Source organism: Herbaspirillum sp. RTI4 (genome assembly GCF_034313965.1).
Taxonomy (GTDB): Bacteria; Pseudomonadota; Gammaproteobacteria; order Burkholderiales; family Burkholderiaceae_D; genus Herbaspirillum.
The window spans coordinates 3,169,285-3,226,955 of record NZ_JAVIWQ010000002.1; the positions used below are offsets into that span (position 1 = coordinate 3,169,285).

General features: G+C 59.1%; 44 protein-coding genes (2 of these 44 only partly in view). 27 read left to right on the plus strand and 17 right to left on the minus strand.

Annotated features, from left to right (window positions below; all coding sequences use genetic code 11):
* Window positions 1–618 carry the 3' portion of a GNAT family N-acetyltransferase gene (locus RGU70_RS14185; protein ID WP_322210807.1) on the plus strand. It extends 531 nt beyond the left edge of the window, so the window shows 618 of its 1,149 coding nt (coding positions 532–1,149); its start codon lies beyond the left edge, outside the window; its stop codon occupies window positions 616–618.
* A 57-nt stretch (window positions 619–675) separates the two neighbouring features.
* On the opposite strand, the gene ppa is transcribed toward RGU70_RS14185, so the two are convergent.
* From ppa to hemC, 5 genes are all read right to left on the minus strand, one after another.
* Window positions 676–1,212 carry an inorganic diphosphatase gene (gene ppa, locus RGU70_RS14190; RefSeq protein WP_322210049.1) on the minus strand — a complete coding sequence of 179 codons (537 nt, stop codon included), beginning with the start codon at window positions 1,210–1,212 and terminating at the stop codon, window positions 676–678.
* 126 nt (window positions 1,213–1,338) lie between these two features.
* Window positions 1,339–2,538 carry a heme biosynthesis protein HemY gene (locus RGU70_RS14195; RefSeq protein ID WP_322210050.1) on the minus strand — a complete coding sequence of 400 codons (1,200 nt, stop codon included), beginning with the start codon at window positions 2,536–2,538 and terminating at the stop codon, window positions 1,339–1,341.
* A gap of 1 nt (window position 2,539) precedes the next feature.
* Window positions 2,540–3,718, minus strand: a complete 1,179-nt coding sequence (locus tag RGU70_RS14200) for a uroporphyrinogen-III C-methyltransferase (protein WP_322210051.1) — start codon at window positions 3,716–3,718, stop codon at window positions 2,540–2,542.
* A complete protein-coding gene (locus tag RGU70_RS14205) occupies window positions 3,711–4,577 on the minus strand; it encodes a uroporphyrinogen-III synthase (protein WP_322210052.1) in 867 nt (288 codons plus the stop codon). The genes RGU70_RS14200 and RGU70_RS14205 overlap by 8 nt, the downstream gene beginning before the upstream one ends.
* Entirely contained in the window at window positions 4,534–5,508 is a 975-nt protein-coding gene (gene hemC, locus RGU70_RS14210; RefSeq protein ID WP_416186569.1) for a hydroxymethylbilane synthase, read from the minus strand. The genes RGU70_RS14205 and hemC overlap by 44 nt, the downstream gene beginning before the upstream one ends.
* Window positions 5,509–5,731: 223 nt before the next feature.
* On the opposite strand from hemC, the gene ppc reads away from it, so the two are divergent.
* Window positions 5,732–8,590 carry a phosphoenolpyruvate carboxylase gene (gene ppc / locus RGU70_RS14215; RefSeq protein ID WP_322210054.1) on the plus strand — a complete coding sequence of 953 codons (2,859 nt, stop codon included), beginning with the start codon at window positions 5,732–5,734 and terminating at the stop codon, window positions 8,588–8,590.
* Between the two features lie 36 nt (window positions 8,591–8,626).
* Window positions 8,627–9,514 (plus strand): dienelactone hydrolase family protein, encoded by an 888-nt coding sequence (locus RGU70_RS14220; protein WP_322210055.1) that lies wholly within the window; start codon window positions 8,627–8,629, stop codon window positions 9,512–9,514.
* A 130-nt stretch (window positions 9,515–9,644) separates the two neighbouring features.
* Here RGU70_RS14220 and RGU70_RS14225 read toward each other — a convergent pair whose 3' ends face one another.
* Complete coding sequence (locus RGU70_RS14225) at window positions 9,645–10,472, minus strand: HDOD domain-containing protein (RefSeq protein WP_322210056.1); 828 nt, start codon at window positions 10,470–10,472, stop codon at window positions 9,645–9,647.
* A gap of 437 nt (window positions 10,473–10,909) precedes the next feature.
* Here RGU70_RS14225 and argH point away from each other — a divergent pair, with 437 nt between their 5' ends.
* The 14 genes from argH to RGU70_RS14295 all read left to right on the plus strand — a co-directional run bounded on the left by argH (window position 10,910) and on the right by RGU70_RS14295 (window position 25,268).
* The gene (gene argH / locus RGU70_RS14230) at window positions 10,910–12,316 is read left to right on the plus strand and encodes an argininosuccinate lyase (protein ID WP_322210057.1); all 1,407 of its coding nucleotides are present in this window, start codon (window positions 10,910–10,912) and stop codon (window positions 12,314–12,316) included.
* 155 nt (window positions 12,317–12,471) lie between these two features.
* Window positions 12,472–13,638 (plus strand): ABC transporter substrate-binding protein, encoded by a 1,167-nt coding sequence (locus RGU70_RS14235; RefSeq protein WP_322210058.1) that lies wholly within the window; start codon window positions 12,472–12,474, stop codon window positions 13,636–13,638.
* Window positions 13,639–13,838: 200 nt separating this feature from the next.
* Window positions 13,839–14,720, plus strand: a complete 882-nt coding sequence (locus tag RGU70_RS14240; RefSeq protein ID WP_322210059.1) for a branched-chain amino acid ABC transporter permease — start codon at window positions 13,839–13,841, stop codon at window positions 14,718–14,720.
* 4 nt (window positions 14,721–14,724) lie between these two features.
* Entirely contained in the window at window positions 14,725–15,591 is an 867-nt protein-coding gene (locus tag RGU70_RS14245; RefSeq protein WP_322210808.1) for a branched-chain amino acid ABC transporter permease, read from the plus strand.
* Entirely contained in the window at window positions 15,591–16,349 is a 759-nt protein-coding gene (locus RGU70_RS14250) for an ABC transporter ATP-binding protein (protein ID WP_322210060.1), read from the plus strand. Before RGU70_RS14245 ends, RGU70_RS14250 begins: the two co-directional genes overlap by 1 nt.
* The gene (locus RGU70_RS14255; protein ID WP_322210061.1) at window positions 16,346–17,062 is read left to right on the plus strand and encodes an ABC transporter ATP-binding protein; all 717 of its coding nucleotides are present in this window, start codon (window positions 16,346–16,348) and stop codon (window positions 17,060–17,062) included. Before RGU70_RS14250 ends, RGU70_RS14255 begins: the two co-directional genes overlap by 4 nt.
* Before the next feature lie 136 nt (window positions 17,063–17,198).
* Window positions 17,199–17,936 (plus strand): hypothetical protein, encoded by a 738-nt coding sequence (locus tag RGU70_RS14260; RefSeq protein WP_322210062.1) that lies wholly within the window; start codon window positions 17,199–17,201, stop codon window positions 17,934–17,936.
* Between the two features lie 141 nt (window positions 17,937–18,077).
* A complete protein-coding gene (locus tag RGU70_RS14265) occupies window positions 18,078–19,385 on the plus strand; it encodes an NAD(P)/FAD-dependent oxidoreductase (protein ID WP_322210063.1) in 1,308 nt (435 codons plus the stop codon).
* Complete coding sequence (locus RGU70_RS14270) at window positions 19,382–20,176, plus strand: DUF1365 domain-containing protein (protein WP_322210064.1); 795 nt, start codon at window positions 19,382–19,384, stop codon at window positions 20,174–20,176. Before RGU70_RS14265 ends, RGU70_RS14270 begins: the two co-directional genes overlap by 4 nt.
* Window positions 20,173–21,423 (plus strand): cyclopropane-fatty-acyl-phospholipid synthase family protein, encoded by a 1,251-nt coding sequence (locus RGU70_RS14275; RefSeq protein ID WP_322210065.1) that lies wholly within the window; start codon window positions 20,173–20,175, stop codon window positions 21,421–21,423. Before RGU70_RS14270 ends, RGU70_RS14275 begins: the two co-directional genes overlap by 4 nt.
* A gap of 85 nt (window positions 21,424–21,508) precedes the next feature.
* On the plus strand, window positions 21,509–22,336 hold the full coding sequence (locus tag RGU70_RS14280; protein WP_322210066.1) for a hypothetical protein: 828 nt from the start codon (window positions 21,509–21,511) through the stop codon (window positions 22,334–22,336).
* 89 nt (window positions 22,337–22,425) lie between these two features.
* Window positions 22,426–23,196 (plus strand): SDR family NAD(P)-dependent oxidoreductase, encoded by a 771-nt coding sequence (locus tag RGU70_RS14285; protein ID WP_322210067.1) that lies wholly within the window; start codon window positions 22,426–22,428, stop codon window positions 23,194–23,196.
* Window positions 23,193–23,648 (plus strand): nuclear transport factor 2 family protein, encoded by a 456-nt coding sequence (locus tag RGU70_RS14290; RefSeq protein ID WP_322210068.1) that lies wholly within the window; start codon window positions 23,193–23,195, stop codon window positions 23,646–23,648. Before RGU70_RS14285 ends, RGU70_RS14290 begins: the two co-directional genes overlap by 4 nt.
* 99 nt (window positions 23,649–23,747) lie before the next feature.
* The gene (locus RGU70_RS14295; RefSeq protein ID WP_322210069.1) at window positions 23,748–25,268 is read left to right on the plus strand and encodes a deoxyribodipyrimidine photo-lyase; all 1,521 of its coding nucleotides are present in this window, start codon (window positions 23,748–23,750) and stop codon (window positions 25,266–25,268) included.
* 27 nt (window positions 25,269–25,295) lie between these two features.
* On the opposite strand, the gene RGU70_RS14300 is transcribed toward RGU70_RS14295, so the two are convergent.
* On the minus strand, window positions 25,296–26,891 hold the full coding sequence (locus RGU70_RS14300; RefSeq protein ID WP_322210070.1) for an MFS transporter: 1,596 nt from the start codon (window positions 26,889–26,891) through the stop codon (window positions 25,296–25,298).
* 102 nt (window positions 26,892–26,993) lie between these two features.
* Window positions 26,994–28,358 (minus strand): metalloprotease PmbA, encoded by a 1,365-nt coding sequence (pmbA, locus tag RGU70_RS14305; protein WP_322210071.1) that lies wholly within the window; start codon window positions 28,356–28,358, stop codon window positions 26,994–26,996.
* 71 nt (window positions 28,359–28,429) lie between these two features.
* Between pmbA and yjgA the strand changes: the two genes are divergently transcribed.
* The 5 genes from yjgA (at window position 28,430) to RGU70_RS14330 (ending at window position 33,470) form a co-directional block, all read left to right on the plus strand.
* Window positions 28,430–29,092 carry a ribosome biogenesis factor YjgA gene (gene yjgA, locus RGU70_RS14310; protein ID WP_322210072.1) on the plus strand — a complete coding sequence of 221 codons (663 nt, stop codon included), beginning with the start codon at window positions 28,430–28,432 and terminating at the stop codon, window positions 29,090–29,092.
* Between the two features lie 7 nt (window positions 29,093–29,099).
* Window positions 29,100–29,750, plus strand: a complete 651-nt coding sequence (gene mog / locus RGU70_RS14315; protein WP_322210809.1) for a molybdopterin adenylyltransferase — start codon at window positions 29,100–29,102, stop codon at window positions 29,748–29,750.
* Between the two features lie 44 nt (window positions 29,751–29,794).
* On the plus strand, window positions 29,795–30,487 hold the full coding sequence (locus RGU70_RS14320; RefSeq protein WP_322210073.1) for a carboxylesterase: 693 nt from the start codon (window positions 29,795–29,797) through the stop codon (window positions 30,485–30,487).
* A gap of 74 nt (window positions 30,488–30,561) precedes the next feature.
* Complete coding sequence (locus RGU70_RS14325; RefSeq protein ID WP_322210074.1) at window positions 30,562–30,957, plus strand: hypothetical protein; 396 nt, start codon at window positions 30,562–30,564, stop codon at window positions 30,955–30,957.
* A gap of 92 nt (window positions 30,958–31,049) precedes the next feature.
* Entirely contained in the window at window positions 31,050–33,470 is a 2,421-nt protein-coding gene (locus RGU70_RS14330) for a heavy metal translocating P-type ATPase (protein WP_322210075.1), read from the plus strand.
* A 39-nt stretch (window positions 33,471–33,509) separates the two neighbouring features.
* Here RGU70_RS14330 and RGU70_RS14335 read toward each other — a convergent pair whose 3' ends face one another.
* The 4 genes from RGU70_RS14335 to RGU70_RS14350 form a co-directional block, all read right to left on the minus strand.
* Window positions 33,510–35,624, minus strand: coding sequence for a hypothetical protein (locus RGU70_RS14335; protein WP_322210076.1), 2,115 nt, complete (start codon window positions 35,622–35,624; stop codon window positions 33,510–33,512).
* A 301-nt stretch (window positions 35,625–35,925) separates the two neighbouring features.
* Window positions 35,926–36,792: a formyltetrahydrofolate deformylase gene (gene purU, locus RGU70_RS14340; RefSeq protein WP_322210077.1), complete on the minus strand. Its 867-nt coding sequence runs from the start codon at window positions 36,790–36,792 to the stop codon at window positions 35,926–35,928.
* 219 nt (window positions 36,793–37,011) lie between these two features.
* Window positions 37,012–37,542, minus strand: a complete 531-nt coding sequence (locus RGU70_RS14345) for a polymer-forming cytoskeletal protein (RefSeq protein WP_322210078.1) — start codon at window positions 37,540–37,542, stop codon at window positions 37,012–37,014.
* Window positions 37,543–37,964: 422 nt separating this feature from the next.
* Window positions 37,965–38,297, minus strand: coding sequence for a hypothetical protein (locus RGU70_RS14350; protein ID WP_322210079.1), 333 nt, complete (start codon window positions 38,295–38,297; stop codon window positions 37,965–37,967).
* A gap of 426 nt (window positions 38,298–38,723) precedes the next feature.
* Between RGU70_RS14350 and RGU70_RS14355 the strand changes: the two genes are divergently transcribed.
* The 5 genes from RGU70_RS14355 to cydX all read left to right on the plus strand — a co-directional run bounded on the left by RGU70_RS14355 (window position 38,724) and on the right by cydX (window position 42,659).
* The gene (locus RGU70_RS14355) at window positions 38,724–39,386 is read left to right on the plus strand and encodes a GbsR/MarR family transcriptional regulator (RefSeq protein WP_322210810.1); all 663 of its coding nucleotides are present in this window, start codon (window positions 38,724–38,726) and stop codon (window positions 39,384–39,386) included.
* Window positions 39,387–39,389: 3 nt separating this feature from the next.
* Entirely contained in the window at window positions 39,390–39,656 is a 267-nt protein-coding gene (cydP, locus tag RGU70_RS14360; RefSeq protein WP_322210080.1) for a cytochrome oxidase putative small subunit CydP, read from the plus strand.
* Window positions 39,643–41,241 carry a cytochrome ubiquinol oxidase subunit I gene (locus RGU70_RS14365; RefSeq protein ID WP_322210081.1) on the plus strand — a complete coding sequence of 533 codons (1,599 nt, stop codon included), beginning with the start codon at window positions 39,643–39,645 and terminating at the stop codon, window positions 41,239–41,241. Before cydP ends, RGU70_RS14365 begins: the two co-directional genes overlap by 14 nt.
* A 9-nt stretch (window positions 41,242–41,250) precedes the next feature.
* Window positions 41,251–42,393, plus strand: coding sequence for a cytochrome d ubiquinol oxidase subunit II (gene cydB, locus RGU70_RS14370; protein WP_322210082.1), 1,143 nt, complete (start codon window positions 41,251–41,253; stop codon window positions 42,391–42,393).
* A 92-nt stretch (window positions 42,394–42,485) separates the two neighbouring features.
* A complete protein-coding gene (gene cydX, locus RGU70_RS14375; RefSeq protein ID WP_322210083.1) occupies window positions 42,486–42,659 on the plus strand; it encodes a cytochrome bd-I oxidase subunit CydX in 174 nt (57 codons plus the stop codon).
* Between the two features lie 325 nt (window positions 42,660–42,984).
* Here the strand turns inward: cydX and efp are convergent, their stop codons facing one another.
* The 5 genes from efp to RGU70_RS14400 form a co-directional block, all read right to left on the minus strand.
* The gene (gene efp, locus RGU70_RS14380) at window positions 42,985–43,542 is read right to left on the minus strand and encodes an elongation factor P (protein WP_322210084.1); all 558 of its coding nucleotides are present in this window, start codon (window positions 43,540–43,542) and stop codon (window positions 42,985–42,987) included.
* A 105-nt stretch (window positions 43,543–43,647) separates the two neighbouring features.
* Entirely contained in the window at window positions 43,648–44,868 is a 1,221-nt protein-coding gene (gene earP / locus RGU70_RS14385; RefSeq protein ID WP_322210085.1) for an elongation factor P maturation arginine rhamnosyltransferase EarP, read from the minus strand.
* Between the two features lie 53 nt (window positions 44,869–44,921).
* On the minus strand, window positions 44,922–48,266 hold the full coding sequence (locus RGU70_RS14390) for a hypothetical protein (protein ID WP_322210086.1): 3,345 nt from the start codon (window positions 48,264–48,266) through the stop codon (window positions 44,922–44,924).
* Window positions 48,259–55,875, minus strand: a complete 7,617-nt coding sequence (locus tag RGU70_RS14395; RefSeq protein WP_322210087.1) for an OmpA family protein — start codon at window positions 55,873–55,875, stop codon at window positions 48,259–48,261. The genes RGU70_RS14390 and RGU70_RS14395 overlap by 8 nt, the downstream gene beginning before the upstream one ends.
* Before the next feature lie 363 nt (window positions 55,876–56,238).
* Window positions 56,239–57,671 carry the final stretch of a hypothetical protein gene (locus RGU70_RS14400; RefSeq protein WP_322210088.1) on the minus strand. Its footprint extends 1,462 nt past the window's final position, so only the last 1,433 of its 2,895 coding nucleotides appear in the window; its start codon lies beyond the right edge, outside the window; the stop codon is at window positions 56,239–56,241.

Sequence of the window (57,671 nt, forward strand, 5' to 3'; positions counted from 1 at the left end):
GAGGGCTATCGCCATTTCGACGATTTTCTGGCGACACTGGAGCGCAAGAAAAGCAAAAACATCCGCGCCGAACGGCGCAAGGTACTCGATGCCGGCGTGCGCTTGCGGCAGGTACGCGGCGCGGACGCCAGCGAAGCCGACTGGGCTTTTTTCAACCGCTGCTACCAGCATACTTACGTCGACCACCATTCCAGCCCTTATCTGAATCTGGATTTTTTCCTGCGCATCGGCGCTGCCATGCCGCAGCATCTGCTGCTGGTCTTTGCCGAACGCGACGGCCAGCCTATCGGCGCATCGTTGCTGGTGTACACGGATACCACACTGTATGGCCGCTACTGGGGGGCGCTGGAGCATGTGCCCTGCCTGCATTTTGAAACCGCCTATTACCAGCCGCTGGAATTCTGCATCGCCAATCAGATCGCCAGTTTTGAAGGCGGCGCGCAGGGCGAGCACAAGATGGCGCGCGGCTTTCTGCCGCAAAAAACCTGGTCGGCGCACTGGCTGGCGCAACCGTCTTTTGCCAATGCGGTGCAGGATTTTCTGGAACGCGAAGCGGGCGGCATCGAACATTACATCGATGAATTGAACGAGCGCACACCGTTCCGCGCAGGTAAATAAAGGACATAAAAAAACGCACCAGCCGGAGCGGGTGCGTTTTTTCTGTGCGGGAGAAGCTTACAGCGTCTTGTTGTAGGCTTCGACGCCGGCAACCATTTCCGCCTTGGCCGACTCCAGGCCTTCCCAGCCCTGAATCTTGACCCATTTGCCTTTTTCCAGATCTTTGTAATGCTCAAAGAAATGCTGGATCTGACGCAGGATCAGTTCATTGATGTCTTCCGGCTTCTGCCAGTGCGAGTAAATCGACAGTACTTTATCGACTGGGACAGCCAGCACCTTGGCGTCGATACCGGATTCGTCCGTCATTTTCAACACGCCGATAGCGCGGCAGCGCACGACGACGCCGGGGAACAACGGGAACGGTGTGATCACCAGCACATCGACCGGGTCGCCATCTTCCGACAGCGTTTGCGGAATGTAGCCGTAGTTGCACGGATAGTGCATCGCCGTGCCCATGAAGCGGTCAACGAAAATCGCGCCGGTGTCCTTGTCGACTTCATACTTGATCGGATCAGCGTTCATCGGAATTTCGATGATCACGTTGAAGTCATTATTTGGTAAATCGCGACCGGCGGGGACGTTTTTCAAACTCATGGCGGGTTCTCGTTAAGGTAAAAAAAGAGCGGGGAAATAAGACGCGGCATTATAACTTGCAGACCGATTACCAGCCCGGCCCGGAAAGGAAGACGCCCCTTATCGAGGGGGCGTTGAAGGACGGGCTTATTTGGTCACCGTTGCCACGGCGCATTGCTTGTAATGCGCGCTGGCTTTTTCTGGTTGATCCAGCGCCTCATGCAGTTGAGCCAGTCGCAAGTGAATTTCGCTGATGGTACGCGGATGGTGCGCATCCGACAGTGCCTGCTCCAGATAGCGTTGCGCCTTGCCCCACAATTTTTGGTGCAGGCAAAACACACCGAGAGTCAGCGCCAGCTCCGCATCGATCGGATGCTTTTTCTGCCACTGCTCACAATATTCGATCTGGCTTAGCAAGGCGGTGGAACCGGTTTCGGCCGGCATCTCACGGTAGGCCCGGATCAGGCGCGAGTCCCAATCGGCAGCCAGAGCGCGTTCCAGCAAGCCGCGTGCTTTGTCATGCAGCCCGCGTTCATTGAATGCGCTCGCGCCACGGATAGCCACATAAGGCTTCAGGCGGTCAGGGTGCGGAACGGACGCCCACAAGCGCTGGATAGACTCGTCATCATGCGAGCGATCCGCCAGCAAGGTGTCGTAAGCCAGTTCGCGCAGACGGCTCGACAGCGCCGGATGCAGCGCCTTGCGCTTGTCCAGGGTTTGCACCAGTCGCAACACTTCAGGCCAGTTCTTGGCTTGCTGATTGGCCTTCAGCGCCCAAAGCAGCGCCTGGATGTGCCGTGTCCCGTTGGCACTTAGCTCTTCAAGCGTCTCCAATGCCCGCTTGAACTTGTGATCATCCACTTGCAGCTCAAGCATCGTCATCAGCCGCGCTGTTTTCATCGTTGGATCGGCTTCGATGCTGGCCAGCCAGACATCGCTGCGCTCACCCTCACGCAGACGATGTGCGGCACGAGCAGCAATCAGCGAGGCGATGCCGACATTGTCGGCAAATTCGGCGGCCCGCGAAGCGGCTTTTTCAGCATGTCCAAAGCGCCCTTCAAACAGTGCCTTGAGCGCGTCGCGCAGAGCTTGATTGCTCTCGTTCTCGCGTTTCTGACGACGGTAAGTCATCACCCGGCCCGGCAATTTTTGCGTCATACGCACTGCCCGCACAAAGACGTACAGCAGCGCAAACAAACCGAGCACCAGCAGCATGAAAAAATTCAAGGACAGATCGACCCGGTACGGCGGGTAAAAGAACACGACGTTGCCGGGATTGAAACGCGCCAGCATGGCCAGGCCGATGGCGGACGCAAACAGGGTAAGCAACCAGAGAAGTAAGCGCATGTCAGCGACGCGCCTTGTAATTGCGCACGGCATTGAGACTATCGCTCAAGGTCGGCATTTGAATCGAGAGGTTGCTGCTCTGCACTTGCTTGAGCAGCGCCAGCGTGGTCTGGGTCTGACGAGCGCGGGTGTCGAAATATTTCCCGATGTTGTCAGCGGCCGCAGATAAATCGCCGCGGAAGGCAAAATCATTGCGCGACAACAGCGCCAGACGGGCGTTGAGCAAACGCAGCTTGAGGTTTTCGCGGACATAAAAAGCCTGGGTCGGCGACATCAGCAAGGCATCAGGGGCATCGACGCGGCGCACCCGGATCAGCTGCCCGACATCGGCCCATAATTCTGCACTCAGGCTTTGCCACTTATCCTGCAACGATACTTGCCAATCGGAGCGTAATTCGCTGGCGACTGGTGCATCGCTCTTGGCAACGGCACTGCGGTTGCGGCCAGCGCTGCCTGGCAAGGCGCGCAAGGGGGTTTTCGGCTGGTCGGGAATAACTACCGGCTTTTCATCCGACAGCAAAGGCATGTTGTCGATCTGTCCGATGATGCTGTCGAGACGCACGGCGATGCCGGCGATATCGAGTGTCGGCAAGGCGCGCAGACGGTCGAGGTCACGCGCAATAGCGCCGCGGATAGTGATGAATTGAGGTTTATCAGAACGCGCCAGAGTGCGGTCGGCGTTTTGCAGTGCAATGATGGCACCCGACACGTTGCCGGCCAATTGCAATTGCTGACCGGCCGTGGAAAGGACTTCCTCGATTTCGGACAAGGCCCATTCGTCGCGATTCTTGGACATGTCCTGATACAGCTGTTCCAGCGCCAGTTGCTGGCTTTGCGATTCAACCTGCTTGCTTTCCAGCACACTCACCTTGGCCAGCAATTCCTTGCTGCTCTCCTGGGCCTGCTTAGCAATACTGCCGAAATCAGCCACACTGCTATCGCCGCTTTGCAGGCGACGCGCTACTTCGCCGCGCAGGTTGCTGATTTCGCGATGCGAGAACCACCACTGCGCAGCTGCGGCTACGATCAGCAACAGCAACAATACATAGATCGGCCTTAGCCGTTTTTTGATTCCGCCGTCGAACGGTATCGAGGAAGCCGCCGCAATAGCAGAGGACGGGGAGGAAACGCGCGGGCTAGTGGCACCGCCGTTATCTGGGGATGGGGGCAATTCATTCATAGACGGATTGTAACGCGGCCAGCAGACGTTCGTCCCCTGATCCTGTGAGCCTTACTTTTAGAAATCCCAGCGCATGCGCTGTTTCAGCGATACGCTGGTGCGAAACCAGCAGCATTTTCCGTTGTAATTTAACAACATTTTCCGCATCCCCCAGCGTGCCTGCCAGCGCCAGCAAATGACGCAACGCCTCCGAACTGGTCACGACCCAGCAACTATCGCGAGCCAGCAAGCCGCGCAAACGGGATGCGGTGGAAGCATCCAGCGGCATTGTCAGACGGCGGTAGGCGCTGATGTGATCCACCTCGATGCCCTGAGCGCGCAAAGCCTGCGTCAAAAAATCACGGCCATGTTCTCCACGCACAATCAGCACACGGCGACCGTTCAGTGCCACCAGATCGAGGGACTTGAATAATTCTTCGGAATCGCTTTTTCCCTCGTCCGGCGGACTAAAAATGCGGGTGTTGCCGATATGGACGCCATGCCGGGCAAGAGTGGCACGACTACCCTCACCCACAATTCCAATAGCAACATCCGACGGCCATCCCGGCAGCACCTGAAACGCCGCCTCCACCGCATTCGGGCTGACAAACACGACCAGCGCGTAGTCCGCCACACCAGCCAGCACAGCGCGCAAGGCATCGGGATCGCTTGCAGGAAGAATATGCAACAAGGGGAACAGGACCGGCGCATAGCCGGCCAGTCTGACCTGTTCAGCAAACGCCTCCGCTTGCGCCAGCGGCCGGGTCACGACCACCGGCCTCAGCGGCAAGCGTTCATCGCCTATATCGGAGTGCGTCACGATGGACGCGCTTGCTTCACAGCGGTTCAGCGCGGCAAGCCGCCAAAATAGCTTCGGCATCCTGCGCTTGCAGGGAAGCGATCGCCTCGGTGGCCACTATTTGCGGGGCATCGGCCGGGCCGGAGACATCGGCGGCGGCAATCCGCAGCCCGTCGGGCGTGGCGACCAGTGCGCGCAAGCGCATGACCTCCCCCTCAATCGTGGCATAGGCCGCCAGCGGTATCTGGCAACTGCCGCCAAATACCCGCGACACGGTGCGCTCGGCATCGACTGTGAGCGCAGTTGCGTGATGGTTGAGCGGTGCCAGCATCTGCGCCAGATCATGCCGTCCGGCGGGAATTTCGATCGCCATCGCGCCTTGTCCCGGTGCGGGCAGATGATGTTCCGGGGCCAGGAATGCGCGTATCCGTTGCGGCACACCCAGACGGATCAGTCCGGCCGCCGCAAGGATGATGGCGGCGTAGTCGCCCTGATCCAGCTTGCGCAGGCGCGTATCGAGATTGCCGCGCAGCGCGTGAATTTTCAAGTGCGGATGGCGCGCCGCAATCAGCGCCTGACGGCGCAGGCTGCTGGTGCCGACCACCGCGCCGGGCGGCAACTCTTCCAGCGAGGAGTAATGAGTGGACACGAAAGCATCGCGCGGATCTTCGCGCTCCAGAACCGCCGCCAGCGAAAATCCGTCCGGCACATCCATCGGCATATCTTTCAGCGAATGCACTGCCAGATCGGCGCGACCTTCGGCCATCGCCACTTCCAGCTCCTTGATGAACAAACCCTTGCCGCCGACTTGCGCCAGGCTGCGGTCGAGAATCTGATCGCCACGCGTGGTCATTCCGAGAATGTCGATGCGGCACTGCGGATATAATGCAGCGAGTCGGGCCTGCACATGTTCGGCCTGCCACATGGCGAGTCGGCTTTCACGAGAAGCAATGACCAAGCGGGAAGGAAACGGTAATTTCAAAACGGACTCTTTCGATATGCGGCGCAGCATCTGCACCGAAAAAAATGAAACGACAAGAAGCTCCGTAGTAATGCCACTGCCATCATGCGATCGCACTGCGCATGCATGCAACAGAGAATTTCTACAGAGAACTTCTACAGAGAACTTCAACAGAGACACTATGTAATGCGGCAAATTTTAGCATGGGGTCTGCACCTGCCTGATGCCCCGCATCTCCCATTGAACCCGCTGCACTCCTTGACCTTGATCTGACATGCCGACCAAACCAGCCGCCCCCCGCACCACACGTAAAGCAATCCCACCACGTACTGCCAGCACCGCCGTCAAACCGGCCAGCGCCAAAGATGCGCCGCTGAAAGAAGATATCCGGCTGCTGGGACGTCTGCTAGGGGAAGTCTTGCGTGAACAGGAAGGCGACGCCGTCTTTGAAGTGGTCGAAACGATACGCCAGACCGCCGTCCGTTTCCGCCGCGATGCCGATGCCCAGGCCGCCGCCGAGCTGGACAAGCTGCTCAAAAAACTCACGCGCGACCAGACCAATTCGGTGGTGCGCGCGTTTTCCTATTTTTCGCACCTGGCCAATATTGCCGAAGATCAGCACCGCAACCGCCGCCGCCGCGCCCATCTGCTGGCCGGCTCGGCCTCGCAACCGGGCAGCGTCGCGTTCGCGCTGGCGCGACTGGACGATGCCGGCGTCGGTGGCAATGCCGTACGCGCATTTTTGAGCGAATCGCTGATTTCCCCTGTGCTGACCGCCCACCCGACCGAAGTGCAACGCAAGAGCATCCTCGACGCCGAAAGCGAAATCGCCCGCCTGCTGGCCCTGCGCGATCAGCCGCTAACGGCCAAGGAATTGCGCGACAACACCGAACTGCTGCGCGCTCGCATCGCGACGCTGTGGCAGACCCGCATGCTGCGCTATAGCAAGCTGACGGTGGCCGATGAGATCGACAATGCGCTGTCGTATTACCGCATCACCTTCCTGCGCGAACTGCCGGCGCTGTACGACGATATCGAAAACGAAATCGCCGCCCAGTTTCCGCGCGCGCGTCAACGCGAAGCCAAGCAATTGCCTCCGTTCCTGCAAATGGGTAGCTGGATAGGCGGCGACCGTGACGGCAACCCCAACGTCAACGCCGGCACCATGCAGCACGCACTGAAACAGCAATCGACCACCATCTTCGATTTCTATCTGGATGAAGTCCATGCGCTGGGCGCGGAACTCTCGATTTCCTTGCTGATGGTCGATGCCAGCGATGCACTCAAGGCACTGGCGGCAGCCTCACCCGATCGCTCCGACCACCGCGCCGACGAACCCTACCGGCGCGTGCTGATCGGCGTCTATGCCCGTCTGGCAGCCACCGCCCGCACACTGGGCGTAGTCAATATCCTGCGCCACGAAGTGGGTGTTGCCGACGGCTATGCCTCTCCCGCCGAATTCAGCGCCGAATTGCAAGTCATCGTCGATTCGCTGCTGGCGCATCATGGCGCGGCGCTGGTCAAACCGCGTCTGGCAGTACTCAAGCGCGCCGTCGAGATTTTCGGGTTCCATCTGGCCACACTGGACATGCGACAAACCTCGGATGTGCATGAACAGGTTCTGACCGAGCTGTTCGCCTCGGCGCAGGTGGAAGCCAATTACGCGGCGCTGACGGAAGAACGCAAAATTGCCTTGCTGCTCACGGAAATTGCCTTGCCGCGCCCGCTTTTCTCACCGTATCTGAGCTACTCCGCACAAACTGATTCGGAACTGGCGATCCTGCGCGCAGCCGGTGAAATCCGCCAACGCTACGGCGCACGCGCCATTCGCAACTACATCATTTCGCATACCGAAACCGTGTCCGATCTGCTGGAAGTGATCCTGCTGCAAAAGGAAACCGGCCTGCTGCACCCGGTCAATGGCCTGGAATTGATGGTCATACCGCTATTCGAAACTATTCCCGACCTGCGCTGCGCCGCCGATATCATGGGCCAGTGGATGGCTCTGCCGCAGGTGGAGCGCCTCATTGCCGCTCAGGGCGGTTTGCAGGAAGTCATGCTGGGGTATTCCGATTCCAACAAGGACGGCGGCTTCCTGACCTCCAACTGGGAGCTGTACAAGGCAGAAAATTTGCTGGTCACCCTGTTTAACCGTATCGGCGTCAAGCTGCGCCTGTTTCACGGCCGGGGCGGCACCGTCGGTCGCGGCGGCGGACCAAGCTATCAGGCCATCCTGTCGCAGCCACCCGGTACCGTCAATGGCCAGATTCGCCTGACCGAGCAGGGCGAAATCATCGCCTCCAAATTTTCCAATCCGGAAATCGGCCGGCGCAATCTGGAACTGCTGGTGGCCGCCACGCTGGAAGCGAGTCTGGTGCCGCCCGCCAGCGATGCCGCCCAGACCCGCAAGCTGGCCGAATTCGAACGCGTTATGGCCGATCTGTCCGACCGCGCCTATCAGGCTTACCGTCATCTGGTGTACGACACCCCGGGCTTCACCGAATATTTTTTCGCCTCAACGCCGATTGCCGAAATTGCCGAACTCAACATCGGTTCGCGCCCGGCCTCGCGCAAATCGACGCGCCGCATCGAAGACCTGCGCGCCATTCCCTGGGGCTTTTCATGGGGCCAATGTCGTTTGCTGCTGCCGGGCTGGTACGGTTTCGGCAGCGCCGTTTCAGAATGGCTGGCCGAAGGTGATGCCAGCAAAAAGAAAATGGCGACCCTGCGCGCCATGTGCAAGGAATGGCCTTTCTTTGCCGCACTGATGTCGAACATGGATATGGTGCTCTCCAAGACCGATCTGGCAGTGGCCTCGCGCTATGCCGGACTGGTCAGCGACCGCAAGTTGCGCAATCTGATCTTCACGCGCATAGTCGACGAACATGAGCGCACCAATGCCTTGCTCAGTGGAATTACCGGGCAGCGCGACCGGCTGGCCAGCAATCCGCTGCTGGCGCGGTCGATCAAGAACCGTTTCGCTTATCTTGATCCGCTCAATCACTTGCAGGTCGAATTGCTCAAGCGCCATCGCGCCGCCTCCGCCGCTGGCCGTACGCTGGAAGAACGGGTAAAACGCGGGATTCATTTGTCGATCAACGGGATTGCGGCCGGTTTGCGCAATACGGGTTAATGCATACCTTAATCCACACCTGACAGGAGGACGAACATGATGCGGCACTGGCTCACAGGATTCAGCTTGCTCTTTCTGGCGTCACAGGGGTTTGCCGCCCCGACGAAGACACCGCGCCTGCGCGCAGAGATCGTTTCCATTCCCAGTGGCAACGAGGCTGGCAGCCGCTCTCTGTCCATTACTGCCTGGTGGATTAAAGCCGATGACAAGGGCAAAGAAAGCCCCACCATCATTGCGCTGCACGGCTGCGGCGGTCTGTACAGCATCATCCGTGGCCCGAAAAGCGAATTCACGCCGCGCTACATCACGATGGCGAAATTGCTGAACCGGGAGGGTTACAACGTCCTGTTCCCGGACAGTTTTACCGCGCGCGGAAAAAGCTCCGTGTGCCGCGACACGCAACGCGAACAACGCGCCGGCAGTCTGGCGCGACGATTCGATGTGCAGGCGGCAATGCGCTGGCTGGCGAAGCAAAAGGAAGTCGATACGTCCCGCATTGCGCTGATCGGCTGGTCGCAAGGGGCCTCGACGGTACTGGCGACCCTCAACGAAGCGGATACCCCCAAAATGGCAGTGCAACCGGCAGCAGCGGTAGCCTTTTATCCCGAATGCCGCGACTATCTCGGCACGAACGCCCCCTACCGTAACGCCGCACCGCTCTTGATTTTAATGGGCGAAGACGACGACTGGACACCGCCGCAGGCCTGCACGAAGCTGGAACAACAACAGTCGGACAAGGGATCAGGAATTACTTTGCATTTATATCCCGATAGTCATCACAACTTCGATGCCCCGGGTTTGCCGATACTGGTACGGATGGATGTGGACGGCGCGAGCAAGGGTGTCACCATGGGCAGCAACACCGATGCCGGTTCGGCCGCGTATAACGATTTACTGGCGTTCCTGAAAGAAAAAATGCGCTGACATCAGCGCATTATCGTCGGACTAAGCAGTAAAACTGAAGCAGCAGAACTGACGCAGCAAAACTAAAGTAACAGAACTGAATGCGGTTCTGCTCCTTAGTCCAGAGCGTGCTCACAACACGCTCTGGCTTCTACTTCAGCATTTCCTCAAGCCCATCGCTCAGTTGCAGCAAGGGCGGCATTTCTTCCAGGATGACATCGGAGTCAATCCCCAAGGCATCCGCGATGGCATAGGGGAAAGTCGATTCCTTCTCTTCGCTGCTGTATTCGTTTTCCTCGGCGCGGGCGCACCATGCCGCCAGATGCACGACGGCAGCGGTGCGATCAAAGGGCTCGACTTCCACCGGATCGGGAAACCCTTTGATTGCCGCCACGAAATCTTCGGGGAAACGCCAGCGGCGTGCCAATTCCGCGCCGACGTCGGCAAACTGATAGCCAAAGGAGGTTTTTTCCACATCCAACCGGCGCGAATCCAGCGGCTTGGCTATTTTGTCGATTTGCAGCATCTGCTCCGGCATCGCCGCGTGCATCACCAATTGGCCAATACCGTGCATCATGCTAACGGTAAATGCAAAGTCAGAATTGCCGCCGGTTTTTTTTGCCAGCCACTTGGCCGCCGCCGCCGAATACAGGCTGTAGCGCCAGAACTGTTTCAGGTCAATGCCGGGCATATTTTTAAAACTACCGCTCAGACCGGCGCTGATGACCAAGGTGCGAACGGTCATGAAACCCAGCATCAGTACCGCATCGTCCACCGTGCCGATACTGCGCGACACATGGTAATAGGACGAATTGGCAAGCCGCAGCAATTTGGCGCTCATCACCTGATCGGCCGCCAGCTTGTGCGCAATTTCCGCGACGCCTACTTTTTCGTTGTTGAAACTTTCGATCACTTCCTGTACCACTTTAGGGATACTTGGCAGTGCATTTTGCTGCGCAAACAAAGTTTCGAAATTCATACCGGTCCTTTTATAAAACTTCATAAAACTTTATAAAACGCCACCCTCCGGGCACTCGTTTAACATCATTGCGGATTGAGTATAGCGCCGCTTAATACGATCACGACAACAAATTAAATTAGAAAAACCAAATAAATCATAATCAAGCACGAAGCAATACTATTAGTGCCGTTAGTAAATAATTTGCAAGTGCGATCAAGTGACAGACAAGGTCCACAAACGCCGCCGGAAGCCCCTCATGCCCCTCTGGAAAAATGCATTCGCGGCATCACCCCGTGTGGGGACGTACATCTTAGGATAAACACATCTCACAAATTAATTACTTACAGGCACTAAATGAACAAGGGAAATCACTAAGCTAAGCAAAACCGCTGCCGGGAGCCGTCTGCCTTGCTATAATCCGAAATTCAGCGGACTTCTCATTACATTCCCCCTCCATGACAGCACAACTTTCGAAAAAAGGCGAGGCGTGGTCAGCTCGCTTTTCCGAACCCGTCTCCGATTTAGTCAAACGCTATACGGCCTCGGTCACTTTTGACAAGCGACTGGCCGAAGTCGACATCGACGGCTCCCTGGCGCACGCCGAGATGCTCGCGCACCGCGACATCATCAGCCGCACCGATCTGGCCGACATCCAGCGCGGCATGGCGCAAATCCGCGAGGAAATCGCCAGCGGCAAGTTCGAGTGGCTGCTCGATCTGGAAGACGTCCACCTCAACATCGAAAAGCGCCTGACCGAACTGGTCGGCGACGCCGGCAAACGCCTGCATACCGGCCGTTCCCGCAACGATCAGGTCGCTACCGACATCCGCCTCTATTTGCGCGGTGCCATCGACGACATCCTCGGCCTGCTGCGCGATCTGCGTCTGGCCCTGCTGGATCTGGCCGAACAGCACAGCGACACCATCCTGCCCGGCTTCACCCACATGCAGGTCGCGCAACCGATCACTTTCGGCCACCACATCCTGGCCTACGTCGAAATGTTCAGCCGCGACGCCGAACGCATGGTCGACACCCGCAAGCGCGTCAACCGCCTGCCGCTGGGCGCTGCCGCACTGGCCGGCACTACCTTCCCTATCGACCGCCTGCGCGTTGCCGCCACACTGGGTTTCGACGAAGTCTGCCGCAACTCGCTGGACGCCGTTTCCGACCGCGATTTCGCCATCGAATTCTGCGCCGCTGCCGCATTGGTCATGGTGCATGTCTCGCGCATGTCGGAAGAACTGGTGATCTGGATGAGCCCGCGCATCGGCTTCATCGACATCGCCGACCGCTTCTGCACCGGCTCCTCGATCATGCCGCAAAAGAAAAATCCCGACGTGCCGGAACTGGCACGCGGCAAGACCGGGCGCGTCAACGGCCATCTGGTCGCGCTGCTGACCCTGATGAAAGGCCAGCCGCTGGCCTACAACAAGGACAATCAGGAAGATAAAGAACCGCTGTTCGACACGGTCGATACGCTGACCGATACGCTACGCATTTTTGCCGACATGGCACGCGGCATCACGGTCAAGCCGGAAGCAATGCGGGCCGCCGCGCTGCAAGGCTATGCCACTGCCACCGATCTGGCCGACTATCTGGTCAAGAAGGGTCTGCCGTTCCGCGATGCGCATGAAGCCGTGGCTCGCGCCGTACGCGCCTGCGTCGACCGCGGTTGCGACCTGTCCGACCTGACGCTGGAACAGTTGCAAATGTTCTCGCACCTGATCGAAGGCGATATTTTCGCCGTGCTGACACTGGAAGGCTCCGTGGCAGCACGCGACCATATTGGCGGCACGGCACCGAATCAGGTCCGTCTCGCCATTAAAGAAATGCGCAGTCGCCTGACGCCGACCTCCGCATAGAAACCGAAGCGCTCATCCCGCCCTCATCCACCCTCAGTCGTTTGAAGACGGAATGAGGGCTCAATGAGGGCTGTTTTTACGGTATTCTTCGCAGGTCAAAGCACACAGCGGCAGTCCGGCGCTGAATAAAAATATCATCCCAAGGAGAATCTCCAATGCGATTTACCCCCCTCGTCCAGCCCCTTAAATTCATCTCCGCCCTGCTGCTGGGAGCGACCATGGCCCACGCTGCACTGGCCGCCGACGTCAAACTCGGCCTTGCCGCCGCACTGACCGGCCCTGCTGCCAAATACGGCACAGCGATCAAAAACGGTGCCACGCTGGCTGCCGATGAAATCAACGCCGCAGGCGGCGTCAACGGCAACAAGCTGGTGCTGGTCGCCGAAGACGAACAGGGCAAGAAAGAAGAAGCCATCAATGTCCTGAAAAAACTGATCTTCCAGGACAAGGTCATTGCCGTCGTCGGCCCGACTCTGTCGAACTCGGCATTTGCCGCTGATCCTATCGCCAACGCCTCCAAGGTCGTGGTCTTCGGCACCAGCAATACCGCCGACGGCATCACTGCCATGGGCCCGTTCACCTTCCGTAACTCGGTCATGGAAGCCGACGTCCTGCCGGTCACTGTGCGCGCAGCCGTCAAGCATTTCGGTCTGAAGAAAGTGGCCGTGATTTACGGCAATGACGATGCCTTTACCAAGAGCGGCTACGACGTCTTCAAGGCCACGCTGGAACAGCAAAAAATTGCTGTGACCACGACCGAAGCGTATGCCAAGGGCGATATCGACTTCAAAGCGCAACTGACCAAGATCAAGGCCAGCAATCCTGACGCCATCGTCTGCTCCTGCCTGGCAGAAGAAGCCGCCAACATCATCCTGCAAACCCGTTCGCTGGGCATGAAGCAACCGTTCATCGGCGGCAACGGCCTCAATTCGCCTAAGCTGTTTGACATCGCCAAAACTGCCGGCGACAACACCGTCATGGGCAGCCCTTGGTCGGCAGAAAACCTGACGCCAGCCAACAAGGCATTCATGGCGGCTTACAAAGCCAAATTCGGCAGCGATCCAGACCAGTTTGCCGCGCAGGCTTTTGATGCCATCCATATCATTGCCACTGCATTGAAATCGGTCAAACTGAGCGCCGCTCTGGACAAGGATCGCATTGCACTGCGCGATGCCCTGCCAGCAGTCAAGATTGACGGCGCTACCGGCAAATTCGCTTTCCGCGCTGCACCTGCCGTCGCCGGCAAGCAAGTGGGCTACGACGCGCAGCAAGATGCGACGGTCAGCATCGCTAAAGATGGCAAATTCATCATCCTCAAGTAAATAAAAAGCCGGTACGCCAGACGTACCGGCATAAATACTGGCAAAAGCACTAGCAAAAGCACCAGCATCAATCTGCATTAGCTCTGTATTCAATCCGTAGGCAATCCGTATGCAACCCGCCGCTCCGGCGGGTTGTGTCCTTCACAAGGCAGTGCCCGATCAGCCTCATCGATGACCGTGGCGCGCCATAAGCAGACACTATGCTAGAACAACAACTTATCAACGCCCTCTCGCTGGGCAGTGTCTATGCCCTCTTTGCACTGGGCTTTACGCTGGTCTTCGGCGTGCTCGGCGTCATTAATTTATCGCATGGCGCGATTTTCATGCTGGGCAGTTATGCCGCGCTGCTGCTGGTCGACAAGCTGGCTCTGCCGCTGTGGCTGGCCATGCTGGGCGCGATGCTGATTACCGGCCTGATCGGACTGGCTGTCGACTATCTGGTGCTCAAGCCGCTGCGCGCGCGCAACGCACCGCATCTGGCCCCGATGATCGCCACCATCGGTGTCGCCATCATGCTGACCAATATTACGCAAAGCCTGTTCGGCGCGGAAAACCGTCGTTTTCCGCAAGGCATCATCCCCGAAGACAGCATGACGCTGGGCAACCTGCACGTCACCGCAGTGCAAGTCGGCATCGTCGTCATTGCCTTTGTGCTGATGCTGGTGCTGCTGCTGACGATGCGTCGCACCCAACTGGGACGCGCCCTGCGCGCCATTGCCGAATCACCGAAAGCCGCTTACCTGCTGGGCATCAACGTCGAAGGTCTGTTCTATCTGACCTCCTTCGCCGCCGCTGCGCTGGGCGGTGCGGCCGGCGTGCTGGTCGGCCTGTCCTTCAATGCGATTTCGCCGTTCATGGGCCAGCCTATGCTGCACAAGGGCATCGCCGTCATCATTCTGGGCGGCATGGGCGATATCCGCGGCGCCATGATCGGCGGCTTGTTCCTTGGCTTCGCCGAGGTCATGACGGTGGCCTATATTTCGAGCGATTTCCGCGATGCCGTGGCATTCGGATTGCTGTTTTTGATTTTGTTGGTGAGGCCGTCAGGGATGTTCGGCAAGATCCTGGAAAGAAAGGCCTGACATGATGGACTGGTGGGATGGATTCTGGGCGACCTACAACACGGTCGTCTTTAGCATCGGTGTCAACGCCATGCTGGCGCTGTCGATTTACGTCACGCTGTCGTGCGGCCTGCTGTCGCTGGCTAATGCCGCCTTCATGGGCATCGGCGCTTACACCGCGTCACTCATTACAATGGAAGCCGGTCTGCCGTTTCCGGTGGCGCTGGCCGCTGGCGGTGCCTTGCCGGCCCTGGTGGCACTGGTAATCGGTATGCCGACACTGCGCCTGTCCGGGGTCTACCTGGCCATGGCCACGCTCGGTTTCGGCGAAGTGGTACGCGTCGTGGTGCTCAACATGGGCATTACCGGCGGCCCTATGGGTCTCAACGGCATTCCGCCGCTTACCGAATGGTGGCATATCGTTTTGCTGCTGGGCGTGACGCTGGCGTTCCTGGCGCGGCTGCGACGGTCCAAAGTCGGACGGGCATTTGAAGCGATCAAGGAAGATGAAGTGGCCGCTCGCCTGATGGGCGTCAACGTGGCTGGCTACAAGCTGCTGGCCTTCGTCATCGGTGCTGCGATTGCGGGTGTCGCCGGCGGTCTCAACGCCCATTACACCTTCACCATCGGCGCGAACAATTATGCGTTCGAAAACGCGGTCGATATCCTGACCATGGCCGTCTTCGGCGGCACCGGCAATCTGATCGGACCGACGCTGGGCGCAGCCATCCTGACACTGCTACCGGAAGCACTGCGCCAGTTCCAGGGTTTGCGACTGGCCGCCAACGGACTGATTCTGGTGTTAGTGGTGCTGTATCTGCCGAAAGGTATCTGGGACCCGCGCCGCTTGCGCGATTGGCGTGCGCGGCGTGCCGACAGGAAGGTGAAGTAATGCTGCAATTCAATCAGATCAATAAAAGTTTTGGCGGCCTGCATGTTTTGCAAGGCGTACAGTTCACCGTGCCGCAAGGCGGGATTTTCGGCCTGATCGGCCCCAACGGTGCCGGTAAAACCACGGTATTCAACCTGATTACCGGTCTTTTGCGTGCTTCCAGCGGCAGCATCGTGTTCGACGGCAAGGACATCGGCAAGGTCGCGCCACACAAAATCACCGAGTTAGGCATTGCCCGCACCTTCCAGAATATCCGCGTATTCAAGGAAATGACGCTGCTGGAAAATGTCGTGGTCGGCATGCACGAGCATCTCGATTACAGTTTTGCGGCGCTGCTGCTGAACCTGGGATCATTCCGCGCCGCCGAAAAAGCCGCGCGCGAGCGGGCGCTGGAGCTGCTGTCCTGGGTTCGTCTCGACCACAAGGCGCACATGCTGGCCGACAGCCTGTCCTACGGCGAACAGCGCAAGCTGGAATTCGCCCGGGCGCTGGCGACACAACCCAAGCTGCTGCTGCTCGATGAGCCAGTTGCCGGTATGAACCCGTCGGAAAAAACCGAACTGATGACCGAAATCAATAACATCCGGGAACGCGGTTTTTCGATTTTCATGATCGAGCATGACATGCGCTTCGTCATGGGCCTGTGCGACCGGGTCGCGGTGCTCAATTTCGGCCGCATCATCGCCGAAGGCACGCCCGACCAGATCAAGAACAACCCGGAGGTGATTGAAGCCTACCTCGGCAAGGAAGAAGCATGAACCCGATTTTGCGTATCGAAGATCTGGCCGTCAGTTACGGTCATATCAAAGCGGTAAAGGGCATCAGCCTGAGTCTGAATCAAGGAGAAATCACTGCCCTGGTCGGTGCCAACGGTGCCGGCAAGAGCACCACCCTGCTGGCCATTTCCGGCCTGATCAAAGCACAAAGCGGCAGCGTGTTGCTCGATGGCGAAATCGAACTGACCCGGCTTTCGCCGCACCGTATCGTGCAAAGCGGTGTGGTGCAAGTGGCCGAAGGTCGCGCCATCCTGACCACGCTGACCATTGCCGAAAATCTGGCGCTGGGTGCCTACACCCGCAAAGACAAGGCTGAGACCGCACGCGATCTGGAATGGATATATACGCTATTCCCGGTACTCAAACAGCGCGCCGGCGGACTGGCGGGCAATTTATCGGGCGGCGAACAGCAAATGCTGGCTATCGGCCGCGCTTTGATGGCCAAGCCGCGCATCCTGCTGCTGGATGAACCGTCGATGGGGCTGGCACCTTTGATGGTGCAAGAGATTTTCCGCATCATCGCGGAAATCAACCGTACCGGCCTGACCATCCTGCTGGTCGAGCAAAACGTGCGGCAGGCGCTGCGCATCGCCCAGCAAGGCTATGTGCTGGAAACCGGCAAAATCGTACTGACCGACACCGGAGCCAACCTGCTGACCAACCCTAAAGTCACCGAAGCCTATCTCGGCGGGTAAAACAGCGGCAAAATCGAAGGGCATTGCTTCTTCATTGCTTCTTCATTGCTTCCCTATTGCACCTTCATTGCTCTACTGTTTCAAATGATTTGCCATCAATCCCTTAATTTTTCCTTGACTATTTTAAGGCGTGACCATGCCCATTTATTTGCCTACGAAGACCTTCGCACAAAACAAGATCCTCTCTGAAAACAAGATCGAATCCGATCCGCGCAGATTAAATAACCGTTCTTTTGCATCCCTCCGGCGTCTGACCGGCGCGGCTAACGTCGGTCACTCATCTCCCGCCATTACCATTGTTGCAAACAATCCGGAACTCGATGAGCCCCCACACGAGACGAGCAGTCGTATCAGCCAATTTTCTTCGTGGTTCAGGCAAGTCCGGCAATGGTCTAGCACTCCCTATACCCACCTGAGAGAAAGCGGCAGAAGCTCAATCCGTTCCGCCGATCAGATGACCCTCCATACCATCAGGGAAGATGCAACACCGGACTCAAACGACAAGCTACTGCCACTTCCCTCGCCAGCAGTGGCGCATCGCGGCATCCATGACTCCCAATTGCATTTACTCGATATCGACACGAGCGCACTGGATCAGCATCCGATTCTGAACCCCGCGCCGGTGTGGGAAGCGACGGCACCCTCACCGTCGCCATCGCCATCGCCATCGCAATCACGGCACATTGCCGCATACCCTCCTTGTCCGACCCTGCACCCTACCAGCCAGCGGACACCTCCATCGCCCCGCACGCCCCAAACATCCCAAACGCGCACCGGGCAAGCGCTGGATGAACGCATCCCGCCGCACTTCTTTGTCAACGTGATCGTCCTGCCCCCTCCGGCGCCAGTCCCCAAGCATCCCTGGTCCACGTAAGAGCAGGAACGTTCCTGTTTGACGAGCAGGTAAAAATAATTCTGCGCAAATTGCATCCACCCGCTCCACTGTTACGTATAAGAAAACAACAGACCGACGCCTACCGCGCCGGTCACATCAAAACAAGAAGAAGGATGTTTCATGAAAATTGCAGTCATTGGCTCCGGCATCGCAGGCCTGGCCTGCGCGTGGCGGCTGGCGCAAAGCGGCCGCCACGTCACCCTGTTCGAAGCCAACGATTACTTTGGCGGCCATAGCCACACGGTAGACGTCAGCCTGGAGGGAATGACTTACGGTGTCGATACCGGTTTTCTGGTGTTCAACCACCAGACTTACCCGCAACTGGTGCAACTGTTCCAGCAACTGGACGTGGAAACGGTGGCCACCGACATGTCGTTTTCCGTCAAAGCAGCCGTTGGCAACAGCCATCGTCCACTGGAATGGGCCGGTGCCAGCCTTGACGCCGTCTTCGCCCAGCGGCGTAACCTGTTGAGTCCCCGCTTTCTGCGCATGCTGCGCGACATCCTGCGCTTCAACCGCCAAGCCACCGCACTGGCGAGTGACCCGGCCTCCGACGATTCCACACTATCGTTAGGCGACTTCCTGCAACGCCATCGCTACAGTGTCGAATTCAGCAACTGGTACCTGCTGCCTATGGCCGGCTGCATCTGGTCGTGTCCGACGCAGCAAATGCTCGATTTCCCTATCGCTACCTTCGTCCGTTTTTGCCACAACCACGGCTTGCTGCAAGTGACTGACCGGCCGCGCTGGTACACCGTCAAGGGCGGCTCGCGTCACTATGTCGACAAATTGCTGGACGGCATCCCCGACCGCCACCTCAACACGCCCGTCCGCTCTCTCTTGCGCACCACCATCAACGGCGACGTCAAAGTCGCCCTGCGTACCGACGAGGACGTCTACCTGTTCGACGAGGTGGTACTGGCTTGTCATAGCGATCAGGCACTGGAACTGCTGACCGACGCCAACGACCATGAACGCCAGCTACTGGCAGCGATCCGCTACCAGCCCAATCGCGCCGTCCTGCACACCGACGCCAGCGTGCTGCCGCTGAGGAAAAAAACCTGGTCGGCCTGGAATTACGAAAGCCTCGACAGCAAGGGTGCCGAGCCGCAAGTGTGCGTGCACTACCTGATCAATCAATTACAGCCGCTGCCGTTCAAGACCCCGGTCATCGTGTCGCTCAATCCGGTCAGCCCTATCGATCGATCGAAAATTATCAACAGCTTCGACTACGCGCACCCGGTATTCGACCTCGCCGCGACACAGGCGCAGAAGCAGCTAGGCAGCATCCAGGGACAGCAAGGCGTCTGGTTCGCCGGCGCATGGACCGGCTATGGCTTCCACGAAGACGGACTCAAATCCGGGCTCACCGTCGCCACCGCGATTGCGGAACGCAGCTCAGAACAGCAACAGCAAGACGCTGCATGAGCAGCTCCTCCGCCCGTCCTCTGATTTGCTTCGGTCAGGTGCGCCACACGCGGCTGCGCCCGGTGCAGCATGCCTTCAACTATGGCGTGTATTACCTGCGGCTCCCCCTGCGCGCGCTCGGCCAGAACGATTTTGGCAGCCGCCTGCTCTCGCGCAATCGCTTCAACCTGCTCTCCTTTCACGACCGCGACTACGGCGACGGCGTGCAAACGCCGCTGGAATGGATAGACGGCCTGCTGCAACGCGAAGGCATCACCGATGCCGACGGCGAAATCTGGCTGCAAACTTTTCCGCGCGTGCTGGGCTACGTCTTCAATCCGGTCTCGTTCTGGTTTTGCCACCGCAGTGATGGCGCGCTGCGCGCCGTTCTGTGCGCCGTCAGCAATACCTTTGGCGAACGCCACTGCTATCTGCTGGAAGACCCGGCGACACTGGCCTGGGGCGAGGAATTGCAGACCGAGAAAATCTTTCACGTCTCGCCGTTTTTCAAAGTCGAAGGTCGCTACCGTTTCCGTTTTTTACAGACTTCCGATCAAGACCCTCAGGACGATGCCCCACGCCACGTCGCCCGCATCGACTACGACGACGACGAGGGCGAGCTGCTGCACACCAGCCTGTCCGGCCGCGCCTACCCGGTGAACGAACGTCGGCTGCTGCGCGCCTTTTTCGCTTATCCGCTGATGAGCTTCGGCGTCATGTTCCGTATCCACTGGCAAGCCCTGAAGCTCTGGCGCAAGCGCGTGCCCTTTTTCCGCAAACCGATTCCTCCCGCAAGTAAGGTGACCCGATGACTACTCCTTCCCAAGCCACGCTGGCAGCACCGTTAGCGCTTGACATCACGCACCACACCCCGCTCCATACCGACGGTTTTCCATCGCAGGTCAAACTGATCCTGCAAATGTTGCGCAAGCTGGAACACGGCGCGCTGAGGATGGTGATGCCGGATGGCCAGACCGCCCTGTTCGGCGATCACAGCACACCCATCAGCATCGTTCTGAAAAACTGGGACGTCTGCAATGCGGCCTTGAAATCGGGCGACATCGGTTTTGCGGAAACCTACATCACCGGCTCGTGGAGCAGCGACAATCTGCCGGCGCTGATCGAATTGTTCGTCCACAACCGGGAAAAAGTCGAATCCGCGATTTACGGCACCTGGTGGGGCAATCTGTTTTACCGGATAAAACACGGCTTCCAGCGCAATTCCCGCAGCGGCAGCCGCAAAAATATCCACGCCCACTACGATATCGGCAACGACTTCTACAAGCTCTGGCTAGACCCTTCCATGACGTATTCGAGCGCGCTGTTCAGCGGCGCGCCGGAGCAAACGCTGGAACAGGCGCAAACCGAGAAATATCGCCGCATCCTGAGTCAGTTGCAAGTCGAGGACGGTGCCAGCATCCTGGAAATCGGCTGCGGTTGGGGCGGTTTTGCGGAAGTGGCCGCGCGCGCGCAAGGCGCGAAGGTGACGGGTCTGACGCTGTCGTCGGAACAACTGCACTTTGCCAACCAGCGCATGACGCATGCCGGACTGGGTGCGCTGTCCGATCTGCAACTCAAGGACTATCGCGACGTACACGGTCAATTCGATGGCATTGCCTCCATCGAAATGTTTGAAGCCGTCGGCGAACAATATTGGCCGGCCTACTTCCAGTGCATCGCCCGCAACCTCAAGCCGCAGGGCCGTGCCTGCATCCAGTCCATTGTGATCGCTGACCCGCTGTTCCAGCGCTATCGCAAGGGAACGGATTTTATCCAGCAGTACATTTTCCCCGGCGGCATGCTGCCTTCGCCATCAGCCTTCTGCGAACAGGCGCAACGCCACGGTCTGAAGGTGGTCGACGCCCACCCCTTCGGCCTCAGCTACGCCGATACGCTCGCGCTGTGGCGACGCAGCTTCAACGCCCAGCTCGACGAAATCGGCACGCAGGGCTTCGACCAGCGCTTCGTCCATACCTGGGAGTTTTATCTGGCGTATTGCGAAGCGGGTTTCCGCGCCGGGAGTATCGATGTGATGCAATTCACTCTGCAAAAAATCTGATTCAGTAAAAAAAAGCGTTTCATGAAAGCCGGCACTGAGCTTTCATCAGTACAAAAAGCTCTGATCAAAAGTGAAGGAGAAACGCATGCAAACCTCATCATCGCCCACCCTGTTCCGTCATGCGCCAAAACGCATGTACACCGAGGATGCCTATAACAAGACCAAGGGAAGCCCGGAATTAACCCGGCTCATCTACCGGGTCGGCAACACCGCCGATCTGGCTTCGCCGTCTTTTCGTCGCAGTACCGTCACGCCGCAGGCTGCTTCTCACCGCAGACGGCCACTGTTCAGTACCTGGTTCAGGAACGTGGCGGCATTGGTAAGAGCCTCGGGCAGACGCGTAATCGACTCTGCCACCGCTGTTGCCAGCGACAGAACATCGAGCGCGTCAGCACCACCTCCCCTGGGACAGAGCGCGCTGAAAATCAGGCGCAACGATCCGGCGTGGATTTTTGTTCCCGCCAAAAAAACACACCTGACCAAGCGGCCGCCGCTGCCCGCCTTTTCCGTCGTCACTGTGGCGACGCAAACCGAACCCGCAAAACTGATGGTGTCGGTGGGAACCAGCCCGCACATGCCCTATGTTTCCACCCCCGAATTACGCGCCATGAGGGGCTTGTGTTCGAAATGCCATACGGCGCTGTATGCCGTCCCGATCTCCATCTCACTGACCTCACTCGATTCACAAAAGAAAAGCGACGTGCAAAGTGCCAGGACCAGCCTGATGGATCTCAGAATGGCGCGCCCGATTCCGCTTGAGCAACCGCCGCTGCCGCAGCCCTACGTGTTTCGTTCTGCGTCGTCGGCAAACCGCTTATCGTCGCATGCAGAGCAGTCCCTCGACATCCATCCCCGGCGGATTACGCGACAGCTCACCCTCCCCGGCAAAACCGGCCGATCGTCTCCCTATTGATGTGCGCCGCCGCTTGCCCGATGCCATTTAAAAAATCGGAGCAAGCGCGGCAAACAGCCCTCCCCACCACCAAGACTGATGGATAACACATGATGAATCCCCCCTTACCCGCCTGGCCCGATTGTCGCGTCTGGGTCATCGGCGCCTCCACCGGCATCGGTGCGGAAACCGCCCGTTTGCTACTCGCCATGGGCGCTCGCGTCGCCTTGTCGGCGCGCAGCCAGGACAAGCTGGAACGCGTCGCCGCAGGTCATACCAACAGCCTGACCGCTGCGCTCGATGTGCGCGACCCGGCCAGCATTGCCTCCGCCCGCGATCTGATCCTGCAACAGTGGCAAGGAATCGATCTGGTCCTGATGGTGGCCGGCACCTACACCGAAATGCGCGCCGACAGCTTCGATCTTGCCGTTGCGGAAAACCTGATCGACATCAACGTCAACGGTGTTTTTCGCTGTCTGGACGCGCTCCTGCCCACACTGCTGCAACAAGGGCATGGCGCCATCGGCATCGTCGCCTCCATCGCCGGCTATCGCGGTCTGCCGAAAGCAATGGCCTACGGCCCGAGCAAAGCGGCGCTGATTAATCTGAGCGAATCGCTTTACCTCGATCTGCGGCCACGCGGCATAGGCGTGTATCAAATCACGCCCGGCTTTGTCGATACCCCGCTGACCGCCGGCAACGACTTCCCCATGCCGGCGTTGATGACGGCCCCGGAAGCAGCGGCAGAAATGCTGCGTCAACTACAAGGTCGTCAATTCCTGATCCATTTCCCTAAAAAGCTCACGCTCTGGTTCCGCTTGCTGCGCCTGCTGCCCTACCGGCTGTATTTTGCGCTGATCCACAAGGCGACCGGCTTATGAGGCATTCCACTTCCCCCGTCGTCGCGCCGGATTACCCGATTGCCGCGCTGATCGATTTTTTTGAAACGCTCAGCCTCGACAAGGTGGAACACATCGGCGACATTTACGCTGCCGATGCCCGCTTCAAAGATCCCTTCAATGAAGTGCGCGGCATCGCCGCGATCAAACAACTGTTCGCCCACATGTTCGTGCAGGTCAAAGAGCCGCGCTTTGTCATCCTCAGCAGCACGGCGCAAGACGAGCAACTGTTCCTGACCTGGGATTTCCGTTTTTACATGCCGCGTTTTGCTACCGAAGAACAGTGCATCCACGGCGCGACCCACTTCCGCTTCGATGCCGAGGGCAAAGTCTGCGTCCATCGCGATTACTGGGATGCCGCAGAGGAACTGTATGAAAAACTGCCTCTGCTCGGCAGTTTGATGCGGGTGCTGAAACGCGTTGCGCGCAAATAAACCAAGACCCTCTGATGCCGCTGCCACAGCGCAATGGATGCGCCTATGCGCGCATAGGCGCGGCGTATTTTTCCAACTTCACCTTATCCGGCACATGCCTTGAAAAAATTTAACTCCTCACTGGTCTGGTTCCGCCGTGATTTACGCATCGACGATCACGCCGCCTTGTATTACGCCCTGCGCCAGAGTGAGCGCGTCTACTGCGCCTTCGTCTTCGATACCGACATCCTGCAACCGCTGCTCGACGCCGGATCGGCCAGCGACCGTCGCGTCGATTTCATCCATGCCAGCATCACCGAGCTCGATGCCGCCTTACGCGCGGCAGGCGGCGGGTTAATCGTTCGGCATGCCGCTGCCGTGACGGATATTCCGGCGCTGGCAGAGGAACTGGGCGTGTCCGCCGTCTTCGTCAATCACGATTACGAACCGCAAGCGCTGACCCGCGACCGTCATATTGCGGAAGCGCTGAAGTCCACCGGCAAGCAACTGGTCAGCAGCAAGGATCAGGTGGTCTTTGAAAAAAGCGAAGTCCTGACCCAATCCAACACGCCTTTCTCGGTATTCACCCCGTATAAAAACGCCTGGATGAACAAGCTGGCGGCGGCCGATGGCGATTACTACCTCAAGCCCTATCCGGTAGAGAAGCATCTGGCGGCGCTGGCCCCTCTGCCGAAAAAATACGCCGACAGCATTCCCCCGCTGGCACAGCTCGGCTTTGAGCCTAGCAATCTGGCGCAACTGCCGATACCGACCGGCATGTCGGGCGCGCAGAGCTTGCTGGAAGATTTCCTGCCACGCATGAGCGGCTACGGCGATACCCGGGACTTTCCGGCACGCAAGGGGCCATCGTATCTGTCGGTGCATTTGCGCTTCGGTACGCTGTCGATACGCTCGCTGGCGCGCGCCGCGCTGCAACGCATGCACAGCGGCGAAGGCGCGCGTGGCGCACCGGTATGGCTGTCGGAACTGATCTGGCGGGATTTTTATTTCATGATCCTGCACCACCATCCCCGCGTTACGGAACGCGCCTTCAAGCCCGCCTATGAGGCCATTCGCTGGGAAGACGGTAGCGAAGCGCACGCACTCTTGCAGGCCTGGTGCGAGGGGCGTACCGGCTATCCGCTGGTCGATGCCGCCATGCTGCAACTGAACCGCACCGGCTACATGCACAACCGGCTGCGCATGGTGACGGCCTGTTTCCTGATCAAGGATCTCGGCATTTCATGGCAATGGGGCGAACGTTATTTCGCGCAGCAATTGAATGATTTCGACCTCTCGGCCAATAACGGCGGCTGGCAATGGGCGGCGTCCTCCGGCTGCGATGCGCAACCGTATTTCCGCATTTTCAATCCCATCACACAGTCCGAAAAATTCGATGCGGAAGGGAAATTCATCCGCCTGTATTTGCCGCAACTGAGCAAACTATCCGATCGCCGTATCCATGCGCCGTGGCTGGCGACAGCGCAAGAGCTGCAACAGGCGGGAGTGCGATTAGGAGAGGGAGACGCGGCCAACTATCCCTTGCCGCTGGTGCAGCACGATGTCGCCAGAAAGCGCACGCTGGAGCGTTACGCTGTGGTCAAAACTCCGGCGGTCGTCGCGGAGAATGACCTGGATTAAGGAAATTGAACGAACCCGGCCGCCGCTTTATTCCGGCGTGGCCGGTTCTTCCGTCACCGTAAGAAAACGGATAGGCGGCACACGACGCACCAGCCAGAAGCCCAGCACCGCTGCCAGAATGGCCATCGCAATGCCCATGTGGATCGCATCCACCAGCGCATCCCGCGCTGCCGACAGCAGGGCCGAGCCATCGTGTCCGGCCTGCATCATCTGACTCAGCAAGGCCGATTGCACATCGTGGTTGACCAGAATTTCTGGGTCGCTGAACTCCGCACGCCAACGTCCGGCGTGATCGTTTTCCAGCGCCCGCTCGACGCCGTTGGCATACATTTGATTGACCAGCGTACCGGTCAGCGCCGTGCCGAGCATGCCGCCGATCATGCGCAAAGATTGCAGCAAGGCCGTGGCAATACCGAGATGTTCGCGCCGCGCCGACTGCTGCGCAAAGACCGTCAGGTTCGGCAAAATGAAGCCTAATCCGAGGCCACCGATCAGCATCACCACCAGCATGAAGGTCGCGGAAGTTGCGCGCTGCGTCAGCACCAGCCCGAGGCAGCACAGCGCAATCAGGACAAAGCCCAGATAAAGCATGATCAGCGGATTGCGCAAACGGGTAATGATGCGGCCATTGACGATACTGGCCACGGTGATGCAGGCCACCAGCGGTGTAATCAGCAATCCGGCGTCACGCGGGGAAAGGGTAAATCCCCCCTGAAACAGCAAGGGGGTATAGAGCAAAATCGAAAACATGACGAAGCCGGCCATGATGGAAATCAAGAACAGGCTGGACAAGGCCGGATCACGCAGCATCTCGAACGGCAACAGCGGCTGCGAAGCGTGCTGCTCCCATTTCCACAAGGCAAAAGAAGCACCGACTGCTATGACCAACAGAAGCAGCATGTCGCCGCTCAGACCGTGTTTTGGCAAGAGTTCGACCAGCAACTGCAAGCTGCCGAGCGCGATGGTAATGAGCAAGGCGCCGGGCCAGTCGAGACGGATTTTGGCATCGGATGCGGTGTGGCGAATATGCGGCACATAGCGCCAGACGAAAAACAGCGACAGGACACCAATCGGCAAATTGACGTAAAACACCCAGCGCCAGCCCAAGGACTGGGTCAGTATGCCGCCCAGCGACGGGCCGACCGAGGTCGCAATGCCGAAGGCAGTACTGAGCAGAATTTGCCAGCGCAAGCGCAAGCGGGTATCGGGAAACAAATCGGCGACGCTGGCAAAGGCAGTGCCGACCAGCATGCCGCCGCCGATGCCTTGCAGACCACGCGCCAGCACCAGAAACAGCATGCTGTCGGCCAGTCCGCACAGCGCCGACGCGCCACTGAACACCACGATGGAAGCGACCAGGAAAGGCTTGCGCCCGAAATAATCGCCCAGCCGGCCGAAGATCGGCACCGTAATGACCGAGGTCAGTAAATACGAGGTGGCGACCCAAGCATATAAATCAAAGCCCTTCAGCTCCGCCACGATGGTCGGTAAGGCGGTGCCGACCACGGTCTGATCGAGCGCCACCAGCATGATGACGAAGCATATGCCCAGTGTGGCCAGTAAGGATTCGCGAAAGGGAAGAATTTGCCCGCTGGAATGTGCAGCGTCGGTATGGAGTGCCATCGGGTATCCGTGTTGCCCGGACTGCGCCTCTAGACGCCGTCCGGGATAAAACGCTTTAAATCAATACGTCGTCAATCAGTGCCTCGTCAATGAATGTGTCACTCAGTCGCCGGCAACCATCATGCTTTCCAGCAAGATGGAACCGACCTGCTTGGTACCGCGCACCAGCGTATCGTTGCCGATGGCCACGATCTGCCGCAACATCTCTTTCATGTTGCCGGCGATCGTGATTTCCTCGACCGGATACTGAATCACGCCATTTTCGACCCAGTAGCCGGACGCGCCGCGTGAATAATCGCCGGTCACGTAATTGACGCCCTGCCCCATCAGTTCGGTCACCAGCAGACCCGTACCCATTTTTTTCAGCATGCCGCTGAAATGATCGCCCCGCTTGGTCAGGCTGGAAGTCATCGACAAATTGTGCGAACCGCCTGCATTGCCGGTGGTTTCCATGCCCAGCTTGCGCGCCGAATAGGTCGACAGGAAATAACCCTGCACCACCCCGTCGATCACCACCTGACGGCGATGCGTCCTGACACCTTCTTCGTCGAAAGGAGCGGAACCGACCGCGCCCACGACATGCGGGTCTTCCACGATCTGCACATGCGAAGGCAGCACCTGCTGATGCAGCGAGTCGAGCAAGAAGCTGGATTTGCGATAGAGCGAACCGCCCGATACCGCCTGCACGAAAGCGCCCAGCAAACCCGCTGCCAGCGGCGCTTCGAACAGCACCGGGCAACGGCGCGTACTCAGTTTGCGGGCATTCAAGCGGGCCAGCGCACGTTCTGCGGCGTAACGACCGATGGCTTCCGGCGCGGCCAGTTTGGCCGGATCGCGGCTGGACGAATACCAATCGTCGCGCTGCATATTGCCGCCCTTGCCGGCAATCGGCGCGACCGAAATTGAATGCCGTGAAAACGGATATCCGGCCATGAAGCCGCGCGAATTGGCCGTCACGAAATGCGATTGCTGCGCGTAAATGCTGGCACCCTCGCTATTGGTGATGCGCTTGTCGACTGCAAATGCCGCTGCCTCGCAGCGCTGCGCCAGCTCCACCGCCTCGGCAGCGGAAATCTGCCACGGCGTGCAGAGCTTCAAATCGGGCGGATTGCTTTCCATCTGGTCGGCGTCCGGCAAACCGGCGCAATCGTCGATGGCGGTAAAGCGGGCGATGTTCCAGGCGGCCTCGACCGTATCGCGCATGGCCTGCTGCGAAAAATCCGAGGTGCTGGCATTGCCGCGCCGCACATTGCGACCTTCGCCCAGATAGACGGTAATGCCTATCCCTTTATCCTTGTTTTGCTCTATGGTCTCGATACTGCCCTTGCGCACGGCGACCGACAGGCCGCTGCCTTCGCTGATATCGACCACCGCGTCGGAAGCCCCTTTTTCGCGCGCAAAACGCAGCAGATCGTGGGCTAACTGTTGTAATTGGTCTTGACTATGGATGAATACGCTATCGTTCATGTGCCTGTTTCTAAGGAATGGGTGGCAAAAGGGTTATCATAGCAGTCGTTTAGCTTTCTCTCACATCCCCCATGCCAAATCCCAATCGCGGATCTTGCGGCTTTCAATCCAACGAATTCGAGCAAGAGTACGACCGCCCTTCCAAATCGCAACTTAAACGCGATATGACCGCGCTCCAGAAACTGGGCGCAGAGCTCGTCGCGGAATCCCGCGACCGCGTCAAACGCGTCCCTATGCCAGAAGATGTGCGCGACGCCATCCTTGAATGCCAGCAAATCAAGGATCACGAAGGCCGCCGCCGGCAAATGCAGTATGTCGGCAAAAAAATGCGCACGCTCAACGAAGAAGAACTCGCCGCTATCCAGCGCACGCTCGATAGCTGGCGCGGCCTGTCGAAAGCCGACACTGCCGCCATGCACGCGCTGGAACGCCGTCGCGAAAAATTGCTGAAAGATGATGCCGAACTGACCAAGCTGCTGGGTCTGTATCCGCAACTCGACGCACAGCAATTGCGCACGCTCATCCGCAACGCCCGCAAGGAACAAGCGGAAAACAAGCCGCCCAAGGCTTACCGCGAAATTTTCCAGATCCTCAAGCAATTGCAGGCTGGCGGCAAAACCAAGCGCGATCACGACCATGACGGCGAAGACGATGCCGACATCGATGACGGCATGGACGACGGTGACGACGAACACTACAAGCACGATGGCCACGACGAGCACGACGGCGTCTGAGTCTGCCATGCACAGCGGTGACGAAGTCAGCGTCGATGCCAGCCACGACACGGCCGATACCCTGCGCATCGGTCTGGTCTCGGTTTCCGACCGCGCCTCCGGCGGCGTGTATCAGGATCAGGGCATTCCCGCCTTGCAGGAATGGCTGACAGGCGCGCTGCGCACCCCCTGGCGCGCCCATACCCGACTCGTTCCCGACACCCGCACCGACATCGAAGCCGCGCTGATTGAGCTGGTCGACGTGGTCGGCTGCCATCTGGTACTGACTACCGGCGGCACCGGCCCGGCGCGACGTGACGTGACGCCGGAAGCCACGCTGGCAGTAGGCACCCGCGAAATGCCCGGTTTCGGCGAGCAAATGCGCCAGATCAGCCTGCAATTCGTGCCGACCGCCATCCTGTCGCGTCAGGTCGCGGTGATTCGCGAAATGCCGGCCGAGGTCTCCCTGCATGCCGCACTCATCATGAATCTCCCGGGTCAGCCCAAATCGATACGGGAAACGCTGGAAGGCCTGCGCAACGCCGACGGCAGCGTCCGGGTTCCCGGTATTTTCGCGGCCGTTCCCTACTGCATCGACCTGATCGGCGGCCCGTATAGCGAAACCGATGACGCCGTTTGTCAGGCCTTCCGTCCCAAGTCTGCGCGCCGCCCGGCCTAGCGCCTCTTGCCAATCCGAACGACCCTTCTCGAATCGACACCGCCATGACAACACCTCTGCTGGAAACCATCGAACTTGAAAGTGCCGCCAACCCCACTGCGGCCGTCATCTGGCTGCATGGTCTGGGCGCTGACGGCGGCGACTTCGTCCCCATCGTCAAGGAACTTGATCTGGACGGCTGCGCGCCTATCCGTTTCATTTTTCCTACCGCGCCGACCATGCCGGTCACGATTAACGGCGGCTATGTGATGCGCGCCTGGTACGACATCGTCGCGCCCTCCCTGGTGGTCAATGAAGACGAAACCGGACTGCGCGCCTCGCAACACGCCATCGAACAACTGATTGCCCGCGAAATCGCCCGTGGCATTCCGGCCGAACGCATTGTCCTCGCCGGTTTTTCGCAAGGCTGCGCAATGACGCTGCACACCGGACTGCGCTATCCGCACAAACTGGCCGGTCTGCTCTGCCTGTCCGGCTACCTGCCTTTACGCAGCCTGATCGCGGCCGAACGCAACCCCGCCAACCAGCACACGCCTATTTTGATGGCGCATGGCAATGCCGACGGTGTCGTCGCCCCCATCCGCGCAGAACAATCGCGTGATGTGCTGACCGGGCTGGGCTACCAGATCGACTGGCGCACCTATCCGATGCCGCACTCGGTATGCCCGGAGGAAGTGAGCGACATCGGCCACTGGTTGCAACAGGTACTGCCATCGGCCCCCTCCGCAGGAAACTAAGTCGGCAGAACAGGGAACAATTTCACCGGCTTGCCCGGTCAAATTGCTCCCTTCACTACTTCTCAGAGTTTTCCATGGACCGCATTCCCGCTGGCAGTACCTTTCGCAATACGCCCCGTATCGCCCCTCATGGCACCGACACCCCCGCTCCGCCTGCCACACCAAAAACAAAACGACGCCAGACCGTGCGGGAATCCCTGCTGGTCAGCACCCTGATTCGCGCCCATATCACCTCCCTCTCCGTACCTATCGACACCTCGGAATGGCTAGCGTCGCCGGCAAGCGGTCGGCGGCGTCACAAAGCCGGCACGAGCAGCCGCTCCGCCTCTCTTTCTGCTCGAACGATAAACACCTCGCCTTCGCCGGCGCAAGAATCGCGTGCAAAAACACGCATGAAAACCGAGCCTGTGCCGATAGCGACAAGCAGCGCGGACAACGCCCACACCGTATCAAGGCAGCCGTCCGCATAGAAGCAAGACCGATGGCAAAGGGTAGCGACGCAGCCTAGGGTGGTAAGCTGGGCCATTGAACATGAATCAGCTTGACTCACTCAGGAGACCCCATGCCTGCCACCGCTGCCGCCCCCAACACGGCAAGATCAACCGAGGCGCTACACGACATCACCTTGCAAATTGAAGGTATGTCCTGCGCCTCCTGCGTTGCCCGCGTTGAAAAAGCGCTCGCCAAAGTCCCCGGCGTCTATACCGCCTCGGTCAATCTGGCCACCGAAAAAGCCACGCTGAGCGTCAACGCCGAAGCCGATACCGGCCCCAGCACGGCCATACTGCTGGCGGCCGTCCAGGCCGCCGGCTATCACGCCCAGCTACTCGAACCGGATGCGCCACCGCTCGCACCGGAAGCGATCACCAGCCTGCCGGTATGGTGGCCGGTCGCGCTCAGCGCTTTGCTCAGTGCGCCCCTGCTGCTGCCGATGTTGCTGCTGCCCTTCGGTGTCGCCTGGCAATTACCGCCGTTCTGGCAATGGCTGCTGGCAACGCCGGTGCAATTCTGGCTGGGCGCGCGCTTTTATCGCGGCGGCTGGGCAGCAATTAAAGCGCGTAGCGGCAATATGGATTTGCTGATCGCACTCGGTACCAGCGCCGCTTACGGCTTGTCGCTCTACGAATGGTGGCTACCGCAAGCGGCCGGATCGATGACAACGATGACGACAGCGATGGGTAAGGGACTGATGCACGCCGCGCCGCTGTATTTCGAAGCCTCCGCCACCGTCATCACTCTGGTACTGCTGGGAAAATGGCTGGAAAGCCGCGCCAAACGACAAACCACCGAGGCCTTGCGTGCGCTCAATGCGCTGCGTCCCGCACACGCTACCGTGCGTCGTAACGGCACCGACCGCCAAGTGCCACTGTCAGCGCTGGTGGTAGGCGATCTGGTTCTGGTACTGCCGGGCGAACGCATCCCGGTCGATGGCGCAGTCAAGGAAGGCAGCAGCCATGTCGACGAATCGCTATTGACCGGCGAAAGCCTGCCGGTGGTCAAAGACCCCGGTTCACGCGTGAGCGCCGGGGCCATGAATGGCGAAGGGAGTCTGCTGATCGCCACGGCGGCTATCGGTGCCGAAACCATGCTGGCGCACATCATTCGCATGGTCGAACAGGCGCAGGCCGTCAAAGCGCCGGTACAGCGGCTGGTCGACCGTGTCAGCGCCGTCTTCGTGCCGATCGTGCTGCTGATCGCCGTTGCCACGCTACTCGGCTGGGGTCTGCTCGGCGGCGACTGGCCGCAGGCGCTGTTGCACGCCGTCGCCGTGCTGGTCATCGCCTGTCCCTGCGCGCTGGGTCTGGCGACGCCGACGGCGATCATGGCCGGTACCGGCGTGGCAGCGCGGCACGGCATTCTGGTCAAGGATGCCGAGGCGCTGGAAAACGCGCACAGAATAGATACCGTGGCCTTCGACAAAACCGGCACGCTGACAGAAGGCCGGCCGCAGCTTAGCGCCTTGCATGCGTCCAATGGCGACAAAACAGCCCTGCTCAATGCCGCCGCCGCGCTGCAACGCTATAGCACCCATCCGCTGGCGCAGGCAGTGCTGGACGCGGCGCGGGATGCAACGCGGGATACCGCAAGTGATGTAGCAAATGATGCAACACGCCATGCGGCAATCCATACGACTGCGGATTCGGCACCAACGCAAGCATTGCCAACCTCAAATTCAACCAACACCAGCGCACAGGAAGCCTCGTCGACCGGCGGGCAGACTGTGGCGGGACGCGGCGTGCAAGGCGAGTGGCAGGGGCGCACTTACTTTCTGGGCAGTGCGCGCTGGATGCAGGAACTGGGCGCCGATTGCGCGTCCTTGCAAGCGCAGGCAGACATACTGGAAACGCAGGGCAATACCCTGTCCTGGCTGGCACGAAAAAACGCTGAGGGCTCAGTGGAAACGGTTGGCTGGCTCGCTTTCAGCGATACCGTCAAATCAGGAGCGGCGGCGGCGGTAGCGCAACTACAGGCATTGGGAATCAGCACCGTCATGTACACCGGCGACAATGCAGGTAGCGCAGCCAAAATCGCCACAGCGCTGGGCATCAACAGTTACCGGTCGGGAATGCTGCCCGACGATAAGGCTAATGCCATCAGCGCTTTGCGCGCCGAAGGGAAAGTCGTTGGTATGGTCGGTGATGGCATTAACGATGCCCCGGCACTCGCGGCGGCCGATATCGGCATCGCCATGGCCAGCGGCACTGATGTGGCCATGCAGGCAGCCGGCATCACGCTCATGCGCGGCGATCCGGGTCTGGTGGCGGATGCGATTGATATCTCGCGACGCACTTACGGAAAAATCCGGCAAAACCTGTTCTGGGCGTTTATCTACAATCTGGTGGGCATACCACTGGCGGTTTCCGGCCTGCTCAATCCGATGATTGCCGGTGCGGCCATGGCTCTGAGCAGCGTCAGCGTCGTGAGCAATGCCTTGCTGCTGCGCCGCTGGCGGCCTGCTTCGAAGAGGAAAGAAAAGCAATAAGCTCCATGCGCCTCCGCATGGCGCATGGTGAGGACAAGATCAAACCCAAATGACTCGGGTACCAGTCAGCTGCGGCGCAGTGGCCGCTGCGGATATTGTTGCAGGCATTGCCTGATTCATGGGACTCACGGGCGGCAATTGCTCCACCCAGGCTTTATGGATGGCGATACTGCGTACGCCATGAATCAGATCGAGCAGATGATGCGAAGCGGCGCGGCGCAAAAATTTGGAGTCGGTCTTCATTTGCTTGGCCAGTGCGGCGGCCAGTCGCGCATGGTAAGCCTCCCTGGCCTCCGGCTGACTTTGCACACAGGCATAAAAATGGGCGCGGCTCAGCACACGTGAATTCTGACCGGCCGGGATGCGGAAGTAGCGTTTGATCCGCTCATTATCGACATGCTGCAAATCTTTGACGGAACCCTCCACCACTTTTTGTTGTATGGCGTCGGACAGTGCCAGCTCCTGCCCCAGATCCGTATTGAGCATCCTCGTCAATAATTTTTCCCGCACCTCGGCGGTGCTGCCCGTAAAGAACTCACGGGGATATTCCGACAAGAAGAGTTTTTCCATCCGGATAAGGTCGCTCCTGAGCAAACCGGTGCGCAGGGCAGAGAGCCCCCGCGCCCTGAGCAAACCGAGTACATGGTCGTAGATAGCGCCCGCCCGGTTCTCCTTTGCCGCCGCGCGCAAGATGAGGCCATGCAGTTTGGCGAGAACCAACTCGTCTCGCGCATCCAGGTAGCGTTCCTTGGCTTCAAAAATTGCACCTTGCATGCCGACTGTGTTCACTACCGTATCGTTATTATGCTGTTTCGCCCATTGCCTTGAGGACGCGGAAACGTCCTCACCGACAAACTTTCGCTCCTTGCTTTCATACACGGCACGCTCGATGGCGCCGGCCACCGTCAGCGGCGCACCCACTGCCGACAAGGCCACACCGACCGGTACGCCAGCGCCAGAAAAATTGGCGATATTGCCCGCCGCCATCAGGCTTTGTCCCGTTACCGTCAGTGCGCCGTAGCTGATCGAATGATGTTTGTTGTAATACCGTTCACGCAGTAGCCCTTCTCTGACCGAAACATAGGCTTCTTTACCGATAACGTCCTGCACGCATCCCAGCACATGCGTATCCTGATCGAGCATCTGCTCCCGGATCAGGCCGGTATGCAGTTTCGATGCGCCGTAGGCCGCCATGGCGATCTGGGCCGGAAGGAATACTGCGCCCGCGACGGTCGAGAGCACCTCGCCGGCGACCGCTGCGCCGACGGCAACCGCCTCCGGTGCGACATCGGTCACGATCCCCGCAATTCCGCCGCCTGCGGCCACTGCCATGCCAGCCGTCATCCCGGTCATTCCACTGGCTCCGGCAACGCTGAAATTGCGGTCTGTGCGTTCAATCTGGCGGCGATTCTCGCTCAAGGCGTAACGGCCGAGTTTATGTATCAGCGCCGGACTGGCGCTGCGGCCCGCAACACCAGAACTGCGCTTGAAAAAATCGGACGACAATTGATGGAACGAAGGTCTGCCTATCGGCCAGGATTGCGCCAGTCTTTGTCTGAGACTCAGCTCCGGCTGATCAGAATGCTCTGCAGGCGTCGCCTGGTCATTGCCGCTGTCCTTGAGAAGTTTGCCGGCCTGTTGGAACAAGTCCTTGATGTCGGCCAGTTCCAGCGACGACCTGCCTTCACGTTCGAGCTGAGAAAGAATATCGCCTTGCTGGCGGTACAGCTCCCGCAGCAGCGCAGGATAATCATCCCGAAATCGCTCCATGGATTCATCGATGGCGCCCTTGCTGCCCACGCCGACAAAGGGAATCGCCACACCCAGCACAGTCAGAGAGGCGATGGCTTCCCCAAGCTGCGGCAGGAGTTGTCCCAGCAGCGAGGTGAAATCGTCTATGCCGTCGATGGTGCGCAAACTGCGGTAAGCCACGTCGAAAGGAGCGGCAAGGGCATGCTTTTTAGTGGAACTCTGCACCTTGTAGGTTTGCGGATGAAAAAAGGAGCGTTTCAGGGTGATGTCGGACATAAGTTGCTTTCTGAATAGTGACGAATCAATGGAGTCGGCGTTGGAGTCGGCGATGGAGTCGGCGTTGGAGTCGGCGATGGAGTCGGCGTTGGAGTCGGCGATGGAGTCGGCATTGGCGAAAATCATTCAGTTTTCAGCGGCGCGCAGCAAGTCATGGGTAGCGATGCGTGATGTCCACACAAGCGTCAACTCAAACCGAGCAGTATTCTGAAATACAGAAATAAAAGCTATATGATCCGACCGGATTTTTATCTTAACTTGGGGCGATGACGGGTGGTGAGACAGGGTGAGGATCTTGCGCTTCAGAGGAAACAGTCGCCAGCCGGCTCCTCGATGAGATAAAAAAAGGGGCGGCCCACTATCGTGGAGCACCCCTTGATTAATTCGATTTACAGGCACCCGCACCTGACTGCGCAGATCACCGCCGCTAACTGAACACGACGGTCTTGTGTCCGTTGAGCAGAATACGATGTTCGATAAACCATTTGACCGCCCGCGCCAGCACGACGGATTCAATATCGCGTCCGATGGCAGTCAGTCGGTCTGGCCCCATCGAATGGTCGACGCGTTCGACGCCTTGCTCGATGATCGGACCCTCATCCAGATCGCCGGTGACGAAATGGGCCGTGGCACCGATAAGTTTGACGCCCCGCTCATGCGCCTGGTAGTAGGGCTTGGCACCCTTGAAGCTGGGCAGGAAAGAGTGATGGATATTGATGGCGCGGCCCTTGAGCGATTCGCACATGGCCGGCGACAAGACCTGCATGTAACGGGCCAGCACCACCAGATCAATCTGACTGGTATCGACGAGTTCCAGAATGCGCCGTTCCTGCTCCTGCTTGTCGGCGGCAGAAGCGCCGACTGCCAGCGGAAAATGATGAAACGGAATGTTGTAACTGGCAGCGAGCTGATAAAAATCGGGATGATTGGAAACAATCGCAGGAATTTCCACCGGCAGCAAGCCACTTTTGTAGCGAAACAGCAAATCGTTGAGGCAATGCCCGATCTTCGACACCATCAGCAATAAGCGCGGTTTTTTAGCGGCGTCGTGCAACTCCCACTGCATGTGCATGGTCGCGGCCAGGGCGTCGAAATCGGCATGCAGAGAAGCTAGTCCGGCCGCATCTTCTGCCGCGAAATGCACGCGCATGAAAAACGTCGCCGATTGGGCGTCGCCGAACTGGGCAGAATCGATGATGTTGCAGCCGTGGTCGGCCAAAAATCCAGAAACGCGGTGGACAATCCCGCGTTGATCGAGGCAAGACAGGGTAAGAATATGTTCGGGGTGCGTCATGGTCAGTCGGTAGCAGGTAAGCAGCGCACAAGCCGCAGAAACCCGCGAGGCCGGCAGAGAAGGCGCGAAAACGCGACCGTCTGCCCGACGCGTGCGGGCGAAAGCGCTATTGTCGCACGCTCACCGCTGACACGCCCCTGCCGCTGCTGCTTCTCAGCGCGTAATTTCTAGAATTGCGCCGAGCAGTAGCTTAATCAGAGGTTAAGCTCAGAGTTTCTCTCAGGCGACCTCGGCGCGGGGGCTTTCCTTGTGTACGTCGGCAGTCGCCACCTGCACATCGCCTGAAAGCTGCCCACCCTCTTCTATCACCAGCTTGCCATAGCGGATTTTCCCGGTGACCTTGCCGCTGGAATAAATGACCAGCTTCTCACGCACGGTCAGGTCGCCATCGAAATCGCCGTGAATTTCGGCCAGATCGATTTCAGCAGAACCTTTGAAAGACCCATGTTCAGCGATCTGGATGACGCGCGAATCCATCGTGGCTTCTACGCGCCCCTCGACGACCAGCGTGTCGCAATCATTGATTTCAACACCACGCAGTTTGATATTCGGTCCCACGATGAGCTTGCTGCCCGTTTCATTGGTACTTCCGTGCGGCGATACCGGCGGCGCTTTGGCCGGACTCGTCGCGGCAGCAGGTTTTTGCCCGGCAGCCGCAGCAGGGGCAACGGCCAGATTATTGGTGGCATTGAAAGGCGAATTGGGTGCGGGGGTTTGGCGTTTTCCAAAAAGTGTTTCTGGACGAAGCATGGAGTTCTCCTGAAGAGGATTGCCGCCTGATGGCGGACTAAAAATGGAAAGTAGCAGCGGCGCTGAATCTGGGCAACGCTGCTTTCGGCAAGAGAAATGAAATGGCGGACATCCAGCCGCAATGAAGCGATATGCGTGTAAATCGAAGAAAGGCGCGAGGATGTGCGGCGTTGCGATGAGGGGATGCACCAGCAAAAAAAAACCTGTGGCGCGCTACAGTTACGGACAGTTCGGCCCAGCTGTTCCCCTAAAGTTCATCTAGAAGTTGTAACAATTTCCCCTGCCAATAGTCGGACTACCCGGGCGTAGGAGGCCGAATACGGAGGTGTCAGAAATGGGAGTCAGTCAAAGGACTACGCAGGACGACGGAGGAATACGAAGGCAAGGCGGCGCGATGCCGCTGCCGGAATGGAGGAGATCAATCAGCCGCGTGGCGCAGCGATCTCAGCGTCGACGGAAAGGCGCAATGGCGGGTCGCTCGAATCACCGAGTTCCTGGCTCTCCAGCTGCGCCTGCAGCCACTCTGTCACCACCTTGCCGGCCTCGATCTGACGCAGCGTGCTGGAAGCGGCAAGTTCCGCCAACACTTCGGACTCAATGGTCACCAGAAATTCGCGGCTGCTGCGGCCGCTGGCAATACCGTTAATCAGAATGCGTTTTTGAAACTTCAACGTGCCTCTGCTTGCTACCTGCCAGTCAAAACCCCGAAACACACGCGTGATCGACCCATCCGCCCATTTTGAAAACTCAAACATGTCGCTCCTTTGCATAACAGGGCGAAATCCTAGCATGGACGCTAAGGAAATAGGTTTTTCATGGATGAAGTGACTTAATTAATTACAAAATTCATTCGATTTCACCAAATGCAGGTAAAAAAACACCTTCGATGCGCAATCCTGGGGTCATGCAGATGAAATGACCAACAATATCCGCAATAACCGAAGCGAAAGAACCCCACCTCAGCTTAAATGTGATGCAACCGGCTCCGCAATCGCACCGAATACACAGAATACACCGCGCTATCCTGATGACATCAGTTGCCACTGTACCTCTCCCCGGCAATGCACCAACACCACTTCAGCCTGACATCCTCATTGCAAATGTTACTGAAATACATTACATTTCAGTAATTACTGAAATTTCAAACAATCATGAACGACTCGCTTATTCTCACACCATTGATGCAACGCTTCATCTCCCACTTCGGGGAAATGGGCAGCCGCTGGGGCATCAACCGCACCGTCGGACAAATGTATGCCTTGCTGTACGTGCTGGGCCGCCCCCTCAACGCCGATGAAATCGCCGAATATTTAGGCTTTTCGCGTTCCAACGTCAGCATGGGCCTCAAGGAGTTGCAATCCTGGCGACTGGTCAAGTTGCTGCATCAACCGGGCGACCGCCGCGAATATTTCGAGCCACCGAAAGATATCTGGGACATTTTCAAGGCGCTGCTGGAAGAACGGCGGCGGCGAGAAATCGAACCGACGCTCTCCATGCTGCGCGATGCGCTGCTCGATACACCGGTCACGCCGCAAGATAAAGAAGCACAGCAGCGCCTGCGCGAAATGTACGACCTCATCGAGCTATCCAGCTCCTGGTTCGACGACGTGCAAAGACTCTCGCCCGATACGCTGACGTCGCTCATGAAGATGGGCTCCAAGATCAAGAAGCTGCTCGATGTACGCGATAAATTCCGTTTTAGCGGCAGCAAAAAATCTGCTGACGACGAAGCGACTGAAGCCGATACCGATACCGATACCGACGCCGACGCCGACACACCCGGGGTGGAATCAAAAGGCGGCGACGTACGATCCACTGCCATTGTGGTTCGCAACAAGGAGTAAATCATGCGACTGCGGTCTCGCCTGCAATCTCTTTTCTCTGCCTACAGGGGTTATACAAAATTACCGCTTTGGCTGGAAATTACGCTCATCCTGATCGTCAAGATCACCCTGCTGACCCTGCTGGCCCGCACCTTTTTTTCCGAACCGCAAGCCAAAAAAATGCGCATGCCGACCGATTTAGTCGAGCAGCATTTCCTCAACGAAGCACCGACTCCAGCCGTCTCCGTACCCCACCACCTTTCACCCGAGGTCAAGCATGATTCCCATTGATGAAGTCGTCAATTTGTCCCGACTGCAATTTGCCATCACCGCGCTTTATCACTTCCTATTCGTACCGCTGACGCTCGGGCTGTCGTGGATGCTGGTCATCATGGAGGCGGTCTACGTCATGACCGGCAGCCCGATTTACAAGGACATGACCCGCTTCTGGGGCAAGCTGTTCGGTATCAACTTCGCCATGGGCGTCGCCACCGGTCTGACGCTGGAATTCCAGTTCGGCACCAACTGGTCGTATTACTCGCACTACGTCGGCGATATCTTCGGCACGCCGCTGGCAATCGAAGGCATGGCCGCCTTCTTCCTCGAATCGACCTTTGTCGGCTTATTCTTTTTCGGCTGGGATCGCCTCTCCCGCGTGCAGCATTTCCTGGTGACGTTTCTGGTGGCGCTGGGCTCCAGCCTGTCGGCGCTATGGATATTGATCGCCAACGGCTGGATGAATAATCCGGTCGGTGCCGAATTCAATTACGAAACCATGCGCATGGAACTGGTCAGCATGACGGAGGTGATCTTCAATCCGGTCGCGCAGGTCAAGTTCGTGCATACCGTGGCAGCCGGTTACGTCACGGCCTCCATGTTCGTGCTGGGCATTTCCGCCTACTATCTGCTCAAAGCGCGCGACACCCCCTTCGCCTTGCGTTCGTTCGCGGTGGCAGCGGGCTTCGGTCTGGCCTCAACTCTGTCGGTGATTGTGCTGGGAGATGAATCGGGCTACACCGCCGGTGAAGTCAACAAGGTCAAACTGGCCGCCATCGAAGCCGAATGGGAAACCCGTCCGGCACCGGCCAGCCTGACGCTGTTCGGCCTGCCCAACGACAAGGAACAGCGCACCGATTACGCGGTTCATATTCCCTATGCGCTGGGCCTGATCGCCACCCGTTCCACCGATACCCAGGTGGTCGGCATCAAGGAACTGAAACAGCAACATGAAGTGCGCATCCGCAACGGCATGCTGGCCTATGCCGCACTGACGCGACTGAAGTCGGGCGACCGTTCGCCGGCGGCGCACGCGGCATTCGACCTGCACAAGAAAGACCTCGGTTTTGGTCTGCTGCTGAAAAAATATACCCCGACCGTCATCGACGCCACGCCGGAACAAATCACCATGGCCGTCAACGACACTATCCCGAAAGTGGCCCCGCTGTTCTGGTCCTTCCGCCTGATGGTCGGGCTGGGCATCCTGTTCCTGTTCATTTTTTCGCTGTCGTTTTATTTCCTGATTCGCAAGCAACTGGCGCAACGCCGCTGGCTACTGCGTCTGGCCGCGTTCAGCATTCCCTTGCCCTGGATCGCCGCCGAACTCGGCTGGATAGTGGCCGAATATGGCCGTCAGCCGTGGACTATCTCGGGCATTCTGCCGACGCATCTTTCGGCCTCGACTTTGCCGGCGTCCAATCTGTATTTCAGCCTGATCGGGCTGGTGGGCTTCTATACGCTGCTGCTGGTGATCGAAATGACGCTGATGATCAAATATGCGCGACTAGGCCCAAGCAGCCTGCATACCGGCAAATATCACTTTGAACAAAGCGAACCCAAGGCCCTGCCCAACGCTACCTCCCCTTCTACCGGACACTAAGGAAAAACCATGATCTTCGATTATGAAACGCTGAAAATCATCTGGTGGGGATTCGTCGGCTTCCTGTTGATCGGATTCGCCCTGACGGACGGCTTCGACTTCGGTGTCGGCATGCTCCTGCCCTTCCTCGGCAAAAACGATACGGAACGACGCATCATCATCAATACCGTCGGTCCCGTCTGGGAAGGCAATCAGACCTGGTTCGTCACGGCTGGCGCCGCCACCTTTGCCGCCTGGCCGCTGTTGTACGGCGCGGCGTTTTCCGGGTTTTATGTGGCGCTGATGCTGTTACTGTTTTCCCTGTTTTTCCGCCCGGTCGGATTCGACTATCGCAGCAAGATTGCCGATCCGCGCTGGCGTTCGGCCTGGGACTGGGCGCTGTTTGCCAGCGGTCTGGTACCGGCGCTGATCTTCGGCGTGGCGTTCGGTAATCTGCTGCTGGGCTTGCCCTTCCATTACGACGATACGATGCGGGTCGAAAATACCGGCGGTTTCTTTTCGCTGCTCAGTCCTTTCGGTTTGCTGGCCGGGCTGGTCAGTATTGCCATGCTGCTCATGCATGGGGCGAGTTTCCTGCAAACCAAGACCGATGCCATGGTCGCCGTCCGCGCCCGCAAGGCAGCGATGGCCGCAGCGTCAGTCACGATACTGCTGCTGGTCATAGGCGGCGTATGGGTAGGCTATGGCATTGAAGGTTTCCGCATCGTCAGCATGCCGGATGCCGCCACTTCCTTCATGCCGGTGGCAAAAACGGTCACCACGGCGACCGGTGCCTGGTTCGATAATTACCAGCGCTATCCGCTGAGCATGGCCTTGCCGATACTGGCGATAGGCGGCGCGCTGTTGTGCATGCTCGGCAGCAACCTGCGGCTGGCGCGGCTGGCGTTCATGGGCAGCAGTGTGTCGGTAGCGGGCATCATCCTGACGGCCGGTGCCGCCATGTTCCCCTTCATCATGCCCTCCTCGCTGCAACCGAACAGCAGCCTGACGGCCTGGGATGCGGTGTCCAGCCATAAGACCCTGGGCATCATGTTCTGGGTAGTGGTCATCATGATGCCTATCGTCATGTTGTATACCCGCTGGGTGTACGGCATCATGCGCGGCAAAGTCACGGCGCAGCACATTGCAGAGAATGAACATACCGCTTATTAGAACGGGAAATGACAGCTGGCAATTACGGCTGGAAATTAAGCTTGGAAATTAAGCCCGGCAAGCAGCCCGCAACATCTTAAAAGGAGCAAGACATGTGGTACTTCGCATGGATATTAGGTCTGGGTCTGGCACTGGCCTTCGGCATCATCAACGTCATGTGGCTGGAAGCCAATTACGCCTTCGGTCAGCGCGACGAGGATCAGACACGCGAGCGTTTCGAAGCCGCCTTGCATAAGGAAAAACGAGGCAGCGCAGGCCGGTCGTAAGGTCGTGAGAGCGGCATGGCCGTCCGCTTGTAAAACAGCGGGCGGATAAGTTCCTCCTCTTAAATCTTGAGCATCCAGTCAGCCGTGGATAGCCTGCGCCACCAGACGCACGCCGAGTGCCGCGCAGACCCGATCAATGGTGTCAAAGCGCGGAATCGCTACTTCTCAGCCCCAAACCCCTGTCCTTTCCAGTACTGATCGTTTTTAGCGCCGAATCAAAAAGTAGCAGCGCCCCTCTCAGATGTGAAAAGCCCCCCGAACAGTTCCACTGTGCGAGGGGCTTTTTCAGCGACAGGACTCAAATCATCCCGGCCTTTCCAACTTTTTATTTGCTACGGCTTTTGTATTCGCCGGTGCGGGTATCGATTTCAATCTTGTCGCCCTGTTCAACAAACAGTGGCACTTGCACATTGAAACCGGTCGCGGTCTTGGCTGGCTTCAATACTTTGCCTGAAGTGTCGCCCTTGACGGCTGGCTCGGTGTAGATCACTTCGCGCACGACGGTGGTTGGCAGTTCGACCGAAATCGCTTTTTCGTTGTAAAACACGACTTCGCAAGGCATACCGTCTTGCAGGTAGTTCAGTGCGTCGCCCATGTTTTCGGCTTCGACTTCATACTGGTTGTAATCGGCGTCCATCAAAACATACAGCGGATCAGCGAAGTAAGAGTAAGTCGCTTCCTTCTTTTCCAGCACGACGACGTCGAACTTGTCGTCCGAGCGAAAAACCGTCTCCAGCGCAGCGCCGTTCAGCAGGTTCTTCATTTTCATCTTGGTAATCGAGGCGTTGCGGCCCGATTTGGTGTATTCGGTTTTCAATACGACCATCGGTTCTCCGCTGACCATGATGACGTTTCCTACGCGGACTTCTTGTGCGGTTTTCATAATAAATAATCGGTAATAAAAAATGAACGGGATTTTGCCGGCAGATGAACAAAAAGCGTCTGAACGAACGACTTTCCGGCGATGGAAAAATAAAAGTCGCTCATTTTAACCGCATTTCGCGGCGAACTCGAGAAGATTACTGGCCAGATCGCCATTTCGCAGTAACTGCAAGGCCCATTGAGCAGCATGGACCTGAGATTGTGGCAAAACAGTCTGTAAATCGCGCCACAAGACTGCATTTCCGGGCATCGTCCCATTCCATGCGCGCCAGTAAGCGGCTACCGTATTGCCTGTGGCAGGCGGGAGCGCGGCAGTGTAGCGCGTCAGAAAAGCCTCCAGCTTGAGCAGATGCGCCGCCTCGTCCTGAGGATAAATATGCCAGACGAAGGGTTTCGCCGCCCATTGCGCCCGAACAAACGAATCCTCACCGCGCACGAAATTGAGATCGCAACACCACAACAGGCGATCGTAATCGGGCTGATCGACAAAGGGCAGCACTTGCACCCTGAGCGCGCCCTGGGTTGCCGTTGCGCTGGCAGCCTTACTCTCAATCCCCGCGCCCTGCAAAAAATCCGCCACAGCGGCGCTGGCCACGCCCTCCGGCACCAGACACAACACCGGTACATTGCCCTTGCGCCAGACATCGAACAAGTCGCTCACCGGTGCCGACGGATAACAAAACAGCGACACCATCAAGACTGCCTCCGCACGGACCACGCCAAGCCCCGCTAAAAACGCCTGCTGCGCCATCGCATCTGCCTGAAACGCATCGCGCTGTTGCGGCAAACCGCGCTCGACCGGCAAACCGCCCGTCCCCGCAGAAAATCCGGGAAAAAAGAAATATTTATTCAGCGGCAAAGCCGGATGCGGCGAGACCATCGCATGGCAGCCTTCCACCCAGCTTTCCGCACTCAGATATTCCAGATTGATCCAGCAAGGCGGCGGCTGACATTGCGCCATGGCGGCGACGTAAGTCTCCGGCAAACGGCAACCGAAGCCCTCCACCACAATCGCCCCCACCTCCTGCGGCGCCACCCGAGCGAATGCCGCCTCGGTCCAGTGACGCAGCATCACACCGTCCAGCACCTGCCCGCCGCCCGCGAGCAATAGCGGCAAATCGAGCGCCGCGCAAATCCGCGCAAAGCTGAGCAGATCATCCACCCACAGCAGCACCGGCCGTCCATGCTCCTGCGCAATCTGCCGCGCCAGACGCCAGCAGACGCCGATGTCGCCGTAGTTATCGACCACCCGACAAAACAGGTGCAGCGAACCAGCGGCAGCGGCAGAATCAGGAAGGGAAGAGCTAGAAGAGGCAGGCTTAGTCATATCGACTAGCGTTATACACGAGTTCCCCTCCGTTACAGGCCTCCCCGCGCGCCTCACTCCACCCGCACCTGAAACAAGACCTCGCCCGTCGCACCCGGTGGCAACGCGCCCGCAAAGCTAAATTCCACCGCGCCGCTGCTCCCTGCGCCCGTCTGCTCGACGGAGCAAGCCACCGCAGGCGCAGGAGCCGGATTGAACGGCGTACGTTTGCGGCAATCCGTCAGCGTGGCCGGCGTAGCACCGACGCTGGCTTGAATGAAGTGCGTGAAATTTGGCGTCGCATCGTTCAAATGCAGCCCGGTAACAGGACTGGGTCCATTGTTCAGATACGTAATGCGGTACTCCAGCAGATCGCCCGATTTGGCCGAATTGCTGATACCGAAACTGCCGCCCTGCGTGACATTGCGCACCTCTTTTTTCAGATCCACCGCGCTGCCGCCGACCTTGGTCAGATCGCTCACTTCATAGGTCGCCGTCAGTTTAGGCGCGGCATTAGTGAAACGGAACGCAGCCAGCACATCCGCATCATTGGTCGCGCCTTCGGTCGCATTGGCCGGAATGAATTGCCGCAGCAAAATGCACAGCGCCCCGCCTGTCCTGACCTGTGTCGCGACTCCCGAGGGATGCAGCTGAACGGCACCGGACTGCAATGTCCCCGAACAGCTGGCATCGGCAAAAACTTCCCCGCCCCAGCCGCCCGTCCCCGGCGATTGCACGCTGAATCTCACTTCGCCATCGGTCTGCGCAGTAAAAATATGCGGATAAATCACGGTCGTTCCCGGCAGCCCGGCCTTGGTGCCATCGCGGGAAAAGGTATTGACGCCGACCGAACCAAAATTAAGGCCGGGCAGATTGCGTCCCTTCCAGACAAAGGCGATACGCGCCGCCGTGTCGCTGCGCGTATAGGTATAACTGCCGCCATCAATGGACGTGATGCGTCCCGAAGGCAAGGCCATCGAGGCCATCGACGCACCGGTCGCCACATGCGGTGCAGGATTAACCTCCTGCACACAAAGAGGCGCGCCGTCGGGCGTCGCATACGGCACGGCCAAGGCATAGCTGCCGCTGCCATCCGTCGTCGCGAAAGACAACTCCTTAGCCCCACAATCGCTCAGACGCACGCCCACGCCGGGTCGGCCTGCCTCGCCACCATTGAAAAGGCCGTCGTTAGCGATACCGCCGCCCACGCCGTTGTCGTTAAACACCCGCCCCGTTACCAGAAAAGAAAACGTATTGGTGAACGTACACACCAGCCTGGCTGCGGCCACCATATTGTCTGCCGGGATACTCAGCACATTGCCATTCAAGACCCCCAGTGGACCGGACGGATTGCGACTGAGCGCGCTGTTGCTGTCGATACAGGAAGCACTGACCGGATTGCGCGGCCAAGCTGCGGGCGAGGTTTCGGCAATGCTCACGGCAACGCCTGCCGTACCGTTGAGCAGCGCGCCGCTACCCGTTCCCGCGCCGCTTACAGTGATCGTCTCCATGCCAGCCGACAGACCACTAAGCGCAAAACGAAACACATTGTCGCCCGATCCCGTCAGCACCGTTTTGACAATGCTGAGTTGCGGCCCGCTCGCCACAGGCTGCGCTTTGGGAGTAAAAAAATAGGCCGCAGGACTGGCAGAATAGCCGCCCACCGACAGACTCGTCGCCGTCAGTTCCACCAGCGTATTGCCCTCTCCCAGTACCCCCACCTTGGTGCGTTTATTGCCCGGCACACTGCTCACCGCGCGAATCCGGCACCGGCCCGCGTTATCCGTCAGACATCTGGCGGCAGCGCCCTCAGCTCCGTCGGCGGCACCATCGAAATCCACAGAAAAACTCACCCCGGGTGTCGCATCAAAAATCATCACGACTCCCGACATCGGCCGCGCATCCGGCGATTCGATATACGCCTCCAGCACATCCTTTGCTTTGCCATCGGCAAGCTGGTTATTGGTAATGACTTTCACGCCGCCATGCGCAGGGTCGATACCCGGACGCGGCGTCACCGGCACCGCCGCAAACGCATAGTTCAGCGGCGAACGCCCCCACGATGCGCCGTCGCTGGTCTGCATCGGAGAAACCGGCCGGAACTCGCCCACGCCGGAAATCTGCGCCTGAGTCTTCTTGTCGCCGCTCACGGTACTGCTTGCGCGGATACGGCATCGTCCGTCGAATCCGGTGGTGCAGCCGACATGCTGGGCGCTGTCCTTGTCTGGCTCAGGAGTGATCAGGCTGACAGGGCCGGTGCTGTTGCCGCCGGCATCGCCCGCTTTCGTGAAGTAGACCAGAATGCCGGGCAACACGGTGCCGTCGGAAGCGCGAACCAATGCTTCAAGCAGATGGCTATCGCTACCGTTGGCGATTTTGGTCTCGCGGGCAGTCACGACCCGCACGCCCGATTGCGCGGGGTCCGGCACTTTGGCCTGCGGCGGCGGCGGTGGCGTTGGATCGATAAAGGTATAACTGGCAGGGCTTCGCTTCCAGAGCGCGTTATCCTCCCTTGATCTGAAATCGGGACTGGAAAGCTCGCCCCAGGCAATTGCTACCCGGGTCTGTTTGACTCCCGCCACGGGACTGCTCCCGGTCACACTGCATCGTCCCGTCGCATCCGTTCTGCACGACGTCGGCGCACCCGGACCGGCACCAAAATCGACGGTCGGCGTGCCGGAAAAATGCACGTCGATATTCGGCATACGGGTACCGTCGCTCGCCAGAATCAGCGCCTGCAGCATGTCGCGTCCACCGTTGATTCTTTGATTGTCGGTTACCACGCGCACGCCGGAACTGGCCGGATCGGGCGTTTTGACGGACAGCCTGACGGCCAGCGAACCGCTGTCCAGCTCCCAGCAAGTCGTGCCGAACAAGGTGCTCAAATAGCGGCAACTAGGCACAAAGGTGTAGTCACCGGTCATGTCGGTGGTGACGTCCGCGCCGAAGATGCACTCGGGATTCGCGGCATCCAGAATAAGCGGAACCCCCGGCCTGATCCGCCATGCCAGATAAGTGCCGCCCGGCACGACCGCACTCTCGTCAAACACAATGCGGTCACGGCAAGCAGCCGAAGCATAGACATTCGGTGGATTGGCAAAACGCAGACCCGCAGGAAGCGGCGCGGAAAAAGCATCGTAGGCAGCATATCTGCCGATTTTGGAAAAAGTCATGCCGGTTCTGAACGTGGACGACCCGCCCGGCGCAATCAGCTCAGGGTAAAATTTCGCCGCCCACGCCGCTCCGCTCGTACCCATCAGCAACAACACCAGCAGCCGCACGCGCCATGAGGACCATGACCGCCCCGACCGCCCGGCATTTGCCAATGCAGCCAACTTCTCCCGCCGGAAAAAGAAAGAGAAAAAGAAGGGAAAAAAACCGGCGCAAGCCATGCGCCATTCGCCTGATATCTTATTCATGATCGCTCGCTTTGTGGTCGGAAGGTAAGGCGGTGCGCCCGACGGCAGTGCCGCTGATTTCAATTTCCACACGACGGTTCTGCTGCCGCCCTTGCGCCGTGGCATTGCTCGCTACCGGCTGACGCAGACCGCGACCTTCGGACTTGATATGCGCCGCATCGGCACCTTGCGCAATCAGGTAGTCGCGCACGGCACTGGCGCGCTGCTCCGAAAGACGCTGATTGAATCTGGCACTGCCTTGCCCGTCGGTATGCCCCACGATGGTCACTACATAGCTACCCGCGCTGCCCGCGCCGCCCATTCCTCTCATCCGATTGGCAAACTCTTCCAGCGCAGCACGTCCCTGCGGTTTGATCACCGACTTGCCGGAATCAAATAAGGCTTCCGCTTGAAACCCCAGTTTTTCTATCTGCGGCGGCAGCGGCGCGACGACCGGCTCTGTCACCACAGGCAGTGCAATCGGCGGCATCGGTGCCGGCGGAGGCGCAGTGAAAACCGGCGCGCGCGCCGTCGGGGCGTCGAAACCGAAAGTGGTTTCATCAAACTTGTAGCGCAAGCGAATGAACGCTCCCTTGCTGGTATATTCGTTGGCAGTCAGATCGCGGTCATTCAGGCCGACGAAGTTGTAACCGCCCGACAGCCACAGATTTTTGTGCAACTGATAACCCACTTCCACCCCCACGCTGCGTTGCACCGCGCCGCCCTTGCCGTACAGCACGCCCGCTTGTACGCCGACATCCCAGGACTTATTCAAATCCTTGGTATAGCGTCCCTGTAGCAGATGCGCCCAATAAGTGCTGTTGAGAAAATCGTCTTTGGCATAAGCGATTTTTCCGGCATACCGTGCCGTCAGATAATTGCCACGCGCCGGGTTGACGTTCAGATGGGTCGAAACGATATCGGTCGTGTAACTCCCCGGCAACACCGCACTGCCTGCGTAATTGCCGCTCCATGCGCCGGCCGTCGTGCCGCTGCCCTGCACCCGCTCTATCTTATGCTCGTAACGCCCCAGCGCATTCCACAGATCCTGATCCACAGGCCGATACGCCGCACCGAGCTGATTGCGCATCAGGAAGCGGCTATTGCCGCTGTTCGCGCCGCGGCCCTGGCTGTCGCTGAGGATGGTGCGTGCCAGCAGGCTCCAGTCGCTATCGAGTTTGTAGCCGACGCCGGCGCTTAGCAAGCGGGTATTGGCATCGTCGCCATTACGCGCTTCGGCAACGCCGCTGGCCTTGAGGCGGTCGGTCATGTATTCGAGGCCGGAAATCAACGCGGTCGATTCACCCAGCCCGCCAACAAAGCCTGTGCCTTGATTCACGCTATTGGAATATCCACCCAGATTGCGGGTATGTTCAAATCCTCCGGTCAGACGCAATCTCTCCGTGATCTTGAAGGTATTGCGCACACCGAAAGCCGCCTGCGCGCTCTTGCCATCCATGCTGTCGGCCAGACGGTATTCGTTGTACACGCGCCCGCCTTCCATGTAATTGCTTTCAATACCCAGCACGCCGATGTTATTGGATTGCGATCCGTTAAGCGTGGACGGCCCTTGCAGGCTGGACAGCAATTCGTAGCGCCCATACAGCCGCGTCTTATCAGTGATGGCATAGTTGCCGCCGATGGCCAGCTCGCGCCGGTCGCCATGATGGATATCCTGCTCGCCTTCAACAAACACTTGCGCCCGCGATAGGCCCGGCACCTGCGAGGTCACGCGCATGCGTGCTGCGGTGAAATTGTCGTCGTCGGCCGCATTCGCCGCCGCTGCGCCCAGCGACGTCACCGAAGCCGCACCAGGACTGCCGCCGTAGCTCGATACCTGTCCATAATCGAAGCCCGACGTCGCTACCGCATCGTTGCGACCGTGACGCAAACCGCCCTCTACCGCCAGCGTTTCACTGAGTTTTTTCTGCAAGGCGGCAGACACCCCTTTACGTTCCTGACTCAGCAAGTCCTTGCTGTAACCGGCATCGGTACGCAAGGTCAGCGTCGGGTCTATTTTGTATTCGGCACGCGCAGACGCTTCGGTGCGACCGGCGCTGAAGCTGGCAGCGGGATTATCAAAACCGGCCGTGGTTTTACTCATCAGCGTCACCACCGACAATTTGCCATCCTGATGCCGCAACTCAAGCCGCCCGGCGCTGCCATCGCCCTTCAGTTCCGAATCGGTTTTTACCAGTTCCGTCGCCATCGAGGTATGTTCGCCCAGCCGCGCAATCCCGGTCAGCGCCGTCAGTTTGCGGTGATTGGCAGGATTCTCATCGACACTGGCCACGACCCCGGCTTGCACCTTATCGCCGAGTTTGAACTGCACATCGGTACCGGCCACGGTGAATTCGGGACCGCCGTTTTCCAGTTCATAGGTCACGCGTATCGATTGCGGATTGAGGTTGGGATCGACCGAGGAAATAGGATGCGTGAAAAGAATGCGGCGCGTCATCGGCTCTATCGTGTAGTCGACAAAGCGCTGCATGGGAATGCGCTGCAAAATGGTCGCCGGCTGGTTGCGGTCACGCACCAGAATTTCGATCTGCTCGCTATTGGCAACCAGCTCGCCGCCGCCGGCGCGCAAATAATACGGGCCGGAAATACCGAGCGCCCGGAACTCTTCCACCTGTTGCGTCTGCGCGGTGCGCGAGGCATAACTGGTGGCGCGCATCCATTCATTTTCAAAGACCTGTTTGGCACCCGTGAGCGAACGGTTGCTCTGACTCAACTGCCGCACTTCGGCACTGCTGGCGGTGGTGAAATCGCCATACAGCAGATACGAACGATCTTTGTCGATACGCACATACAGTTTTTGCGTGCTTTGCGCATCGAAGCCCTTCTCCGACGAATCGCCGTAGATAGGGTAAAACTCATCGGGACGGATATCGCGGAACAAGCGGTCTTTCTGCACCTTGTCGGAATCGAAGGCGGCGGTCAGCAGATACTCGCCCTTGACCGTGCCCTTGAAAAAGAAGGCCGACCGGGCCGAAGCGCGGCGCTGGTCATTGCTATCGTTTTTCATGCCCCTGAGTTCATTTTCAAAGGCGGCACCAGCCGACATGGCACCCGCAGGCAAGCCGCCGCGTTGGGTGAAATCAAGCACACCTTCGACAATACCGACGCCGATCATCGGCCGCATTTCCGGCAACAGCGCCAGCCGCGCCTCGGCCACGATATTCCCGGCCGACACACGGAGGCGCGCATCGCCCGGCTCGCCCGGCGGCATCCATTGGAATTCACCGCTGCCCCCTTCCATGAATACCTGCACGCCGGGTTCAATCGCATTCAGGTCCTTGTCACTCCAGCGGCCGCGGTCGCTTTCCAGCGTGAGCTGAGTGCGCGCCGTAACCGGCACGCCTTTGGCATCGGTCAGACGGACCTTCACCACTACCGGCGTGCGCAGATCGGCACGGGCCGACACCGGCAGGTCGATATGCACTTCACCGAGTTTGTCAGGCGCAACGATCGTGATGGCGTTCTGCGCGCGCGCATTACCGAAGTCGTCCATCGCTTCCAGCAGAAGGCGATTGACGCCCGGCTTGAGCGCCACACCGATGTATTCCCACGCCACCACTTGCCGGGACGGCAGTGCGGATTTTTTACCGACACGGTTTTCTTCGACGACTTGCCCGTTCAGCAACAGACGCAATGTGGCGCCAGTGGCCCCTTTCACGCGGACGTTGATGACGGAGGAAGCGGCAACATCGCCCTCTTTCCAGCCGACAAAATCGAGCGTGTTATCGAGCTGCGGCATCAGGGTTTCGAGATCGACGGGGGTAGCGCTGGCAGTCGGCGTTGCAATCGGCGTTGCAGTCGGCGTTATGGCAGCAGGAACCGGACTCTTGCCAGCCAGCCGATCAGATAAGGCCGAGAACAAGCCCCCGGCTGGTGCCGGCAAAGACGCATTACCCAGGGTGCCATTGAGTCCAGAGCTGGTACTGCCGGCGAATGCGCCGCCATTGACCGAACCGGCTGGCAAACGGATTAAAGCTGCGGCAGGAGGTACCGGTGAACCGGTCGCGCCATTGGCGGTGGACTGGCCGCTCGCTGGCAGAGCGCGCACGTCGCCCATCTGCACCACGCTGCCATCGGCATTGAGCCGCGTGCGCACCTGCGCTTCTGCTTCGGTATCGCGTTGCAGCGCCAGCGCAGCGCGGCGCTGTTCGACTTCGGCCAGCATCGCTTCGTTATCGCAATTCGTCACGATGAAATTGGCTTTGTGGAATTCCCCTTTTTTGAGATCGAGGAAGCGGCTCTCGGGACTGTCTGAGTTGCGGTTGTCCAGCACTTCCAGCGTCGCGCCGGGTGGCAGCGTGGTCTGGTCGAGCCGCAGCACATGCGTCAGCGGTTTCAGGCCGTACAGACTCCACTTTCCTTCGCTATCGGTGACCACGCTGGTGCCGTTTTCCAGATACAGGCGCACGCCGGGAATGCCGATTTCCTTGCTATTGGAAAATTTGTCTTGCGTGCCGTCGCGCTTGCAGTCCAGATAGACCTTGCCGAAGGCATAGGCCTCATCGGCAAACACGCCGCCGCTGATGTGGGTTTTGAAACTGGCCAGATTCGATTGCAAAGGGCCGGAACTGGCCGAGGCGCGATTGACTGCATCGCCATCGGTCGGCGCGCCGACGCCGATGCGTACCCGATAGCGCACGACGGCAGCGGTATTGAGCGGGATGCTCAGACCAGGGTAGTTGAAGGTCAACAAGGGGCCTGCGCCGCCTTGCGGATCCGCCACCTGTTGCCCGTTCAGACGAGCGCTACCCTGCACGTAGCCGAAGCCGACCGGCAGCGTATCGCTGAACGTCGCGCCGGTGACAGGGAAGTCAGTTTTATTGGTGAGCGTGAGCGAGTAATCGAGGAAGTCGCCAAATTCCGCCTGCATCTTGCTGCCTTCTTTTTGCAGCACCAGACCGGTGAGATTGCCGTGGTCGAGCGGGATATGGTTATGCACCACGTCGCAGACGCTGGCGTCGCCGCTGTTGATGCCGGTACGTACGCTGAGGTAATAGGTGGTCGGATCGCTGCCGGCGGGCGGTGTCGGCCGGGGTGTAACGGCACCGCAACTGGCGTAGGTACCGGGCATGGGCGGAATGCCTTGCGACGGCGAGCGGTAGCCGCTGCCGTCGGGTGGCGTGACGCTTAGTGCATAGGTGCAGAGATCATTGACCGGCGGCGTTTTCAGCGAAAACTGATAAGCGCCGTCGGCTTCGGTGCGTGTGGAAACGCTGCCGTCAGGATTGAAGGTGTAGGCACCGGTGGCATCGTTGCTGTAAATCTGGTCGCTGGTGATCGGCCCGGTCGGGCCGGCGGCGCAGGAGGTGCGGGTAAACGTGACCAGCGCACCGGCTACCGGCTGGCGCGTCAGCATGTCGTAGACCGTTCCCATGGGATCGGTCAGCAGCACGTCCACCTTGGCGGAAGTGGCGACCTGCAACAGGTCGGGCGTGAGGTTGACCGTGTTGTGCTTGAAACCGGCGGCCCAGGCCTTGTTGGAAATGAGCGTGCGGCTGCCGATGGCGTCCGGTTTTTCTATCACGCGCACCGTTAGCTTCACCGTTTCCGACTGCCCCGGCGCCAGTTCACGGGTGCCGTCCACCATGCTGAGCGCGACCTCGCCCGGTACGCTGGCAGCAGCATGGGCGTTATTGATGCCGGCGCGATCGCAGGCGGCGCGTCCGGTGAAACTGGATGCGGCAATCAACACACCGTTTTGAACGACCGGCTTGCCGATCAGGCTCCAGCGGGCAAAACGGCCGGTCGGCAAGTCCATTTCAAACGTGCAGTTCAGGTTATCGATCAAGCGCAGATTCGATGCGGGCGCGCTGCCGATATTACTTACCTTAAAACTGTAATCGAGCTCAAATACCCCGGCGCCGATGCGACGTGGCAGGGACGCGGTTTTGACCAATGTCAGCGCCGAGAGCTGCGTGGAAAACGGTGTTGGTACGCTGTTGTTGCCGGGGTTGCCGTCGCCGTCCGGATCGGGATCGGCGCCGTCAGTAGACAGGTCGGTCGTGACAATCGCCCCGCCCGGTATTAGCGCAGCATCGGCGCGCGCCTGATTCAGGAGCGTGCCGCTGCGGCCCTTGAGATTGACGCGCAGGTCGAACTGAACGGTCAAGTCGGCACCGGCAGGCAGCACGGCGTGCGGTGCCAGCAAGGTTTGCGCCGAGGACTGTCCGGTAAAGCCGGGATTGACCGCGGCGACGATGCCGGGAATGCCGTTATTGCCCGCGATAGAAAGCGTACCCGGCACGATGGTGTACTGGTTGAGACCGGGTACGGTCTGGCTGACATAGCTGCCGAATTGCGTTGCGCCCATGCCTTCCAGCACATCGCTGATCTGCACGTCTTGCAGCGTGGTGCGGCCGTAATTTTTGACGCGCAGCGAAAAACGCGCGGTGGCGGTGTCGTCCAGATTGCCATGTGAATCGACATTGGCAATCGGCGTGGTGGCGGCCTTGGCCAGTCCGATGCGGGTGGGTGCGCTGGCGATCACTACCGTATTGGAAATCGCCTCGACCGGGCCGACCCCATCGTTGAAATAGGCTTGGGCGTTGTTGAGGATATTACCGTTCAGCCAGGTCGCGGTGCGCACCGAAAAGTTCATGGAAACGGAACTGTTGGGCGTGAGCTTGTCGCTCAGGCCGATAGCGACTTCGACGGCGTCGCCGCTGTCGACGGTGCGATAGCGATAAGGGCCATCCGTCGCCATGCGGAACAATTTGATGCCGCCCGGCGCGGAGGTCTGCAAGGAGTGCGCGTTGTAGCGCGTTCCCATCGGGATGAGGTCGCGCAGCAGCAGCAAGATGCGCGGTGCGCCATCGACCAGTACCGGAATGGCGGCGGGAGTGGCGGCTGGTGTCGGCAGTGCGTCCTGCGCGCCGATGTTGTTGCCGGTGATGGTGAAAGCGACATCGCTCATGCCCGGCACCACCTGCGACGGATAGCTGGCCGATTTGGTCAGTTGCAGCACGGCGTTGCTGCCTATGGTCACGCTGTCGTTGTTGCTGGCGGTGATGCCTTGCAAGGCAGTCGTTGCGCTCAGTGTCAGGCAGGCGGTGCCGGCAGCGATGCTTGGCGTGACACCTTGCGCCAACAGGCTGGCGACTTCGCCCGGTGCCAGCGTCAGGCTGCCGGGAACGTCGAGAGCAATCGCTGGTTCGTCGGCATCGGCGACACCGTTGTTGTTGATATCGCGCACCAGTTTCAGCCCGGACAGGTCGGCACTATCGGCCGCGCAAGCTGCCCCGCCATTGATCCAGTTGAGCGTGTAGCGGGATGGCGTATTGCCGCGATTGGTCAGCAGATGTGACAGCGTGACGGTGACCGATGGCGAGCGCGTGAGGCTCTGGCTTTGCGTGAGCGTGAGCGCCTCTACTGCCTGCACTGTGGTCAATACGGCATTCGATCTGACCGTCTCGGTTTGCGTGAGTCCGGCCGGGACATAGGTGACGGTGGCCACGTTGCGGATCGTGGCGCCGGCCGGTGTCGGCGTGGCATGCGCGAGACCTTGCCCCAGGCTGAGGATGACAAGGGACAAGGCGATCGCCGTCATCATCGCCCCGAAGGCGACGCGCCAGCGTATGACGGTGTGAGAGGCTTTGAATGAAATCAACATGATCAATTCCTTTGATCCAGACATCAGGGGCAGCAATAAAGGACAGCAATAAAGGGCAGCAATAAGAGGGCTGCAATAAGAGGACTGCAAAACAAGAGGCCCGCAAAACAAGTACTTTTCTTTTTCCTCTGCCGAACGTGGCTGGCAGTAGCAACCGGTACTGACCTGCCCCCGGCAAGGGGCGCATCGATCGGCAGAGGAAAAAAACGGGACGCAGAGTCCCGCCCCGGGGATGCGCACTGAGTGCGTATTCCCGGGCTGAGGGGTGGTGCTGAGGGGTAGTGCTAAGGGGCCGAACCAAGCGTTCGGGCTAAGGGTTAGGAACTAAGGGCCAGCTTGTTGCTGGCTATGCCCTGTTCTTCGTCATTCGTTCACCTTCACAGAGAAGAACAAGGTCAATGAATCCCCCGGGGGAACCTGGGTCGCGGTGCCGCAACTGATGTTGCCACCAGCGACTGCCACCACCGGAGAGCCGGTGACGCCGGCCGTCGCCACGCATTGCTGCGCGGGTTGGGTCGCACCGATGAAGCTGGTGTAGTTGGGCAGTGCATCGTTGATTCTCATGTTGCCGGCGGCGGCCGTGCCTTCATTGGTTGCGACGACTTTGAAGTCGATGCAGGAACCCGGTTTGGCACCGTTAAGCATCTCTGCGGTGTACGCCGCCGAAGGGGCGATGGCGCTACAGGTCGGGTTGAGCAATTGCGTTTTCAGCACGCGGATTTGTCCTGATACCACGGTGGAAATATCGGTCACCGACGTAGGGGCGCACGCAGGAGTGGAGGCATTGATCGCATCAAAGGTGGCGGTCACGACAACGCTGCCCTGCAAACCTGGCGTAGCACCTGCCGGGCTTTGCACACGGACCAGAATCTTTTGCTTGCCGCCGGATGCCAGCGCACTGAAGCTGGACGAGGTGACCGGTGGATCGCTGGGATCAATCACGCCATTGTTGTTTTGGTCAATGAACAGCGCCGGTGTGCCCCATTGCGACGTTGCCGTCAGGGTGTAGGTGCCGCAGGAACCATTGACGCTGAGCGTGTGCGGATACACCACAGTGCCGCCGGGACCGACTTGCCCAGTCTGAGGTGGTTCCAGCGTGGCAGTGCGTGGGTCGGGTGCAGTGACCGTTACGGCATCGAGTTTCATGTCGCTGACGATTGCGCCGCTGGAGGCTGCGGCCAGCGAGGTCACTTTGAAGTAAATAGGGCTTCTCAGATTGGCAGCGGAAAGCGGTGGCGTGACGCAGGCTTTGACTTCCTTTTGCGTATTCTTGGCGACGGCAATCGAGGTGAGCGAAGCATCGCTACACACACCACCGGCGGCAACGAAGCGGACAGACCAGCCGGTCGGGAGCGAGCCGGGGAAGGAGGTGGTCTGGCTGGCTTCGAGGGTGTAGTTATTGTCGTTGCTATCGTTATTTTTGATGAACAAGGCGAAAGCGGCGGGCGTGCCGGCCGGGATGCTCAGGGTCGTCGTCGGCAAAGGGCTGGGGCCCATGCCGGCGTCGCCGTTGCCCACACTGCCGATACCGGTTCCGACGGGCGTATTGGTCAGGTCAACCGGGATACCGTTGACGCTGGTGAGCTTGTCTTTCGCGGCATCGAATCGGTTGGCGTCGTTGGAGGACTCTGCCCGCACCGTCAGATCGAACGGCCCGGCACCGGCAGCAATGCTGTCAGGAAGCGAGACCAATACGACGATGGTGACCGAACTGTTGGCGGCAATGAGGCCGGTATCAGGCTTGCCGGCCTTGTCGCGGTCGGTATCGAGCAAGGGGGTTAAACCATCGGACTTGA

Coding starts and splice junctions, on each gene's coding strand:
- RGU70_RS14335 (WP_322210076.1), bottom strand. CDS start 35,624: ATGATTTTCGCCAATGCCGACTCCATCGCCGACTCCAACGCCGACTCC.
- RGU70_RS14330 (WP_322210075.1), top strand. CDS start 31,050: ATGCCTGCCACCGCTGCCGCCCCCAACACGGCAAGATCAACCGAGGCG.
- hemC (WP_416186569.1), bottom strand. CDS start 5,508: ATGCTGCGCCGCATATCGAAAGAGTCCGTTTTGAAATTACCGTTTCCT.
- RGU70_RS14235 (WP_322210058.1), top strand. CDS start 12,472: ATGCGATTTACCCCCCTCGTCCAGCCCCTTAAATTCATCTCCGCCCTG.
- efp (WP_322210084.1), bottom strand. CDS start 43,542: ATGAAAACCGCACAAGAAGTCCGCGTAGGAAACGTCATCATGGTCAGC.
- RGU70_RS14225 (WP_322210056.1), bottom strand. CDS start 10,472: ATGAATTTCGAAACTTTGTTTGCGCAGCAAAATGCACTGCCAAGTATC.
- ppa (WP_322210049.1), bottom strand. CDS start 1,212: ATGAGTTTGAAAAACGTCCCCGCCGGTCGCGATTTACCAAATAATGAC.
- purU (WP_322210077.1), bottom strand. CDS start 36,792: ATGACGCACCCCGAACATATTCTTACCCTGTCTTGCCTCGATCAACGC.
- RGU70_RS14250 (WP_322210060.1), top strand. CDS start 15,591: ATGCTGCAATTCAATCAGATCAATAAAAGTTTTGGCGGCCTGCATGTT.
- argH (WP_322210057.1), top strand. CDS start 10,910: ATGACAGCACAACTTTCGAAAAAAGGCGAGGCGTGGTCAGCTCGCTTT.
- RGU70_RS14255 (WP_322210061.1), top strand. CDS start 16,346: ATGAACCCGATTTTGCGTATCGAAGATCTGGCCGTCAGTTACGGTCAT.
- cydB (WP_322210082.1), top strand. CDS start 41,251: ATGATCTTCGATTATGAAACGCTGAAAATCATCTGGTGGGGATTCGTC.
- RGU70_RS14275 (WP_322210065.1), top strand. CDS start 20,173: ATGACTACTCCTTCCCAAGCCACGCTGGCAGCACCGTTAGCGCTTGAC.
- RGU70_RS14280 (WP_322210066.1), top strand. CDS start 21,509: ATGCAAACCTCATCATCGCCCACCCTGTTCCGTCATGCGCCAAAACGC.
- RGU70_RS14365 (WP_322210081.1), top strand. CDS start 39,643: ATGATTCCCATTGATGAAGTCGTCAATTTGTCCCGACTGCAATTTGCC.
- RGU70_RS14320 (WP_322210073.1), top strand. CDS start 29,795: ATGACAACACCTCTGCTGGAAACCATCGAACTTGAAAGTGCCGCCAAC.
- ppc (WP_322210054.1), top strand. CDS start 5,732: ATGCCGACCAAACCAGCCGCCCCCCGCACCACACGTAAAGCAATCCCA.
- RGU70_RS14350 (WP_322210079.1), bottom strand. CDS start 38,297: ATGTTTGAGTTTTCAAAATGGGCGGATGGGTCGATCACGCGTGTGTTT.
- earP (WP_322210085.1), bottom strand. CDS start 44,868: ATGACTAAGCCTGCCTCTTCTAGCTCTTCCCTTCCTGATTCTGCCGCT.
- RGU70_RS14195 (WP_322210050.1), bottom strand. CDS start 2,538: ATGCGCTTACTTCTCTGGTTGCTTACCCTGTTTGCGTCCGCCATCGGC.
- RGU70_RS14200 (WP_322210051.1), bottom strand. CDS start 3,718: ATGAATGAATTGCCCCCATCCCCAGATAACGGCGGTGCCACTAGCCCG.
- RGU70_RS14270 (WP_322210064.1), top strand. CDS start 19,382: ATGAGCAGCTCCTCCGCCCGTCCTCTGATTTGCTTCGGTCAGGTGCGC.
- cydP (WP_322210080.1), top strand. CDS start 39,390: ATGCGACTGCGGTCTCGCCTGCAATCTCTTTTCTCTGCCTACAGGGGT.
- RGU70_RS14245 (WP_322210808.1), top strand. CDS start 14,725: ATGGACTGGTGGGATGGATTCTGGGCGACCTACAACACGGTCGTCTTT.
- RGU70_RS14325 (WP_322210074.1), top strand. CDS start 30,562: ATGGACCGCATTCCCGCTGGCAGTACCTTTCGCAATACGCCCCGTATC.
- RGU70_RS14395 (WP_322210087.1), bottom strand. CDS start 55,875: ATGTTGATTTCATTCAAAGCCTCTCACACCGTCATACGCTGGCGCGTC.
- RGU70_RS14390 (WP_322210086.1), bottom strand. CDS start 48,266: ATGAATAAGATATCAGGCGAATGGCGCATGGCTTGCGCCGGTTTTTTT.
- RGU70_RS14285 (WP_322210067.1), top strand. CDS start 22,426: ATGATGAATCCCCCCTTACCCGCCTGGCCCGATTGTCGCGTCTGGGTC.
- RGU70_RS14290 (WP_322210068.1), top strand. CDS start 23,193: ATGAGGCATTCCACTTCCCCCGTCGTCGCGCCGGATTACCCGATTGCC.
- RGU70_RS14260 (WP_322210062.1), top strand. CDS start 17,199: ATGCCCATTTATTTGCCTACGAAGACCTTCGCACAAAACAAGATCCTC.
- RGU70_RS14205 (WP_322210052.1), bottom strand. CDS start 4,577: ATGCCGAAGCTATTTTGGCGGCTTGCCGCGCTGAACCGCTGTGAAGCA.
- RGU70_RS14240 (WP_322210059.1), top strand. CDS start 13,839: ATGCTAGAACAACAACTTATCAACGCCCTCTCGCTGGGCAGTGTCTAT.
- RGU70_RS14355 (WP_322210810.1), top strand. CDS start 38,724: ATGCAACGCTTCATCTCCCACTTCGGGGAAATGGGCAGCCGCTGGGGC.
- RGU70_RS14220 (WP_322210055.1), top strand. CDS start 8,627: ATGATGCGGCACTGGCTCACAGGATTCAGCTTGCTCTTTCTGGCGTCA.
- RGU70_RS14265 (WP_322210063.1), top strand. CDS start 18,078: ATGAAAATTGCAGTCATTGGCTCCGGCATCGCAGGCCTGGCCTGCGCG.
- mog (WP_322210809.1), top strand. CDS start 29,100: ATGCACAGCGGTGACGAAGTCAGCGTCGATGCCAGCCACGACACGGCC.
- RGU70_RS14345 (WP_322210078.1), bottom strand. CDS start 37,542: ATGCTTCGTCCAGAAACACTTTTTGGAAAACGCCAAACCCCCGCACCC.
- cydX (WP_322210083.1), top strand. CDS start 42,486: ATGTGGTACTTCGCATGGATATTAGGTCTGGGTCTGGCACTGGCCTTC.
- pmbA (WP_322210071.1), bottom strand. CDS start 28,358: ATGAACGATAGCGTATTCATCCATAGTCAAGACCAATTACAACAGTTA.
- yjgA (WP_322210072.1), top strand. CDS start 28,430: ATGCCAAATCCCAATCGCGGATCTTGCGGCTTTCAATCCAACGAATTC.
- RGU70_RS14300 (WP_322210070.1), bottom strand. CDS start 26,891: ATGGCACTCCATACCGACGCTGCACATTCCAGCGGGCAAATTCTTCCC.